Annotated in this window: 55 protein-coding genes and 1 tRNA gene (1 of these 56 only partly in view); 22 read left to right on the top strand and 34 right to left on the bottom strand. The window is 70.2% G+C overall.

Annotated elements, in window-relative coordinates:
* Positions 1 to 806: the 3' portion of an L-dopachrome tautomerase-related protein gene (locus tag BM140_RS15805; RefSeq protein ID WP_091948467.1), read on the top strand. The gene continues 346 nt to the left of window position 1, outside the view; the window shows 806 of its 1,152 coding nt (coding positions 347-1,152); its start codon lies beyond the left edge, outside the window; it ends in the stop codon at positions 804 to 806.
* Positions 807 to 884: 78 nt separating this feature from the next.
* Here BM140_RS15805 and BM140_RS15800 read toward each other — a convergent pair whose 3' ends face one another.
* Positions 885 to 1,343, bottom strand: coding sequence for a GatB/YqeY domain-containing protein (locus tag BM140_RS15800; protein ID WP_091948284.1), 459 nt, complete (start codon positions 1,341 to 1,343; stop codon positions 885 to 887).
* A 189-nt stretch (positions 1,344 to 1,532) separates the two neighbouring features.
* On the opposite strand from BM140_RS15800, the gene carA reads away from it, so the two are divergent.
* Positions 1,533 to 2,762 carry a glutamine-hydrolyzing carbamoyl-phosphate synthase small subunit gene (gene carA / locus BM140_RS15795; RefSeq protein ID WP_091948280.1) on the top strand — a complete coding sequence of 410 codons (1,230 nt, stop codon included), beginning with the start codon at positions 1,533 to 1,535 and terminating at the stop codon, positions 2,760 to 2,762.
* Here the strand turns inward: carA and BM140_RS15790 are convergent.
* The 3 genes from BM140_RS15790 to BM140_RS15780 all read right to left on the bottom strand — a co-directional run bounded on the left by BM140_RS15790 (position 2,750) and on the right by BM140_RS15780 (position 5,565).
* Entirely contained in the window at positions 2,750 to 4,009 is a 1,260-nt protein-coding gene (locus BM140_RS15790; RefSeq protein WP_091948276.1) for an MFS transporter, read from the bottom strand. The two genes, carA and BM140_RS15790, sit on opposite strands and share 13 nt — an antisense overlap.
* Positions 4,010 to 4,022: 13 nt before the next feature.
* Positions 4,023 to 5,003, bottom strand: a complete 981-nt coding sequence (locus BM140_RS15785) for a helix-turn-helix domain-containing protein (RefSeq protein ID WP_091948273.1) — start codon at positions 5,001 to 5,003, stop codon at positions 4,023 to 4,025.
* Positions 5,004 to 5,196: 193 nt separating this feature from the next.
* A complete protein-coding gene (locus BM140_RS15780) occupies positions 5,197 to 5,565 on the bottom strand; it encodes a hypothetical protein (RefSeq protein WP_091948270.1) in 369 nt (122 codons plus the stop codon).
* Between the two features lie 204 nt (positions 5,566 to 5,769).
* Here BM140_RS15780 and BM140_RS15775 point away from each other — a divergent pair, with 204 nt between their 5' ends.
* Positions 5,770 to 7,035 carry an adenylate/guanylate cyclase domain-containing protein gene (locus BM140_RS15775; RefSeq protein WP_091948267.1) on the top strand — a complete coding sequence of 422 codons (1,266 nt, stop codon included), beginning with the start codon at positions 5,770 to 5,772 and terminating at the stop codon, positions 7,033 to 7,035.
* 15 nt (positions 7,036 to 7,050) lie between these two features.
* Here BM140_RS15775 and BM140_RS15770 read toward each other — a convergent pair whose 3' ends face one another.
* From BM140_RS15770 to BM140_RS15760, 3 genes are all read right to left on the bottom strand, one after another.
* Entirely contained in the window at positions 7,051 to 7,344 is a 294-nt protein-coding gene (locus tag BM140_RS15770) for an RNA polymerase sigma factor region1.1 domain-containing protein (RefSeq protein ID WP_056244240.1), read from the bottom strand.
* 51 nt (positions 7,345 to 7,395) lie between these two features.
* The gene (locus tag BM140_RS15765; protein WP_091948264.1) at positions 7,396 to 9,708 is read right to left on the bottom strand and encodes an FdhF/YdeP family oxidoreductase; all 2,313 of its coding nucleotides are present in this window, start codon (positions 9,706 to 9,708) and stop codon (positions 7,396 to 7,398) included.
* A gap of 88 nt (positions 9,709 to 9,796) precedes the next feature.
* The gene (locus BM140_RS15760; protein ID WP_091948261.1) at positions 9,797 to 10,825 is read right to left on the bottom strand and encodes a hypothetical protein; all 1,029 of its coding nucleotides are present in this window, start codon (positions 10,823 to 10,825) and stop codon (positions 9,797 to 9,799) included.
* Between the two features lie 370 nt (positions 10,826 to 11,195).
* Here BM140_RS15760 and dnaK point away from each other — a divergent pair, with 370 nt between their 5' ends.
* The 5 genes from dnaK to BM140_RS15740 all read left to right on the top strand — a co-directional run bounded on the left by dnaK (position 11,196) and on the right by BM140_RS15740 (position 16,246).
* Positions 11,196 to 13,112 carry a molecular chaperone DnaK gene (dnaK, locus tag BM140_RS15755; protein ID WP_091948258.1) on the top strand — a complete coding sequence of 639 codons (1,917 nt, stop codon included), beginning with the start codon at positions 11,196 to 11,198 and terminating at the stop codon, positions 13,110 to 13,112.
* A gap of 6 nt (positions 13,113 to 13,118) precedes the next feature.
* Positions 13,119 to 13,685 (top strand): hypothetical protein, encoded by a 567-nt coding sequence (locus BM140_RS25445; protein ID WP_131803847.1) that lies wholly within the window; start codon positions 13,119 to 13,121, stop codon positions 13,683 to 13,685.
* Between the two features lies 1 nt (position 13,686).
* A complete protein-coding gene (gene dnaJ / locus BM140_RS15750; RefSeq protein ID WP_091948255.1) occupies positions 13,687 to 14,844 on the top strand; it encodes a molecular chaperone DnaJ in 1,158 nt (385 codons plus the stop codon).
* Between the two features lie 267 nt (positions 14,845 to 15,111).
* Positions 15,112 to 15,771, top strand: coding sequence for a class I SAM-dependent methyltransferase (locus tag BM140_RS15745; RefSeq protein ID WP_091948253.1), 660 nt, complete (start codon positions 15,112 to 15,114; stop codon positions 15,769 to 15,771).
* Positions 15,772 to 15,907: 136 nt separating this feature from the next.
* Entirely contained in the window at positions 15,908 to 16,246 is a 339-nt protein-coding gene (locus BM140_RS15740) for a hypothetical protein (RefSeq protein WP_091948250.1), read from the top strand.
* A 63-nt stretch (positions 16,247 to 16,309) separates the two neighbouring features.
* On the opposite strand, the gene deoA is transcribed toward BM140_RS15740, so the two are convergent.
* From deoA to BM140_RS15720, 4 genes are read right to left on the bottom strand one after another with little or no spacing between them, the layout of a single operon-like run.
* Complete coding sequence (deoA, locus tag BM140_RS15735) at positions 16,310 to 17,620, bottom strand: thymidine phosphorylase (protein WP_091948248.1); 1,311 nt, start codon at positions 17,618 to 17,620, stop codon at positions 16,310 to 16,312.
* Positions 17,617 to 18,372 carry a deoxyribose-phosphate aldolase gene (deoC, locus tag BM140_RS15730; protein ID WP_091948245.1) on the bottom strand — a complete coding sequence of 252 codons (756 nt, stop codon included), beginning with the start codon at positions 18,370 to 18,372 and terminating at the stop codon, positions 17,617 to 17,619. The genes deoA and deoC overlap by 4 nt, the downstream gene beginning before the upstream one ends.
* Before the next feature lie 11 nt (positions 18,373 to 18,383).
* A complete protein-coding gene (locus BM140_RS15725; RefSeq protein WP_091948242.1) occupies positions 18,384 to 19,196 on the bottom strand; it encodes a purine-nucleoside phosphorylase in 813 nt (270 codons plus the stop codon).
* A complete protein-coding gene (locus BM140_RS15720) occupies positions 19,186 to 19,632 on the bottom strand; it encodes a cytidine deaminase (protein ID WP_091948238.1) in 447 nt (148 codons plus the stop codon). Before BM140_RS15720 ends, BM140_RS15725 begins: the two co-directional genes overlap by 11 nt.
* 105 nt (positions 19,633 to 19,737) lie before the next feature.
* Here BM140_RS15720 and BM140_RS15715 point away from each other — a divergent pair, with 105 nt between their 5' ends.
* Positions 19,738 to 19,962, top strand: a complete 225-nt coding sequence (locus BM140_RS15715) for a DUF2093 domain-containing protein (protein ID WP_091948235.1) — start codon at positions 19,738 to 19,740, stop codon at positions 19,960 to 19,962.
* Here BM140_RS15715 and lpxK read toward each other — a convergent pair.
* Genes lpxK through BM140_RS15700 form a run of 3 tightly spaced genes read right to left on the bottom strand, consistent with a single transcriptional unit; the run spans position 19,937 to position 22,976 of the window.
* A complete protein-coding gene (gene lpxK / locus BM140_RS15710) occupies positions 19,937 to 20,929 on the bottom strand; it encodes a tetraacyldisaccharide 4'-kinase (protein ID WP_091948233.1) in 993 nt (330 codons plus the stop codon). The genes BM140_RS15715 and lpxK overlap by 26 nt on opposite strands.
* Positions 20,929 to 22,233 (bottom strand): 3-deoxy-D-manno-octulosonic acid transferase, encoded by a 1,305-nt coding sequence (locus BM140_RS15705; RefSeq protein ID WP_091948229.1) that lies wholly within the window; start codon positions 22,231 to 22,233, stop codon positions 20,929 to 20,931. The genes lpxK and BM140_RS15705 overlap by 1 nt, the downstream gene beginning before the upstream one ends.
* Positions 22,230 to 22,976, bottom strand: a complete 747-nt coding sequence (locus tag BM140_RS15700) for a lysophospholipid acyltransferase family protein (protein ID WP_091948226.1) — start codon at positions 22,974 to 22,976, stop codon at positions 22,230 to 22,232. The genes BM140_RS15705 and BM140_RS15700 overlap by 4 nt, the downstream gene beginning before the upstream one ends.
* Before the next feature lie 200 nt (positions 22,977 to 23,176).
* Here BM140_RS15700 and BM140_RS15695 point away from each other — a divergent pair, with 200 nt between their 5' ends.
* Positions 23,177 to 24,118 (top strand): metallophosphoesterase family protein, encoded by a 942-nt coding sequence (locus tag BM140_RS15695; protein WP_091948223.1) that lies wholly within the window; start codon positions 23,177 to 23,179, stop codon positions 24,116 to 24,118.
* Positions 24,119 to 24,175: 57 nt separating this feature from the next.
* Here the strand turns inward: BM140_RS15695 and BM140_RS15690 are convergent, their stop codons facing one another.
* Positions 24,176 to 24,655: a response regulator gene (locus tag BM140_RS15690; protein WP_091948220.1), complete on the bottom strand. Its 480-nt coding sequence runs from the start codon at positions 24,653 to 24,655 to the stop codon at positions 24,176 to 24,178.
* A gap of 371 nt (positions 24,656 to 25,026) precedes the next feature.
* On the opposite strand from BM140_RS15690, the gene BM140_RS26605 reads away from it, so the two are divergent.
* A complete protein-coding gene (locus BM140_RS26605; protein ID WP_091948218.1) occupies positions 25,027 to 25,836 on the top strand; it encodes a cold-shock protein in 810 nt (269 codons plus the stop codon).
* Positions 25,837 to 25,925: 89 nt separating this feature from the next.
* A complete protein-coding gene (locus BM140_RS15680) occupies positions 25,926 to 26,168 on the top strand; it encodes a hypothetical protein (RefSeq protein ID WP_091948215.1) in 243 nt (80 codons plus the stop codon).
* Between the two features lie 158 nt (positions 26,169 to 26,326).
* On the opposite strand, the gene BM140_RS15675 is transcribed toward BM140_RS15680, so the two are convergent.
* Both BM140_RS15675 and BM140_RS15670 read right to left on the bottom strand, forming a co-directional pair.
* Positions 26,327 to 27,154: a DUF4261 domain-containing protein gene (locus BM140_RS15675; RefSeq protein WP_091948213.1), complete on the bottom strand. Its 828-nt coding sequence runs from the start codon at positions 27,152 to 27,154 to the stop codon at positions 26,327 to 26,329.
* Between the two features lie 30 nt (positions 27,155 to 27,184).
* Positions 27,185 to 28,852: an OpgD/OpgG family glucan biosynthesis protein gene (locus BM140_RS15670; protein ID WP_091948210.1), complete on the bottom strand. Its 1,668-nt coding sequence runs from the start codon at positions 28,850 to 28,852 to the stop codon at positions 27,185 to 27,187.
* Positions 28,853 to 28,888: 36 nt separating this feature from the next.
* On the opposite strand from BM140_RS15670, the gene mdoH reads away from it, so the two are divergent.
* Positions 28,889 to 30,841 carry a glucans biosynthesis glucosyltransferase MdoH gene (gene mdoH, locus BM140_RS15665; RefSeq protein ID WP_091948208.1) on the top strand — a complete coding sequence of 651 codons (1,953 nt, stop codon included), beginning with the start codon at positions 28,889 to 28,891 and terminating at the stop codon, positions 30,839 to 30,841.
* A 74-nt stretch (positions 30,842 to 30,915) separates the two neighbouring features.
* On the opposite strand, the gene BM140_RS15660 is transcribed toward mdoH, so the two are convergent.
* From BM140_RS15660 to BM140_RS15640, 5 genes are all read right to left on the bottom strand, one after another.
* Positions 30,916 to 31,248, bottom strand: a complete 333-nt coding sequence (locus BM140_RS15660) for a hypothetical protein (protein ID WP_091948206.1) — start codon at positions 31,246 to 31,248, stop codon at positions 30,916 to 30,918.
* Positions 31,249 to 31,610: 362 nt separating this feature from the next.
* Positions 31,611 to 32,654: a threonine aldolase family protein gene (locus tag BM140_RS15655; RefSeq protein WP_091948203.1), complete on the bottom strand. Its 1,044-nt coding sequence runs from the start codon at positions 32,652 to 32,654 to the stop codon at positions 31,611 to 31,613.
* Between the two features lie 150 nt (positions 32,655 to 32,804).
* Positions 32,805 to 34,571 carry an ABC transporter ATP-binding protein gene (locus BM140_RS15650; protein WP_091948201.1) on the bottom strand — a complete coding sequence of 589 codons (1,767 nt, stop codon included), beginning with the start codon at positions 34,569 to 34,571 and terminating at the stop codon, positions 32,805 to 32,807.
* Between the two features lie 247 nt (positions 34,572 to 34,818).
* A complete protein-coding gene (locus tag BM140_RS15645) occupies positions 34,819 to 36,171 on the bottom strand; it encodes an MFS transporter (RefSeq protein ID WP_091948198.1) in 1,353 nt (450 codons plus the stop codon).
* Positions 36,168 to 36,833 carry a PRC-barrel domain-containing protein gene (locus tag BM140_RS15640; RefSeq protein WP_244535452.1) on the bottom strand — a complete coding sequence of 222 codons (666 nt, stop codon included), beginning with the start codon at positions 36,831 to 36,833 and terminating at the stop codon, positions 36,168 to 36,170. Before BM140_RS15640 ends, BM140_RS15645 begins: the two co-directional genes overlap by 4 nt.
* 308 nt (positions 36,834 to 37,141) lie before the next feature.
* Between BM140_RS15640 and BM140_RS15635 the strand changes: the two genes are divergently transcribed.
* Complete coding sequence (locus BM140_RS15635; RefSeq protein WP_091948192.1) at positions 37,142 to 37,540, top strand: hypothetical protein; 399 nt, start codon at positions 37,142 to 37,144, stop codon at positions 37,538 to 37,540.
* 13 nt (positions 37,541 to 37,553) lie between these two features.
* Here BM140_RS15635 and BM140_RS15630 read toward each other — a convergent pair whose 3' ends face one another.
* Positions 37,554 to 37,994 (bottom strand): PRC-barrel domain-containing protein, encoded by a 441-nt coding sequence (locus tag BM140_RS15630; protein ID WP_091948189.1) that lies wholly within the window; start codon positions 37,992 to 37,994, stop codon positions 37,554 to 37,556.
* Between the two features lie 290 nt (positions 37,995 to 38,284).
* Here BM140_RS15630 and BM140_RS15625 point away from each other — a divergent pair, with 290 nt between their 5' ends.
* The gene (locus BM140_RS15625) at positions 38,285 to 38,650 is read left to right on the top strand and encodes an SWIB/MDM2 domain-containing protein (RefSeq protein WP_091948186.1); all 366 of its coding nucleotides are present in this window, start codon (positions 38,285 to 38,287) and stop codon (positions 38,648 to 38,650) included.
* Positions 38,651 to 38,831: 181 nt separating this feature from the next.
* Here the strand turns inward: BM140_RS15625 and BM140_RS15620 are convergent, their stop codons facing one another.
* Positions 38,832 to 39,623: an SDR family NAD(P)-dependent oxidoreductase gene (locus BM140_RS15620; RefSeq protein WP_091948183.1), complete on the bottom strand. Its 792-nt coding sequence runs from the start codon at positions 39,621 to 39,623 to the stop codon at positions 38,832 to 38,834.
* 70 nt (positions 39,624 to 39,693) lie between these two features.
* Positions 39,694 to 41,058: an MFS transporter gene (locus BM140_RS15615; RefSeq protein ID WP_091948180.1), complete on the bottom strand. Its 1,365-nt coding sequence runs from the start codon at positions 41,056 to 41,058 to the stop codon at positions 39,694 to 39,696.
* A gap of 98 nt (positions 41,059 to 41,156) precedes the next feature.
* On the opposite strand from BM140_RS15615, the gene BM140_RS15610 reads away from it, so the two are divergent.
* Entirely contained in the window at positions 41,157 to 42,164 is a 1,008-nt protein-coding gene (locus BM140_RS15610; RefSeq protein WP_091948177.1) for an alpha/beta hydrolase, read from the top strand.
* A gap of 15 nt (positions 42,165 to 42,179) precedes the next feature.
* Entirely contained in the window at positions 42,180 to 43,046 is an 867-nt protein-coding gene (locus tag BM140_RS15605; RefSeq protein WP_091948173.1) for an NAD(P)-dependent oxidoreductase, read from the top strand.
* A gap of 395 nt (positions 43,047 to 43,441) precedes the next feature.
* Here the strand turns inward: BM140_RS15605 and BM140_RS15600 are convergent, their stop codons facing one another.
* Positions 43,442 to 44,149: a glutathione binding-like protein gene (locus tag BM140_RS15600; RefSeq protein WP_091948169.1), complete on the bottom strand. Its 708-nt coding sequence runs from the start codon at positions 44,147 to 44,149 to the stop codon at positions 43,442 to 43,444.
* 181 nt (positions 44,150 to 44,330) lie between these two features.
* Between BM140_RS15600 and BM140_RS15595 the strand changes: the two genes are divergently transcribed.
* From BM140_RS15595 to BM140_RS15585, 3 genes are all read left to right on the top strand, one after another.
* Positions 44,331 to 44,522 (top strand): hypothetical protein, encoded by a 192-nt coding sequence (locus tag BM140_RS15595; RefSeq protein WP_244535451.1) that lies wholly within the window; start codon positions 44,331 to 44,333, stop codon positions 44,520 to 44,522.
* 74 nt (positions 44,523 to 44,596) lie between these two features.
* Positions 44,597 to 44,673 (top strand) — tRNA-Pro (locus tag BM140_RS15590).
* Between the two features lie 28 nt (positions 44,674 to 44,701).
* Positions 44,702 to 45,013, top strand: coding sequence for an ETC complex I subunit (locus BM140_RS15585; protein ID WP_091948164.1), 312 nt, complete (start codon positions 44,702 to 44,704; stop codon positions 45,011 to 45,013).
* A gap of 94 nt (positions 45,014 to 45,107) precedes the next feature.
* Here BM140_RS15585 and BM140_RS15580 read toward each other — a convergent pair whose 3' ends face one another.
* From BM140_RS15580 to rfbC, 6 genes are read right to left on the bottom strand one after another with little or no spacing between them, the layout of a single operon-like run.
* The gene (locus BM140_RS15580; protein WP_091948161.1) at positions 45,108 to 45,569 is read right to left on the bottom strand and encodes a nucleoside deaminase; all 462 of its coding nucleotides are present in this window, start codon (positions 45,567 to 45,569) and stop codon (positions 45,108 to 45,110) included.
* 28 nt (positions 45,570 to 45,597) lie between these two features.
* Positions 45,598 to 46,662 carry a spore photoproduct lyase family protein gene (locus BM140_RS15575; protein ID WP_091948158.1) on the bottom strand — a complete coding sequence of 355 codons (1,065 nt, stop codon included), beginning with the start codon at positions 46,660 to 46,662 and terminating at the stop codon, positions 45,598 to 45,600.
* Positions 46,663 to 46,700: 38 nt separating this feature from the next.
* Positions 46,701 to 47,591, bottom strand: coding sequence for a glucose-1-phosphate thymidylyltransferase RfbA (rfbA, locus tag BM140_RS15570; protein ID WP_091948154.1), 891 nt, complete (start codon positions 47,589 to 47,591; stop codon positions 46,701 to 46,703).
* Between the two features lie 17 nt (positions 47,592 to 47,608).
* Complete coding sequence (rfbD, locus tag BM140_RS15565; RefSeq protein WP_091948151.1) at positions 47,609 to 48,493, bottom strand: dTDP-4-dehydrorhamnose reductase; 885 nt, start codon at positions 48,491 to 48,493, stop codon at positions 47,609 to 47,611.
* Between the two features lie 9 nt (positions 48,494 to 48,502).
* Positions 48,503 to 49,552: a dTDP-glucose 4,6-dehydratase gene (gene rfbB / locus BM140_RS15560; RefSeq protein WP_091948148.1), complete on the bottom strand. Its 1,050-nt coding sequence runs from the start codon at positions 49,550 to 49,552 to the stop codon at positions 48,503 to 48,505.
* A 41-nt stretch (positions 49,553 to 49,593) separates the two neighbouring features.
* Positions 49,594 to 50,145 (bottom strand): dTDP-4-dehydrorhamnose 3,5-epimerase, encoded by a 552-nt coding sequence (rfbC, locus tag BM140_RS15555; protein ID WP_091948145.1) that lies wholly within the window; start codon positions 50,143 to 50,145, stop codon positions 49,594 to 49,596.
* Positions 50,146 to 50,338: 193 nt separating this feature from the next.
* On the opposite strand from rfbC, the gene BM140_RS15550 reads away from it, so the two are divergent.
* Complete coding sequence (locus BM140_RS15550; protein WP_091948142.1) at positions 50,339 to 50,776, top strand: DUF2147 domain-containing protein; 438 nt, start codon at positions 50,339 to 50,341, stop codon at positions 50,774 to 50,776.
* A gap of 127 nt (positions 50,777 to 50,903) precedes the next feature.
* On the opposite strand, the gene BM140_RS15545 is transcribed toward BM140_RS15550, so the two are convergent.
* Both BM140_RS15545 and BM140_RS15540 read right to left on the bottom strand, forming a co-directional pair.
* A complete protein-coding gene (locus BM140_RS15545) occupies positions 50,904 to 51,917 on the bottom strand; it encodes a peptidoglycan -binding protein (RefSeq protein WP_091948139.1) in 1,014 nt (337 codons plus the stop codon).
* A complete protein-coding gene (locus tag BM140_RS15540) occupies positions 51,917 to 52,906 on the bottom strand; it encodes a MotA/TolQ/ExbB proton channel family protein (protein ID WP_091948136.1) in 990 nt (329 codons plus the stop codon). Before BM140_RS15540 ends, BM140_RS15545 begins: the two co-directional genes overlap by 1 nt.
* Before the next feature lie 261 nt (positions 52,907 to 53,167).
* Here BM140_RS15540 and BM140_RS15535 point away from each other — a divergent pair, with 261 nt between their 5' ends.
* Complete coding sequence (locus tag BM140_RS15535) at positions 53,168 to 54,520, top strand: transposase (protein ID WP_091948133.1); 1,353 nt, start codon at positions 53,168 to 53,170, stop codon at positions 54,518 to 54,520.
* Positions 54,521 to 54,606: the final 86 nt, after the last annotated feature.

Raw genomic sequence — 54,606 nt, 5'->3', positions numbered from 1 at the left:
TGTGGCTGCTCGATGCCGGGCTGATGGCCTCCTCCGGCGAACCGGTGCCGGGGGCGGCCAAGCTCGTCTGCATCGATCCGGCGACGAATGCGACCACCCGCACGATTCCGTTGCAGGACGTCGTGACGAAAACCTCGTCGCTCAACGACCTGCGGGTCGATGCGCGGCCGGGCCGCGAGGTCGCCTACATCACCGACCAGGGCCAGGACGGCGCGGGGGCGCTGATTGCCGTCGATCTCGCGAGCGGCCGGGCCCTGCGGCGGCTTTCCGGCCATGCCAGCACGCGATCGGTCGAGGGCACGCTGAAGATCGTCGAGGGCCGCGTCCTGCTGAAGCGCAAGGCCAACGGGACGACGAGCCCGATCCAGGGCGGGGCCAACGGCCTCGCGCTCAGCCCCGACGGCACGCGGCTGTATTATACGCCGCTGATAAGCCGGCGCCTCTACGCGGTCGAGACCGCCGCGCTGCTCGATCCCGCCCGCGATGACGCGGCGGTGGCCGAGACCGTGCGCGACCTCGGCGAGAAGGGCCTGACCGGCGGGCTCGCCGCCGATTCCCGCGACCGGGTCTATCTCAGCCTTCAGGAGTTCGACGCCATCGGCCGCCGCGACCCGGACGGGCGGATCGAGGTCATCGCCCGCGACCCGAACTTGGTCTGGCCCGACACGTTCTGGATCACCGCGGACGGCTGGCTCTACCTCACCGCCGCCCAGGCGAATCGCCGCCCGGAACACAATGGCGGCGTGGACCGGCAACAGCCGCCCTACGCGATCTTCCGCATGCGGATCGACGCCGGGCCGGCATAAGCTGTGTTGCGTGGAACAGGACCGATGGTCCTGTTCCATGCGCCCGGCGGACGACCGCCGCCGCGCCGTCGATCGCTCTTACTTGCCCGCGAGCGCGTCCTTCACCAGCCCGCTGGCGCGGCCGAAATCCATGCGGCCGGTATATTTGCCCTTCAGCGCGGCGATGACTTTGCCCATGTCCTTCGGGCCGGCCGCACCCGTTTCGGCGATGGCGTCGGCGATGGCGGCCTTGGTCTCGGCCTCGTCGAGCTGCCGCGGCAGGAAGGTCTGGATGATCTGGGCCTCGGCGCGCTCGGTCTCGGCGAGCTCGGGACGGCCGCCCTGCTCGTAGACGCCCGCCGCCTCCTGGCGCTGCTTGATCATCTTCTGGAGGAGCGCAAGGATGTCCTCGTCGCTGGTCTCGCCCTTGCCGAGGCCGCGGGCCTCGATGTCCTTGTCCTTGAGCGCCGCCTGGATCATGCGGATCGTCGAGAGCTTCTGCTGCTCGCGGGCCTTCATGGCCTCCTTCATCTCGGCGGTGATGCGCGCGCGCAGCATGATGGTCCGGCTCCAGGCTGAGTTGAGTGCGGGGCTGGCCTGTTGTCCAGCGCGTTGCGGTAACGCACGGGCGCGACCAAGTTGACCCCGAAGCTGCGGGCTCGCTATGAGCCCGGCCGAGATCCCGCACATCCCCGCGGCCCTGACGACGGGCCGCGCGAGGCGGCGGACATAAGCCGGATCGGACCCATGCTGCAAGACGAACCCGCGACCCTGCGCGCCGATCCCGCGCGCAACACTCCCGAACCCTGGGCCGAGCCGCTGGCGACCGCGCTCCTCGTGCTCGCCGACGGCACGGTGCTCGAAGGCTTCGGCATCGGCCACGAGGGCGTCGCCGACGGCGAGGTCTGCTTCAACACCGCCATGACGGGCTATCAGGAGATCCTGACCGATCCGTCCTATGCCGGGCAGATCGTCACCTTCACCTTCCCGCATATCGGCAATGTTGGCACCAACGACGAGGATCTGGAGAGCCTGGATCAGGCCCCGGCCTCCGGCGTGCGTGGCGCGGTGATCGCGTCCGCCGTGACGAAGCCTTCGAACTGGCGCTCCTCCTCGCATCTCGACGGCTGGCTCAAGGCCCGCGGCATCGTCGGCATCACCGGCATCGACACCCGGGCGCTGACCGCGCTGATCCGCGACAACGGGATGCCCAACGCCGTCATCGCCAACGATCCCGCGGGCCAGTTCGATCGCGAGGCGCTCAAGGCGCGTGCCGCCGCGCTCGCCCCGATGGAGGGCCTCGACCTCGTGCCGCCGGTGACCTCGCGCGAGGCCACCGCCTGGACCCAGACCGTCTGGGCCGTGAAGGGCGGCTACGGCTCCCGCGCGCCGGGCGAGGGCCTGAAGGTCGTCGCGATCGATTACGGCGTGAAGCGCAACATCCTGCGTCTCCTGGCCGAGGCTGGCTGCGACGTGACCGTGGTGCCGGCGACGACGAGCGCCGAAGCGATCATGGCGATGAAGCCCGACGGCGTGTTCCTGTCGAACGGCCCCGGCGATCCGGCCGCGACCGGCGAATACGCCGTCCCGGTGATCCGCCAGCTCCTCGACGAGCGGGTTCCGACCTTCGGCATCTGCCTCGGCCACCAGCTCATGGGCCTCGCCCTGGGCGGGCGCACGGTGAAGATGGGCCAGGGCCATCACGGTGCGAATCATCCGGTGAAGGACCACACCACCGGCAAGGTCGAGATCGTCTCGATGAACCACGGCTTCGCGGTCGATCCCAAGAGCCTGCCGGAGATCGCAGTCGAGACCCACGTCTCGCTGTTCGACGGCTCGAATTGCGGCCTCTCGCTCACCGACCGTCCGGCCTTCTCGGTGCAGCACCACCCGGAGGCCTCGCCGGGCCCGCGCGACAGCCACTACCTGTTCGAGCGCTTCGTGACGCTGATGCGCGAGAACCGTCAGGAACGCTGAGGCCATAGGCGCCGCGCCGCCAAGGCGGCGAAGGCGCCGAGACCGCCGACGCCAGCGAAGAGGACGACCAGGGCCCGCCCCAGGCCGTCCTCCCCGAACACCCGGTCGCTGAACAGTCCTACGAGCACCGGCCCGCTGCCGAGGCCGACCAGGGTGATGACGGCGAGAAACAACCCGCTGACCCGGCCCCGCAGCGCCCGCGGCGTCAGGAGCTGGAGGCCGGACAGCCAGGCGGGGCTCGCCATGCCCAGCACGACGACGAGGGCGGCAAAGCCCGCGAGCGAAAGCGTGAGGCTCGGCGACAGGCCGGCGAGCGCGGTGGCCGGCACCGCGAGCCCGAGTGCCAGCGCGAGCAGGCGGGGCGCGGCCTCGTTCCGCCCGTTCCGGCGCAGATGGTCGAGGATCGATCCGCCCGCGAGATGGCCGAGCGGTGCTGCCGCGACCGCGGTCAGCCCGAGCCACAGGCCGCTCTCGGCCGGCGTCAGGCCGAAGCGGCGCACGAAGAAGGTCGGCGCCCAGGCCCCGAGCGTCTGGCTCATCAGCACCGAGCCCGTCGCCGCCACGGCCATCGCGAGGTAGGCGCCGCGCCGGCGCCCGATCCAGGCCAGTGCGACCCGCGTGCTCACGGGGCGGACGGGCCGCGGCGTCGAGCGCACCCCGATCAGCAGCGGAACCAGCAGAAGATTCGGCAGCAGGGCGAGGACGAACAGCGTCTGCCACGGTGCCAGCCCCGGCAGCAGCGGCGCCTCGCGGGTCGTGAGCCAGCCGAGCACGAGCCCGCCGAGCAGCAGCGCGAGGCTGCGCCCGAGGGCGGCGCCCGTGGTGAGGCCCGACACGCCGCGGCCGAGGTTTCGCCGGTCGAGCCGCGCGGCCAGCAGCGACAGGGCGGTGGGGGCGACCGCCGCCTGCCCGATCCCGAGGACGAGGCGCGCCGCGAGCAGTCCGGTGAAGCCCTCGGCGAACGCGCAGGCCGCGGTGGCGCCGCTCCACAGGGCGAGGCCGGTCAGCAGCAGCCCGCGCTGCCGTCCTCGGTCGGCGAGCGTGCCGAGGAAGGGCAGGATCAGCGCGTAGGGCAGGACGAAGGCCGAACCCTGGAGCAGGCCGAGCTGCGTGTCGCTGAGCGCCAGCGCCTGCTTGGCCGGCGTCGCCACGAGCGTCAGGAGGAAGCGGTCGGCGAAGGCCGTGAGTTGCGTCGCGGCCAGCAGCGCCACCAGCAGCCAGCCGGACAGGCCATCGGATCGGGTCATCAGGTCGAGGGGATCAGGTGAGCGATCGGAACCACGCGAGCATCAGATCTCCGCCCTCGGGGCGCGCAGCGCGCACCGATTCGCGAAAGCGGCCCGGCGGCTGGCCGTGGACGGCACGGAAGGCGCGGCTGCAATGGCTCTCGCTGGAGAAACCGTGATCGTAGGTCAGCGTTGTGATCGAGCGCGTCTCGTCCGGGTTGCGCAGGGCCGCGGCGAGCGCGGCCACCCGGCGGGCCAGGATGAACTGCGAGACGCCGCCCAGGGGCTCGAACAGGCGATAGAGGACGCTGCGCGACAGGCCCGCGGCGGCAGCGACCGCCTCGGCATCGAGCCGTGGATCGGACAGGCGCTGCTCGATGCAGGCCTGGGCCCGATCCAGCCGCTGGGTGGCGAGCACGACCGCCGAGGCGTCGCCGACGGGCTCGACCCCGGCGAGCGCGCCGGCCAGGAGTTCGGCCAGCGCGCGGGCCAGGCTGTCGGAGGCCGTCGGCGGCAGCGTCGCGCCGCGACGCACCAGCGACACCATCAGGTCGCCGAGCGGCCCGGAGACGGCGGCCGGTAGGGGCTGCCCGTGATGGCGCCGGGCGTTCGGCGCGGTGCGCTCCACCAAGTCCCGGGCGATCGAGATGGTGACGAAGCGGGCGTCGTCGGCACGGGTGCGCTGCGGGCGCGTCATGTCGAACAGGACCACCTCGCCCGGCCGCATGCGCCGCTCGTCGCCGAGCGCGCCGCCATGGAAGCGGCCCCGTTGCAGGAGCTGAAGCGTGAAGTGATCGAAGCCGTCGCGCCGCACGCGGGCGGGATCGCGGCTGTGCTCGACGGCGCGCAGATGCCGGTCGAACACCAGCATGCGGCCGACCTGATGCGCCTTCATCGAGGCGCTGAAGCCGGCACCGGCCGCCGCGACGTCGGACCCGCTCTTATACAGGTCGCGGTATCGCTCGAAGCCGTCCGGCGTGTCGGTGGACGAGAAGGTGAAGGCGTGGGGCGGCACAGGCGGGCAAGACCGAGAAAGCCGGCCCGTTCTCCCGCGGGTGCAAGACGAAGCCTCGATCCGAGCTTATCCGTCGCGCCGGCTGGACTGGCAAGCGGCCATTCTGCGTAACGTCTTCACGATTCTGCGTAAATTTCGCGAAAGCCGCGCGGGCGACAAGAGCCCCCTCTTCCCGCGCGGCCCGACCGCAAGACTACTCGACGACGAAGCGCGTCGTGCCGGCCTTGCGATTCCAGAACAGGGTCACAGTGCTGACGTTGCAGAGATTGACTTCGCGGAACTCCGACTCGTCGCCGTCATTGTAGACGACCTTGATGTCCCACTTGCAGGCCTTCGAGCCGCCGTTGAACGAGATGTCGGCGCTCTCGCCGTCGCCGATCGAATCCTTGCCCATCACGTCCTCGCCCCAGTGCCGCTGGCTCACCGGACCGACATAGACCTCGTCGATCTGGTAGCCGGTGCGGTTGACGAGGGTGAAGTCCTGTTTGCCCTGTGCCAGCACCGGGAGCGGTGCGAGCGTCATCGCCGCCAGGATGGTGAGGTTCAGGGCGCTGCGCAGCATGGTCCGGGTGCTTTCCGTCGCTCGTTCGCGGGAGCCGCGCGTTTCGCTGCTCCCTGCCATCGCGTGTAGGGCAGGTTCCGCCGGGCGACATTGACCGGGCGTCCCGATCGATTGGCCCTGCGTCCCGTTATTCCGTTCCGCCTGCGCGGCTGCCATGAAGCGGGTAAGCCTTGCTTTGCCCGCGTAAGTGACCAATTTCGGCCGATGCTCGACGCGGACGCCCCGAGACCCACCCCGACCGCCCTCGCCGACGGATCGGAGGCGGAGGACGTGCCCTTCGGCGCGCTCCAATCCTGCGTCGGCATCCGCGACTGGCTCCTCGGGGAGGGCGCGCGGCTGCCCAAGGCGGACGATCTGCTCGCGGGCCTCGCACAGCGGCTGAACGACATCGGCGTACCGATCGACCGGGCGACGACCGCGATCGACACGCTGCACTCGGAATATTCGGGCGTCGGCCGGCGCTGGACCCGGGAGGAGGGATCGAGCGTCCGACTGTTTCCGCACGGCGAGGCTTCCGAAAAGGCCTATCGCCAGAGCCCGTTCTATACGGTGCACCAATCGGGCGAGTGGCTCGTCCTCGATCTCGCGCAGACCCCCGACGACGCCTATGCCGTGATCCCCGAACTGAAGGCCGCGGGTTACACCCACTACGTCGTGGCGCCGCTGATCTTCACCAACGGCACCCGCAACGGCATCACCTTCGCGACCCGCGCGGGGCAGGGGTTTCGCGACGAGGACATCGCGATCCTGCGCTTCGTCATGCCCGCGCTCGCCGCGGTGATGGAGATGCGGCTCCTCAACAAGCAGCTCGACACGGTGCTGCGCATCTATGTCGGCGACGAGCCGCACCGGGCGATCCTGGCCGGCGACATCCGCCGGGGGCAGGTCCGGCGCATCCGCTCGGCGATCCTGTTCGCCGACATGCGCGACTACACCCGGCTCTCCGCCGACCTGACGCCGGAGGGCGCGGTCGATCTCCTCAACGCCTTCTTCGATTGCCTCGTCCCGCCGATCGAGCGGGAGGGCGGTGAGGTGCTGAAATATCTCGGCGACGGCCTGCTCGCGATCTTCCGCGAGTCGGGGGACGACATGGGCAGCGCCGCGAAAGGGGCGCTGACCGCCGCGCAATCGGCGCTGGCGGCGCTCGCCGAGGCCAACGCGGTCGGGCGCTTTTCCGGCAAGGCGGTCGATGCCGGCATCGCGCTCCACCACGGCGAGGCGGCCTACGGCAATGTCGGCTCCGGCACCCGGCTCGACTTCACCGTGATCGGCCGCGACGTGAACCTCGCGAGCCGGCTGGCGCGGCTCAACCGCACGCTCCAAGAGCCGCTGCTGATGTCGAAGCCGTTCGTGGATTTCCTCTGGGGCGACCCCGAGCCTCTCGGCAGCCACCCCCTCGACGGTTTCCCCGAGCCGATGGCGGTGTTTCGGCCGGAGCGGAAATCGAAGCCGCTGGCGAAGGCGGGTTGAGCGCGCGTTTGCGTCTCAATCGCCCTCGTCCAGCTCGATCCCGTACTCGGCCAAGACCCAAAAAATCGCTTCGAGGTCGTCCGCCGTCACGTCGCGGGGCGGCAGCGCCTCCTCGAGGTCGTCGTAGGTGAGCGAGCGGCGGCGCTCCGCATCCGCCTTGGCCAGCAGCCGGTCGACGGTCATGCGGATGTCGGCCGGCAGGGCGTCGTGGCTCGGCAGCACGACCCCGCCCGCCGGGCGCAAGGCGTCGCTGAGCAGGCGGTCGATGATCGCCTGCCGCCGCGCATGGGCTCCGTCCGGTCCATCCATGGGGCGGAATATGGACCGGTATGGGCCGGCGTCGAGTCCGATCCGACCCCGTCAGATCCCGTCAGTCGCGCCCTGCATGGCTGAACGGGTGACGCGCACCGGAATCGCCTTCGCGGCCGGCACCTTCGCCTGGATGTCGTGGTGCCAGAGCGGGATCAGCACGTTCAGCTCCGGGTAGTAGCCGCCGCAATTGCCCTCGGGGATGTCGTAGCGGACGATGCGCAGGCCCCGCACCGTGCGCTCGAACCCGTCGGAGGCGTCGGTGGCGACATCCACCGTCTCGCCGTCGGCGAGCCCGAGGCGGGCGATGTCGTTCTCGTTCATGAACAGCACGTCGCGGGTGCCTTTCACGCCGCGGAAGCGGTCGTGGTAGCCGTAGACCGTGGTGTTGAACTGGTCGTTCGAGCGCAACGTGATGAGATCGATCACGTCGCGCCCACGGGCCGGCATGTCGGGGTCCTCCTCCAGCCCGTCCGGCGGCACGACGAAGTTGGCCTTGCCGGTATCGGTCTCCCACTTGCGCTCGCGGGCGGCGATCGGCTTGTGCTGGCCGCCGGGCTCGAACAGGCGCGCGTTGAAATCCTTGAATTTTTCGGGGTAGGTCGCCTCGATGGCGTCGCGCACGCGCGCGTAGTCGGCGACCCAAGCGTCCCAATCGACATGGCCGCCCGGCGGCAGGGTCGCCTTGGCGAGTTCGGCCACGATCCACGGTTCGGAGCGGACGTGGTCGCTGATCGGGGTGGCAACGCCCTTGGAGCCGTGGAAGCAGGAGGTCGAATCCTCCATCGACACTGCCTGCGGGCCGCTCCTCTGCTCGTCCACCTCGATCCGCCCGAGGCAGGGCAGGATGTAGGCGATTTCACCGTTGACGAGGTGCGAACGGTTGAGCTTGGTCGAGACCTGCACGGTCAGCCGCTGGCCGCGCCACGCCTCTTCCATCCGCTTGGTGTCGGGCACCGCGCGCACGAAATTGCCGCCCAAGCCGATGAAGGCCTTCACCTTGCCGTCTACGATCGCCTCGCAGGCCTCGACGGTGTTGAGGCCTTTTTCCCGCGGCGGCTCGAAGCGGTAGAGTTCCTTGAGCTTGTCGAGGGGAACGAGTTCGGGATCGTCGGCGATGCCGACGGTGCGCTGCCCCTGCACGTTAGAGTGCCCCCGCACCGGGCAGATGCCGGCGCCGGGGCGGCCGATATGGCCGCGCAGGAGAAGCAGGTTGACCAGCATCTGCACCGTCTCGGTGCCGCGGCGGTGCTGGGTCAGGCCCATCCCGTAGATGCCGATCACCGCCTGCGCCCGCGCATAGACGGCGGCGGCCGCCTCCAACGCCTCGCGCTTGAGGCCGGATTTGGCCTCCAACGCCAGCCAGTCGAGCCGGTCGCAGAAAGTTTCGAATTTTTCGAAGCCGTGGGTGTGCTCGGCGATGAACGCCACGTCGAGGAGGCGGGGTCGCCCCTCGTCCTGCGCCGCGCGGTCGGCGGCAAACAGCGCCTTGCAGATGCCGGCGATCGCCGCGATGTCGCCGCCCGCCTTCACCTGATGGTATTGCGTCGAGATCTGCGTCGAGGATTTCGTCAGCATCTCGACGGGCGATTGCGGGTTGGTGAAGCGCTCCAGGCCGCGTTCCCGCAGCGGGTTGAAGGTGATGATCGGCACGCCCCGGCGGCGGGCGTCCTGCAGCGGATGCAGCATCCGCGGCGCATTCGAGCCGACGTTCTGGCCGAAGAACAGGATCAGGTCGGTCGCCTCGAAATCCTCCAGCACCGTCGTCCCGACCGGCACGCCGATCGATTGCGGCAGCGCCTTGGAGGTCGATTCGTGGCACATGTTGGAGGAGTCGGGCAGGTTGTTGGTTCCGTACATCCGCGCGAACAGCGCGTACATGTAGCTCGTCTCGAGCGAGGCCCGGCCCGAGGCGTAGAACACCACCGATTTCGGATCGAACCCCTTCAGTTCGCGGCCGATCTCGGCGAAGGCGTCTTCCCAAGAGACCGCGACGTAGCGGTCGCGCTGGGGATCGTAGCGTAAGGGGTGGGTCAGCCGGCCCTTCTCCTCCAGCGCGTAATCCGACCACGTCAGCAGTTCGGTGACGGTGTGGCGCTCGAAGAAGTCGGGGCCGATGCGTTTGCGGGTCTGCTCCCAGGCGGTCGCCTTGGCGCCGTTCTCGCAATACTCGAACGTCGCGGGCTCGGCCGGCTTCGACCACGCGCAGGACACGCACATGTAGCCGCCGGGCTTGTTCTGCTTGAGCAGCATCGCCGCGCCGGTGACCGGAATCTCCTCGCGGGTCAGGATGTCCACGAGCGAGCGGGCCGAGCCCCAGCCGCCGGCCGGGTCGGTATAGGCTTCGATCTTCTGGTCGGGCATGGCGCGCTCGCGAGGCTCCGGGGGACCTCGGCGCAACAGGGCGGGCGAAAGCGGAGTTCCGGCCCGCGGTGACGCGGGCCGGAGCGGATCACTGTTCGGCGAACGGATCGCCGCCGCCGGCGGCATCGGGATTCACCCCATCCACCGCAGGCTTGGGCCGGCGCGGCCGGGGGGCGGGCGTATTGGACGCCGTCGGGCTCGCGGTGTTGGCACCGAGCCGGGTGGCGAGCGCGATGGCCCGCGCCTCGGTGTAGCGCAGGTGGCAATAGCCGTGCGCGCCCTCGCGGGCATAGGTGCGGCAGGCCTGCTCGCGGTCGGACGAGAAGGCGGCCTGCTCCTGCACGATCGGCCGCACGTCCTGCCCGCGGGAGCGCTGGGTCATCAGCTTGAAATTGTCGCGCACCGCCCGGTCGGCGACGCCGCGGGCGGTGTCGAACTCGCCCGCCTGGGGGATCAAGGCCGCCGCGCCCGGCCCCCACAGGCCGCTCGGCGTGGTGGCGCAATCCTGCGCGGTGAAGGTGCAGACCTTGTCGCCGAGCGGGGTCGCCAGCACGCTGCCGTCGAGCACGTCGAGCTTGAGCGGGCATTCGGCCGCGTTGGCGGAGAAGCGCGACACGCCCTGCGAGCGGCCTTCCGCCGTCAGCGTCACCGGCTTGCCGGCATTGAGCTTGACCGAGCAGGTCTCGGTCGGCTGCGAGACCTTGGTGCCCGGCAGCGTCATCAGCGCGGTGTAGGCGCCGCCGGCCTTCTCGATCTTGAGCGAGCCGGTGAGGCCGTTGAGCAGGAGATCCTGGCCGACGACGTTGTCCTCGGCCGGTACCTTGAGCACCACGGGCTGGCGCGGCACCGGCGGCGCGGACGGCCGGGTCTCGGCCCCCTCGCCGGGCAGGGCCGGTGCACCGGGCTCACCCGGCACGGGGGCGGGCGGCTGGACCGGCACGTTGCGCGGCGGGGCGGGGGGCTTGGCCGCCTTGCCGATCCCGAACAGCTCCTCGAAGAAGTTCTGAGCCTGGGCCCCGGCGGGACTGAGCGCGACGAGGCCGAAAAGGCCGGCTGCGGCTATGCGCCGGAAGCGGGTGGGCCGTGCGGCGGGACGTAACGGGACGGGCAGTCGCATCAGGCTTTCGCCATCCTGGCTCGGGGCCGGTCGTTCGGTCGGCGTCAATTCTCTCTAGCACGCCACCCGTGGCGCGGGCGTGGCAGCCTGGCAACGGGAAAAGCCCGCGCGGCGGCACCAATTCCCAAAAACTCCCACGGAACACGGGATTGTGGGACGTGGTTCGCGCGTCTCCGCCCGTTCTTGCGGCGGCGTAGCCGTCTTCTTATATGCGCCGAGACACGGGACGAGGCCTTGAAAGCGCATCCTGCCCCGGGAGCCGCGCTTCGGATCCATCCCGTTCTCAAGCCTGGAAGTTTTGTACCGCCATGGGTCGAGCTGCTTCGGGGCTCGGCGGTCTGCTTGAAACAGCGAACAGAGGGATCCCACCATGGGTAAAGTGATCGGAATCGACCTCGGCACCACCAATTCCTGCGTGGCCGTCATGGAAGGCACGCAGCCGAGGGTCATCGAGAATGCGGAGGGCGCCCGCACCACCCCGTCCATCGTCGCCTTCACCGACGACGGGGAGCGCCTCGTCGGCCAGCCGGCCAAGCGGCAGGCCGTGACCAATCCCGAGCGCACGTTCTTCGCGATCAAGCGCCTGATCGGCCGCACCTACGACGATCCGCTGACGCAGAAGGACAAGGGGCTCGTCCCCTACAAGATCGCCAAGGGCGACAACGGCGACGCCTGGGTCGAGGCCGACGGCAAGAAGTACTCGCCCTCGCAGATCTCGGCCTTCACCCTTCAGAAGATGAAGGAGACCGCCGAGTCGCATCTCGGCCAGCCGGTGACGCAGGCCGTCATCACGGTCCCGGCCTACTTCAACGACGCCCAGCGTCAGGCCACCAAGGATGCCGGCAAGATCGCCGGCCTTGAAGTCCTGCGCATCATCAACGAGCCGACGGCGGCCGCGCTCGCCTACGGCCTCGACAAGAAGAAGGCCGGCACCATCGCGGTCTACGACCTCGGCGGCGGCACCTTCGACGTGTCGATCCTCGAGATCGGCGACGGCGTGTTCGAGGTGAAGTCGACCAACGGCGACACCTTCCTCGGCGGCGAGGACTTCGACAACCGCGTGGTCGAGTACCTGACCGCCGAGTTCAAGAAGGAGCAGGGCATCGACCTGACCAAGGACAAGCTCGCCCTCCAGCGGCTCAAGGAGGCCGCCGAGAAGGCCAAGATCGAGCTGTCCTCGGCGACCCAGACCGAGATCAACCTGCCCTACATCACCGCCGACGCTTCGGGCCCGAAGCACCTCGCGCTGAAGCTCTCGCGGGCGAAGTTCGAGTCGCTGGTCGACGACCTCGTCCAGCGCACCATCGAGCCCTGCCGCAAGGCGCTCAAGGATGCCGGCGTCTCGGCCTCCGAGATCGACGAGGTCGTGCTCGTCGGCGGCCAGACCCGCATGCCCAAGGTGCAGGAGGTCGTGAAGGCGTTCTTCGGCAAGGAGCCCCACAAGGGCGTCAACCCGGACGAGGTCGTCGCCATCGGCGCCGCGGTCCAGGCCGGCGTGCTTCAGGGCGACGTGAAGGACGTGCTGCTGCTGGACGTCACCCCGCTCTCGCTCGGCATCGAGACGCTGGGCGGCGTGTTCACCCGCCTGATCGACCGCAACACCACGATCCCGACGAAGAAGTCCCAGGTCTTCTCGACGGCCGAGGACAACCAAAACGCGGTCACCATCCGGGTCTTCCAGGGTGAGCGCGAGATGGCGGCCGACAACAAGCTGCTCGGCCAGTTCGACCTGATGGGCATCCCGCCGGCCCCGCGCGGCATGCCTCAGATCGAGGTGACCTTCGACATCGACGCCAACGGCATCGTGAACGTCACGGCCAAGGACAAGGCGACCAACAAGGAGCACCAGATCCGCATCCAGGCCTCTGGCGGCCTCTCGGACGCGGATATCGAGAAGATGGTCAAGGACGCCGAGGCCAACGCCGAGGCCGACAAGAAGCGCCGCGAACTCGTCGAGGTGAAGAACCAGGGCGAGAGCCTGATCCACGCCACCGAGAAGTCGGTCGCGGAATACGGCGACAAGGTCTCGGCGGCCGACAAGGGCGCCATCGAGACGGCCATCGCCGCGCTTCGCACCGCGCTGGAGGGCGAGGATGCCGAGGGCATCAAGGCCAAGACCAACGACCTGATGCAGGCCTCGATGAAGCTGGGCGAGGCGATGTACGCCGCCTCGCAGAACGAGGGCGCGCCGGGTGAGGGCGCTTCCGCGTCGGCCGAGAAGAAGGACGACGTCATCGACGCCGACTTCCAGGAGGTCGACGACAAGGATCAGAAGAAGCGCGCCTGATCCGGCGTGCTTCGCCTGAGCCTATCGAACGTTGGCACGGTCGGGGCTATCCCGGCCGTGCCCTTTCATATCGTTCGTGTCGTTGGTGCAGCGCTCGGTATTTTGCTATGCGCTTCCGTAGCGACGCGGGCCGAATCGAGATTGGATCCTCAGTTGCGCGAGGAGATGAGGATCCGTGGTGGGATGAGAAATCTGCATCACAGCATGATGCTCGCCGAGCACAATCTCGCTGCGGCATTGTTGCAACGCGATGTGGCGCGCGTTCATCTCGTCATTGAGTATCTCGTATTGGCAGCCGCAAAACCGGCGGTACCCCGACATGCTTGCGTGGAGGCCGCGCAGGGCTTGCAGGAAGCTGTTGGCAGTGCCGGCTTCGTTATCGATCAGAACGCTATGACCGTCAAAATTGACGATGAGCAGACAATAGATCTGCGCCCTGATCGGAATGCAATCGATAAAGCCTATAGCGACGGATTTTCGAAATATAAAAACAGCATTGATGATTGTGAGCAACAAATCGGTGTCGCCGGAACTCGGCGCGTGATGCCTGACAGACTTCCCTGGGCGAAATAAAATGTCAAAGCGGGACTACTACGAGGTTTTGGGCGTCGCCAAGACGGCCACGGACGGCGAACTCAAAGTCGCCTTCCGTAAGCTCGCCATGGTCCATCACCCGGACCGCAATCCCGGCGACAAGGAAGCCGAGATCAAGTTCAAGGAAGTCAACGAGGCCTATCAGTGCCTCTCCGACGGCCAGAAGCGCGCCGCCTACGACCGCTTCGGCCACGCCGCCTTCAGCCAGGGCGGCGGCGGGGGCGGACCCGGATTCGGCAACGAGTTCGGCGACTTCATGTCGGACATTTTTGAGAATTTCTTCGGCGACGGGCGCGGCCAGCCCGGCGGCGGCGGCCAGCGCGGGCGCGGCCAGCCGGGGCGCGAGCGCGGCGCGGACCTGCGCTACAACCTCGAGATCAGCCTCGAAGAGGCTTTCTCCGGCAAGACCGAGACGATCCGCATCCCCACCTCCATCGCCTGCGAGGTCTGCTCGGGGACCGGCGCCAAGGCCGGCTCGAAGCCGCGGGCCTGCCCGACCTGCGGCGGCTACGGCCGGGTGCGGGCGGCGCAGGGGTTCTTCGCCATCGAGCGCACCTGCCCGAACTGCCACGGCCGCGGCGAGGTCGTGGACGATCCCTGCACCGCCTGCTCCGGCGCCGGCCGGGTCAACCGCGAGCGCACGCTCTCGATCAACGTGCCGGCGGGCGTCGATGACGGCCTGCGCATTCGCCTCGCCGGCGAGGGCGAGAGCGGCCTGCGCGGCGGGCCGGCGGGCGACCTCTACGTCTTCCTCTCGATCAAGCCGCACACCTTCTTCCAGCGCGACGGCGCCGACCTGTTCTGCCGCGTGCCGATCTCGATGGTGACCGCCGCGCTCTCGGGCGAGATCACCGTGCCGGTGATCGACGGCTCGCAGACGCAGGTGCGCATACCGGCCGGCACCCAGACCGCCAAGCAGTTCCGCATCAAGGGCAAGGGCATGCCGGTGCTGCGCTCGCGCGAGGTCGGCGACCTCTACATCCAGGTCTCGGTCGAGACGCCGCAGAACCTGACCAAGCGCCAGCGCGAGCTGCTGCAGGAGTTCGACCAGTCGGCCTCCGACGAGAACCACCCGGAAAGCGCAGGCTTCTTCTCCAAGGTCCGCGATTTCTTCGTGAGCGGCGCGGGCCGGACGTGAGGCCTGCTGCCGGGATCAAAGACCGGGCCAACCCGGTTGTGCCTGCGGCCGTCCCAGTCGGGCGGCCGGCGGGTGCCCTCGCGCCCAGGGACGGCCGGCCTTGACGGGGTGCGGGTTTTCGTCGTCTAGAACGCTCCCCACCGGGTCGTGCGCCGATCCGGCGAGCGCGCGCCTCAGCCCCGGCCTCACACCGGGACCCTGCAGCCGCGCGCGGCCCGCGAGCGGTTCCACCCCGTCCTTCCACTCCTGATCCGAGGATCACCGGTCGTGCCGCCGCTTCGCCGTTCCAGCGCCCGAACCGTCGCCGCGACCCGCATCCGGGAGCAGCGTGAGCCGCTGCCCGACGAGGCCCGGTTCCTCCGCTCGTGGTTCGAGCGTCCCCTCGTCACCGGTGCGGTCACCCCCTCGGGGCGGATGCTCGCCCGCACCATGGCCTCCTACGCCGACCCGTCGATGCCCGGACCCGTGATCGAGCTCGGGCCTGGCACCGGACCGGTCACGGAGGCGCTGATCCGCCGCGGCTTCGAGCAGGAGCGGCTGATCCTCGTGGAGTTCAACCCGGATTTCTGCGCGTTGCTGCGCCGCCGCTTCCCGCGGACCACGGTGATCCGGGGCGACGCCTACAGCATCCGCGAGACGCTCGGCAGCATCGTCACCGAGCCCTGTGCCGCGACGATCTCCTCGCTGCCGCTCTTCACCAAGCCGCTCGAGAAGCGGATGGAATTGCTGCAGGACGCCCACGACGTGATGCAGCCGGGCGCGCCGTTCGTGCAGTTCACCTACGCCGTGGTGCCGCCGATCCCGGCCCGCTGTGAAGCCGGAAGCTACACCGCGAGCCGCTCCAACCGGGTGTGGCTGAACCTGCCGCCCGCTCGCGTGTGGGTCTACCGCCGACCCGCCAAGACGATCGACAAGCCGACCGCCTGACACGGTTTTGGGATGAGAATCATCCCCGGAGAATTGTTTCCGTTTGTGGGAACGCTTCTCAGGCCTCGTTCATTGCGAAGCTCCTAGCGTCTCGTTCCGAGGCCGCCTCGACGCGGCCGGACGAAGGGAGTTCACGATGTCGAACACCATATCGACCAAGCGCATCCGCCGCACGCTGGCCGCCATGGCCGTTCTCGCCGGAGGGCTGATCGGCACCCAGGCAGCCGAGGCCGCCCCGCTCGCGGCTGCGCCCGCCGCCACGCTCGCCGCCGACGCGGGCGTCGAGACCGTGCAGTGGCATCACCCGCACGGCTGGGGCCACCGTCGCTTCCACCGCCATCGCCATCATGGCTGGGGTCATCATCACCACCGTCACCATGGCTGGGGCCACCATCGCCGCCACCATTGGGGTCATCACCGGCACCATCACTGGGGCCACCACCACGGCTGGCGCCGTCACCATCACTTCTACTGAGCTGACGGGTCGAGAGGCCGCGCGCCGGGTGGACCGGCGCGCGGCCCTTTTTTTGGTCGAGACTCAGCCGACCCGTTCGAGGATCGCCTGCCGCGCCGCCGGCGCCGTCGCACCGATCCGGTAGGCCGCTCGAAGGGCTGCCGCCGCCCGTTCCGCCGCCGCCTCGTCCGCCGCGTGAACGATCCCGAGGGGATCGCCGACGCCGAGCCAGTCACCGGGCCGTGCCAGATCCGAAAAGCCGACGCGCGGGTCGATGTCGTCCTGCGGCCGGGTGCGCCCACCGCCGAGCCCGATCACGGTGAGGCCGACGGCGCGGGTGTCCACCGCCACGACCGTGCCGGCATTCTCCACAGCCACCGATCGCACCACCGGTGCCCGCGGCAGGTGCCTGTCCGAGGCTTCCAGAATGTCCGACGGGCCGCCGAGCGCGCCGACCATCCGGGCGAAGGTTTCGGCGGCGGCGCCCGTATCGAGGGCGGCCTGCAGCCGCCCCTCGGCTCGATCGCGGTCGGCGGCGAGGCCGCCGAGCACCAGCATCTCGGCGCAAAGGGCCATCGTCACCGCGTGGAAGCGCGGCTCGCGGCGGCGCCCCGTCAGGTAATCGACGGCGTAGGCCACCTCGACGGCGTTGCCGGCGGCGCAGGCCAGTGGCGCGTCCATATCGGTCAGGAGCGCGCGGGTCGGCAGGCCGGCGGCGTTGGCGACCGTGACGATGCTCTGCGCCAGCGCCCGTGCCTCCTCGTCCCGCGCCATGAAGGCGCCCGAGCCCGCCTTCACGTCCATGACGAGGCCGTCGAGGCCCGCCGCGAGTTTCTTCGAGAGGATCGAAGCCGTGATCAGGTCGAGGGATTCGACCGTGCCGGTGACGTCGCGGATGGCGTAGAGGCGCCGGTCGGCCGGGGCGAGGTCCGCCGTCTGGCCGATGATGGCGCAGCCGGCCTCGCGCACCACCGCGCGGAAGCGGTCGAGCCCCGGCGCCACGTCGTAGCCGGGGATGCTGGCGAGCTTGTCGAGGGTGCCGCCGGTATGGCCGAGACCTCGGCCCGAAATCATCGGCACGAAGCCGCCGCAGGCCGCGACCATGGGGCCGAGCGCGAGGCTCACCGTGTCGCCGACGCCGCCGGTGGAATGCTTGTCGAGGGTGGGACCGGGCAGGTCCCAGGTCAGCACGGAGCCGGAATCCCGCATGGCGCGGGTGAGCGCCACGCGCTCGTCGAGGGAGAGGCCGCGGAAGAACACCGCCATGGCGAAGGCCGCCGCCTGCCCCTCGGTGACGCGCGCGTCGGTCAGCCCGCCGATGAAGCCGGCGATGTCGGCCTCGGACAGGGCCCGCCCGTCGCGCTTGTCGCGGATGATCTCCTGCGGGAGTCTCATGCCCCGGCCTCCCCGGCGCGGGTCAGATCGTCGAGGAGCGCGCTGGCGCCGATCCGAAACGTGTTCGGCCTCACCCAGTCCGGGCCCATGATGCGGTCGGCCAGCGCGAGGTAGCGCGCGGCATCCTCGACCCGGCGCAGGCCGCCCGACACCTTCAGCCCGACCGGCCGCGCGCCGCCCCTCTCGCGGATCACGGACAGCATCGCCTCCGCCGCCTCGGGCGTGGCCGAAACCGGAGTCTTGCCGGTCGAGGTCTTGAGGAAGTCGGCCCCGGCTTCCAGCGCGAGCCGGCTCGCCCGTGCCACCGTCTCGGCATCCGGCAGCATCCCGGTTTCCAGGATCACCTTGAGCAGCTTGTCGCCGCAGGCTTCGCGCACGGATGCCACCATGGCGCGAGCCGCTTCCGCATCGCCGCGCTGGAGCGCACGGTAGGGCAACACGAGGTCGATCTCGTCGGCGCCGTCGTCGAGCGTCGCGCGGGTCTCGGCCAAGGTGCCGGCCACGTCCTCGCCGCCCTCCGGAAAATTGACGACGGTGGCGATCCGCACGCCGCATCCCGCGAGCGTCTGCGCGGCCTGCGGCACGAAGCGCGGCCAGACGCAGACCGCCGCCACGGCGTGCCGCTCGGCGCGCTGGCACAGGGTCGCGACCGCCTCCGCCGTGCAGCCCTCGCTCAGGTCGGTCAGGTCGAGGAGCGGCAGGGCGCGGGCGGCGATCCGCACGGCCTCGTCCGGGGGAAGGGGGGCGGTCATCGCAAAGGACCTCACGATTCGGGGAGGCGGGCCGCGAAGGCGGCGGCGAGGCGGGCGAGGTCGGCCCCGGCGCGGGCCGCGACCGCCTTGGTCTCGGCATGGTGCGGGTCGCCCCCCGAGATGCCGGCGGCGAAGTTCGTCACCGCCGAGACCGCGGCGACCTCGAGGCCGAGAAAGCGGGCCAGGATCGTCTCCGGCACGGTGGACATGCCGACGAGGTCGGCCCCGAGCCGTCCCGCCATGCGGACTTCCGCGGGCGTCTCGAAGCTCGGGCCGGAGAACCACGCATAGACGCCCTCGTGCAGGATGAGCCCCTCCATCTCGGCCGCGGCCCGGAGCGCGGCGCGCAGGCGGGGCGCATAGGCGTTCGTCATCGGCACGAACCGGGCGTCGCTGGCCTCGCCGATCAGCGGGTTGAACCCGGAGAGATTGATGTGGTCGGTGAGCACCACGAGGCTGCCGGGCCCGGCCTTGGGCATCAGCGAGCCGGAGGCGTTGGTGATCAGCACCCGATTCGCGCCCAAAGCCGCGACCGTGGCGAGCGGCACCCGCATGGCGGCGGGATCGCCCCGCTCGTAGGCGTGGGCGCGCCCCTCCAGCACCAGCACCGGCCGCCCGGAGAGCATCCCGCGATGCAGCCGCCCGCCATGGCCGGACACGCCCGGCGCCGGGAAGCCGGGAATCTGTTCGTAGTCGAGGCTGATCCGTTCCTCGACCGCCTGGACCAGGGCGCCGAGGCCGGTCCCGGTCACGATCGCCAGGGCGGCCGGGCCGGCGAACCCCTTGTCGCGCAAGGTCGCGGTGGCCTCGATCTCATTCGCCATCGATGCTGTGCTCCGGCAGGTGCTCGGGGCCGAAGGAGGCCGGCAGCAGCGCCTCCAGGGTGAAGCGGGCGCGGATGCCCTCGGGGCCGGCGGCGAGGATCGGCGTGTCCGGCCCGGCAAATTCGCGGATGCGCTGGCGGCAGGCGCCGCAGGGCGTGACCGGAGCGGGGCTGTCGGCGAGGATCAGGATCGCCCGGATGCGCCGCCCGCCCCCCGCGATCATCGCCGCGACGGCCCCGGCCTCGGCGCAGGTGCCGACCGGATAGGCCGCGTTCTCGACGTTGCAGCCGGCATGGACGCGCCCCGCCTCGTCGATCAGCGCGGCGCCGACGGAGAACCCCGAATAGGGTGCGTGGGCCCGTGCCCGCACGGCGGAGGCCGCGGCGAACAGGGCGTCGAGATCGGGGCTTTGGGCGGGGGCGCCGGGCGCGGTCATGACCCCGTTTGGCCCGAGGCCGGGGCCGATGTCGAGGGGCGGTCGACAGCCGTGCTCCCGCCTCGTAATGCAAGAGCCTTGCGGATGCGGCAGGGAGCCAGGGACATGCTCGGGCGCTACGATCGGGGTTCGAACAACGGCGAGGCCAAGGTCGAGTACGGCGACGGCACCATGCGGGTGCTCAAGCCCGGCAGCTTCGTGCGCTGCGCCGTGACCGGCGAGGCGATCGATCTCGACGCGCTCCGCTACTGGAACGTCGATCGCCAGGAGGCCTACGCGACTCCCGAGGCCGCGATGCAGCGGCTCAAGGAGATCGGCCGGGCGCCGTGAGCGTCTCTACCATCTGACGCCGCAGGGCCGCCGGATCCTCGAAGGCGAGGATGACCCGCAGAACCTCCGCGCTCTCGCCCTCGGGCAGCCGCACGGCGTCCTTCTCGGTGGTGACGAGGCGCGCGCCCTCGCGGATCGCGAGGGCCCGCAAGGGGGCGAGGTCGCCGGCCCGGTAGGGATGGTGGTCGGCGAAGTTTCTGGTGGCAAGGATCCGCGCGCCGAGCCCGGCCAGCGTGTCGAAGAACTTCTGCGGCCGACCGATCCCGGCGAAGGCGACGACCGGCTCGCCCCGCCACCGCTCCGGCGCCTCCGGCACGAGCCGGGCGCGATGCACCGGCAGACCCCGTGCCGCCGCCTCCCGCGCCAGTGCCTCGCCCGGCGCGCCGTCGCCGATCAGCACCAGCCCGCCCACGTGCCGCCATTGCCGCGCCAGCGGCGCCCGCAGGGGACCGGCCGGGAAGGGCAGGCCATTGCCAATCCCTGCGCCTGCATCGACCACGGCGAGCGACAGCGTCTTGTGCAGGCTCGGATTCTGAAGCCCGTCATCCATCACGACGATGTCGGCGCCGAGATCGACGCAGAGCCGCGCACCCGCCGGACGGTCGCGGGCGACCACCGTCGTGGCTGAGCGCGCCAGCAGCAGCGGCTCGTCGCCGACATCCGCCGCATCGTGCGAGGCGGGTTCGACCGCCACCGGCCCGGCGAGGCGTCCGCCGTAGCCGCGGCTGAGGAAGGCCGGGCGCCTGCCGAGTTCGTCGCGCAGGATGCGGGCCAGCGCCAGAGCGGTCGGCGTCTTGCCGGCGCCGCCGAGGGTGAAGTTGCCGACGCACAGGATCGGGCCGGGGGCCGGCGCGCCGAGCCGGTCCATCCGCCGGGCGGTCAATGTGCCGTAGAGCCCGCCCGCGGGGGCCAGCAGCCGGGCCAGCGGATGGGACGGGGCGCGGGTCCAGAAATCCGGAGGACGCATCAGGCCCGTTCGCGGGCGGCGAGCTTCATCTGCGCGACGTAGGGGTCGAGCACCGCGAGCGTGCGGCCGACGGCGCCCTCGAAGGCGGAAAGCGCCGCTTGGCCCCGCCGCGCCGTCTCGGCGGCACGCGAAGGATCGCCCAGGAGGTCCGCGACCGCTGCGGCGAGATCGGCCTCGTCCGCCACGAGGCGGGCGCCGCCCGCGGCGCCCAGCGCGCCGTAGGGCTCCGAAAAATTGTGGATGTGGGGGCCGTGCAGCACGGCGCCGCCGAGGCGCACGGGCTCGATCGGGTTCTGGCCGCCATGCTCCACCAGCGAGCCGCCGAGGAAGACCAGCGGGCAGAGCCGGTAGAACAGGCCGAGTTCGCCGAGCGTGTCGGCGACGTAGACATCCACGTTTGCCTGGGGACGCCCGTTCTTGGCGCGCCGGCTGGTGCGCAGGCCGGCTTCGTGGGCCACCTGCGCCACCTCCTCGCCGCGGCGGGGGTGGCGCGGTACGGCGATGGTGAGCAGGCGGGGAAAACGGTCCCGCAAGCGGGCATGGACGCGGGCGATGACGGCGTCCTCGCCCGGATGGGTGCTCGCCGCGACCCAGACCGGCCGGTCGCCGACCATGTCGCGCAAGTAGGCGAGCTGCTGCGCATCGGCCGGGGGAAGGGCGGAATCGTATTTCAGGTTGCCGACCACGCTGATGCGCGGGGCGCCGAGCCGGGCGAAGCGCTCGGCATCGGCCTTGGTCTGGCACAGGCACACGGCGATGCGCGAGAGCAGGGCGCGGGCGGTGCGCGGCGAGCGGGCCCAGCCCTGATACGAGCGCTGCGACATCCGCCCGTTGACGAGCACCAGCGGGATGCCGCGCTCGTGCAGCGCCACGACGGTGTTGGGCCAGATCTCCGATTCGGCGACCACCGCGAGATCCGGCTGCCAGTGGGCCAGGAAGCGCTCGACCCAGCGCGGCGCATCGAGCGGCATGTACTGATGCACCGCGCCTGCGGGCAGGCGTTGGCTCAAGAGATCGGCGGCGCTGCGGGTGCCGGTGGTGACGAGCACCGAGCAGCCGCGGGCAATCATCCCCTCGATGAGGCCGACGAGGGAGAGCGCCTCGCCGATGCTGGCCCCGTGCATCCACACCAGATGCCCGACCGGCCGAGCCCGGCCGGGGCGTCCGCGTCGCTCGGGCAGGCGGGCAGGATCCTCCTTGCCGCGGCGGGAGCGCCACGCGAGCAGCCCCGCCACCGCGGGCTCGCCGAGATAGAGCCCGTAGCGGTAGACCCGCAGGGTCGCGGGGAGCGGCGGCACCCTCACGCGGCCTGTCCCAGGGCGTCGTCCCGTGAGCCGACCACGCGGTCGGGACGGCCGACCAGGGCGTAGGCCCGGTCGTGGACGCGGTTCAGTTCCGCCTGGACGCGGGCGCGATAGCCGTCGGTCGCCTCCGGCTCGAGCTCGCGGGGGACGTAGATCGGTTCGCCGAACACCATGGCGCCGCGCCCGAACGGCAGGCCGAGGCAGGCCCGGTCCCAGGAATTGAAGCGGATATGCCGGCCCGTCACCACGGCGACCGGGACGATGGGGCAGCCGGAGAACCGCGCCAGCATGATGATGCCGGCATCGCAGACCCGCGAGACCTTAGGCACGTCCGCCGAGAAGGCGACGGTCTCGCCGCCCTTGAGCGCTTTCACCATGGCGCGAAGGCCCTCGGCGCCGCCCTTGGCGCGGGCGTCGCGCACGACGCGGCCTCGGGCACCGGAGGCCCGCATCACCCGCACCCCCATCCGCTCCAGCGCCATCGTGTTGATATTGCCGTCGGGGGAGCGGGAGATGATCGTGGCGACCCGATCCTGGGGGCGGCGCATGAACGAGATCATGAGGTGCTGCCCGTGCCACATCGCGGCGATGAAGGGGCCGATCGCGTCGAGGCGCTCGTAGATGTCCGCCGGCTCCCGGGTGAAGCGGTTGGTGCGCTTCACCAAGCGGAGATAGCCGTAGGCGATTCGGCTCAGCACATGCTGGACCGCGGGCTTGCGGCCGATGGTCTTGATCAGGCCCATGGGCTCGGACCGCTCCGCCTGTTCGCTCGCGTTTCGAATCGGGCGCCGCCCGGGCCGGGTGTCTAGCCCCGCGTCGGGCCGGGAGGCAACGCGGCCGGGTGGACGACCCGCGGAGTCGTGCCCCAATGCGGCGGAGTTCGGGCGTTCTCCTGCTGCACGGGTGTTGACGCGCACGCTCGATGCTCCGATGCGGTGTCGAAATGTTCAGGCTCGCCCATCTCACCGATCCCCATGTCGGGCCGTTGCCGCGGCTGCGCCTGCGCCAGCTCCTGAGCAAGCGCGCGACCGGCTACGTGAACTGGCACCGCGGGCGCGGGCGCCATCACGACATGGACCTGCTCGGCGCCCTCGTTGCCGACCTCCGGGCGCAGGGAAGCGATCACGTCGCCTGTACCGGCGATCTGTGCAACCTCGGCCTGCCCGACGAGTGGGACACGGCCCGCATCTTCCTGGAGGCCCTGGGGCCGGCCGACCGGGTGAGCTTCGTGCCGGGCAACCACGACGCCTATGTCCGCGGCTCGCTGGAAGGTTTGCTCGGCAGCTGCGGCGGTTGGACCGCCGACGACGACGGGCGGGCGGGCCTCTTCCCGTATCTCAGGCGGCGCGGGCCGCTCGCGTTGGTCGGCCTGTCCTCGGCGATCCCGACCAAGCCGTTCGCCGCGACCGGGCGGCTCGGCCCGGCGCAGATCGCGGCGGCGGAGCGCCTGCTCGGCGACCTGGCGCGGGCACCCGACCGGCCCTGCCGCGTGGTGATGATCCACCATCCGCCCCATCCCGGCGGGGCGGCTGCGGGCCGCGAGCTGAAGGACGCCGCCGCCTTCGCGGCGATGATCGGCCGGGCCGGGGCCGACCTGATCCTGCACGGTCACAACCACGTCGGCAGCGTGGCGGGCATTCCGGGCCCGGAGGGGCGGCCGGTGCCGGTGGTCGGCGCGCCTTCGGCCTCGGCCCGCTCGCTCCTCGTGAACCGGCGTGCCTCGTATTACCTCTATACGATCACCCCGGAGGAGGGCGGCCACCGCATCGCCGTGGTCGAGCGCGGCCTCGACGTGGAGGGCGGCATCGCCGAACTCTCGGCCTTCGACATCCGGACGCCGCCCGCGGACCGGATCGGTCCCGCTCCGAAGCGACGGCGACACTGACATCGGACGGCGCCGATCTCGAAAAACGGTCGAGATCGGGGCGTCCGGACGAGCGCGTCAGTTCAATCCCATCCCCTTCGACGCCCCGTTGGTCCGCGGCAGCGGGCGCAGCAGGCTCTTGACCTGGGAGAAGGGCCGGGGCCGGTTGATGACCTCGTCGAGGCGCGACCACAGGGTCTTGGGCGAGAACGGCTTGGCAATGATCTCGTTGACGCCCAGCGAGATCGCCCGGTCCACGACGTTGCGCCGAGGCTGGGCCAGCATCAGGATGATCGGCACGGTCGGGGAGGGCGAGGTGGTGGGCGTGCGGGCGAGCCGGATGAACTCCTCGCCGGAGAGAATCGCCAGGTCCCAGTCGAGGATGGTCAGGTCGGGCTTGCTCTCGGCGAGCACGCCGAGGGCCTCGGCTCCGTCGGGTGCCTCCAGCACGCGCTTGATGCCGACGCGCATCAGCATGTCGCGCACGATGCGGCGGATGTAGAGGCTCTCGTCGACCACGAGAGCCGAGAGATCCGGAAAGGTCGGGGTGGCGATCATCGGCGGCTCGGGCCCGGCCTCGCGCGGCGCGGGCGGTCTCGGGCCGGAGCTTAGGGGCGGCGGGTTTGCGTTTCCCTTAAGGAAACCTCCGCAACGTGATGCAGGCGCCGCCAAAATCTGGAACGATTCTTGACGAGGGCCCCGATACCGCGCCGAGTCCGCTCCCTTACGCAGTTCACCACGAAAATCGGCGGGTGCAAGCACGGACGGGTTAGAAGTTCCTTGCGGATCGGCCCCGATTGCGTCAGACCTGAGGCATCGATCTCGGTATCCGCTGCCGAGGGGATGATAGTGCGAGGCGTGGGCTGTCTCGGGATAGCGCGCACGCGGTATTCGAGACGTGGCGGGCGGACGGTTTTTGCGAGCTTTCAATGGGACGTGGTCGTGATTTTCGGGGGCCGCAGAAGCGCGGCTTCGACGAGGGCGGTGCCGAGCCTCAGTGGCCGGACCAGCTGCCCCCGAGCAGTGGTGGGTACGGTGGTGGCGGCAACCGCTTCGGCGGCGGTGGCGGCGGCTACGGTGGTGGCGGTGGTTTCGACCGCGGCCCGTCGCGGGGCGCCCCCGCAGCTGCGGCGCCTTCGGGCCCGGAGCGTGACGCCACGGTGAAGTGGTTCAACAAGGAGAAGGGCTTCGGCTTCGTGGAGCTCGGCGACGGCTCCGGCGATGCCTTCCTCCACATCCGCGCGGTCGAAGCCGCCGGCCACGACGACCTCCTGCCCGGCACGCGCCTCACGGTGCAGACCGCCCAGGGCCAGAAGGGTCCGCAGGTCACTGCGGTCAACAGCGTCGACACCTCCACGGCCGAGGCGGCTCCGCCCCGGCGCGAGGGCCCGCGCTTCGGCGGCGGCGATCGCTTCGGCGGCGGTGGCGACCGCTTCGGTGGCGGCGACCGCTTCGGCGGTGGTGGCCGTGACCGCTTCGGCGGTGATCGCGGCGGTGGCGGCGGTGGCCGCTTCGCCTCCGGCCCGTCGGTCGAGATGACCGGCACCGTGAAGTGGTACGACCCGGCCAAGGGCTTCGGCTTCGTCTCCGTCAATGACGGCGGCAAGGACGTGTTCGTGCACCGCTCCGCCCTGTCCCGCGCCGGCCTGGACTCCCTGGCCGAGGGCCAGCAGGTCACCCTCGGCGTGGTCGAGGGCCAGAAGGGCCGCGAGGCCTCCAGCATCAGCGTCGATTACTGATCGACGCGTCGACTGACTGACGAAGCGGCGGCCTCAGGGCCGCCGTTTTCGTTTGTCGGGATGCCCGAGCTTCGTTGGAGAATGCGCGGATGCGGGTGGCGACGGCGTTCTGTCTGGGCCTGATGCTCGGTACCGGCCCGGCCGCGGCCGAGGACTTTTCAGGATTCTATGCCGGGGTGAATGCCGGCTGGGCGTTCGAGCGTGGCCGCGATGCCGCCCCGCCCCTGCCTCCGACGGGCACCGACCGGGACGATAACGGCCTGCCGCCGAGCGTGGCACGGATCGAGCAACGCCGCCGATCCGAGACGCCGCCGCCCGGGCGGAGCCGCTGAGCCGGGACCCGTCCGAGACGTATGTTCGGCTGACCGATGACGGGACGGACGAAGCCGTCTCGCCTTCTCCGGCGATGGGGCGCTCCGCGGATCGCTTCGGGTCCGCCTCGCGGCGACGGCGTGAGGTGAGATCGAAGCGAGCGCCCTGAGACGCCCGCTCAATTGCTCCAGGGTGCCTGCTTCATCATCTCGGACGGATCGAGCGTCTCGATCGTCGATTCCAGCACCGGATGAGGGCTGATCCGGCCCCTGTCCTTGTGGCGGATGCGGATGATTTCCGTCGCCGATCCGCCGCAGGTGTCGCCGTCCTCCAAGACGGGTCCCTTGCGCAGCAACCAGTCGCTCATCTCGAAGGCGCTCTTGATGACGCGATTGAGCGGGAGCGCGCTCGGCACGAACTCGATGTCGCGGCCGATGAAGCGATCCAGGCCGAGGACGGTGACGCCCTGACGCTGCTCGAAACCGCCGCCGTCCGCGTAGGGAACAAAGCGGATCATCACCCCGGACGGCACATCCTCCGCGTCTCTCATCTCCTCCATGACCTGCGCGAAGAAGGTCGCGGACATGAGCATCTCGCTCGGGAGCCAGTAGACCGCCGTGGCGGCGTCGGTCTCTGCCAGAACGCAGGCGACCTTGAGGATGGCCGAGGCGGCGCGCAGCGTCGCCTCGTGGCCTTCGACATCGTCGTGGAGAAGCGTGACCACGGCCTGATCCCGGTGCGCCGTCGGCGTGGCTTCGCTCTCGAGCAGGTTCTGCGCGAGGTTCGTCACGATGTCCTCGGCGATCGGCTTGCCGGTGTAGATGACCATGACCGCGACGCCGTCGACATCGAGTGCGTAGCGCGCCGCGCCGGATGTCTGGGCGATCCGAACCTCGGACTTCACGCCGAGATGGGCGAAGCGCTCACCCACTTTTCGCGCGACGAGCGCGGCGTCGGTTTCGAAACAGCTCTGCGTCAGAACGCAGGCGGCCAAGGGCTGTGTCATGAAGGAATTCCAGATGATGGGCCGGGCGCGTTACGCCACCCCGTCCCAGGTCTCGGTGATCACCCGGCCGGCATGGCTGAGGCGGGCGCGCAAGACGATGTCGCCGGCCGGCATCGGCTCGGGGGGGCGGAATTCGGCGTAGAGGCGCCAGCCGCCGGTCTGGGGGACGCGCTCGGCATAGGGTTCGACGAAGGCGCCGGCGCTGGCCGAGAGGGCGACGTCGATGTCGGCCTTCGGGTCGTCGGGCAGGCTCGGTCCCTCGAAGTCGATGGCGTAGAGGCGCCGCTTCGGGCTCGGCGGATTGGTCGGGCGCAACCGTTCGGCGGACCCGACCCTACTCGAAACGACGCGGGCGAGCGGCGGCGCGATCGCCGCAACGGGCTCTGCCCCGACGGTGACGAGCGAATAGGCCAGGTCCAGCCGCCGGCCGGCCTCCACTTTCCTGTCGGGAACGAAGGCGGCGACGATGTTGTCGGTCGCCTCCTCCCGCGACGGAATCTCGAACAGACGCACCGCGCCGGGTCCGAAGCCGGCTTCGGAGCGCACCCAGAGGCCGGGCCGGTCCTCGTGCCGGGCCTGGACGTCTAGATAGGCGGAAAAGCGCCGCTCGCGCTGGAGCAGGCCGAACCCTTCGAGGGGGGCGGCGCGGAAGGCCGAGGTCTGCGGCGCGGCGCGGCCGTTGGTGAGCGGGCGCCAGAGCCGGTCGCCGGGCGTCTGCACCAGCAGCCCGTCCGAATCATGCACCTGCGGGCGGAAATCGTCGAAGGGGAGGGCGCCCCGCGCGCCGGGCCCGTTCTGCCCGTCGATGAACATGCTGGTGAGGGGGGCCAGCCCGAGCGCCGCGATGGCCCGGCGGGGAAACAGGGCGGCGGTCACGTGAAGCGTCGAGGGATCGCCCGGCGTGACGCGGAAGCGGTAGGCGCCGGTCAGGCTCGGGCCCTCCAGCAGGGCCAGCACCGTGACGGTGCCACCCTCGACCGGGCCGATCCAGAAGGTGGTGAAGTCGGGAAATTCCTCGCCCGTGGGTGCCCCGGTATCGACCGCGATGCCGCGCGCCGACAGACCGTAGATCTGCCCCTTGCCCCGCAGCCGGAAGTAGGAGGCGCCGAGGAAGACCAGAAATTCCTCGTGATCGTCGGCACGAGCCGGATCGAAGCCGTGGGCGATGCGAAAGCCGGCAAAACCCAGGGCGGCCGGATAGGTTCGGTCCTTCAGCGTCGGGCCGAGATCGAACAGCCGGGCGTCGTAGCCGAACGGCACGGGGGCCTGCCCGGCTTTCTGAAGGAAGAGATCGACGCGGCGGGGCTGCTGCCCGCCGCGGTGGAACGGCTGCAGCGAGAAGCCGGGGCCGAGCGGCACCGTCGCCTCCGGGCGGAAGCGGATGGCCTGGGTGTCGTCGTAGGTCAGGCCTTTCAGCTCCGGCGGCAGGTCGTCGTCGTGCGGGCGATAAGGGCTCCGGGCGAGCGATTCGGCGCGGGCCGCCACGTCGTCGAGGGTCACGGGGCGTCCCTCGCCCTGCGACGGCGCTCCGGGTTGCGCAGCGGGAAACGTCTGGGCCATCGTTCGGTCGGCATTCAGGTCGAAGAGGCTAGGCATACTCAAGCCGGAAAGTCCGGCGAGGCCGACCCGCATCATCTGCCGCCGCGAAACGTCCCCGTCCCGGCGCGCATCGCCGTCATCCCCCGACGGTTCGTCCATCCGCTTCTCCCTCCCGCCGAGTCATCGACGCCGACCATGTCCAGCCCAGACTTGCCGCAGGTCGATGCGCCCGTCGAGACGGGCCAGGGTCCGGCGCGGCCCGCGGGGACCGGCCCGGCGCCGCGACCGCCCGCGTTCGGCCTGCGCCGGCTCGCCCTGGTCGTCCCAACGCTCGCGACCGCCGCCGCGATCCTCGCCCTGGCGCTCGCCGCCTACGGGATGCCGGAGACTTGGCTCGGGCGCGCCGTGCTCGGCCTGTTCGCCCTGCTGATGGCGTGGCAGTCGTTCACGGCGTGGCAATACCTCTACGGACTCGTCGCCGGCGGGATGGGGGACCGGGTGCTGTCGCCGCTGGAGCGGCGCGCCGCCACGATCTCGGCGCGTCCGACCGGCCTGAGCCGCACGGCGGCCGTGGTGGCGATCCACGCCGAGGACCCGATCGCGGTCTTCTCCGCGATCCGCGTCATGGCCCGCTCGCTCCAGCGCGAGGGCGGCGACGGGTCGGACATCGACATCTTCGTCCTGTCCGACACCCGCGAGGGCGCGATCTCGGCGGTCGAGGAGCATGAATTCGCCCGCGCGGTGGCCTGGGCCGAGCGCGAAGCGGGCGGCGAAGGGGCCGGCGCAGGGCGTGGCCTGCCGCGCATCCGCTACCGCCGCCGGACGCAGAACAGCGGCCGCAAGGCCGGCAACATCGCCGAGTTCTGCCAGACCTATGGCGACGAGTACGATTTCATGATCGTGCTCGATGCCGACAGCCTCATGACCGGCGCGACCATGCGCAAGCTCGCCCGGCTGATGGAGGAGAATCCCCGCCTCGGGCTGATCCAGACCGTCTCCTATGCGGCCGGCCGCGACACCCTGTTCGCCCGCATCCAGCAATTCGCCGTGCGGCTCTACGCGCCGCTCTCCTTGCGCTGCCTGGAGACCTGGCAGGGGCCGGACGGCTCGTATTGGGGCCACAACGCGATCCTGCGGATCGAGGCCTTCGCGCAGAACGCCGAGCTTCCCGTGCTCTCGGGCAAGCCGCCCCTCGGCGGTGAGATCCTCTGCCACGACATCGTGGAGGGCGCCTTCCTGCGCCGCGCCGGCTGGGAGGTGCGCCTGCTGCCGGAGATGGGCGGCACCTGGGAGGAGATGCCGACCAACCTGATCGATCTGCTCGGGCGCGAGCGCCGCTGGTGCCAGGGCAACCTCCAGCATCTCCGCGTGCTGCCGATGAAGGGCCTGCGCGGCGCCAGCCGCTGGCACCTCGCGGTGGGCATCCTCGGCTATGGCGTCTATCCGCTCTGGATCGCCTTCCTGGCGCTCGGCACGTGGCAGGCCGTGCGCCTCGGCGAACTCGGCCTGTTGGGCTACGGCTTCGACGGCGGCACGCCCGCGGCGTTCGCCCTCGCCGCCCTCGTCGTCGCCGTGCTGGCGCTGCCGAAGCTCCTCAGCCTCGGCTACGTGCTGGCCTCGGCCAAGCGCCGCGCGGCCTTCGGCGGCGCCGGCTCGCTCCTCGTCAGCGCCGCGATCGAGCAGGCGATCTGGGTGGTGCTGTGGCCGGTCATGGCGCTGTTCAGCGCGGGCGCCGTGGTCTCGACCCTGTTCGGCCGGGTGGTGCGCTGGGACGCGCAATCCCGCGACGACCGCAGCGTGCCGTGGGGCGAAGCGCTCCGCCTCCAGAGCGACGCGGTGGCCGCCGGCTTCGCCCTGACCGTCCTGATCGCGATGGCGGGGGATCTCCTGCTCGCCGTCTGGATGGCTCCCATCGCCTTCGCCCTGCTGACGAGCCCGGCGCAAAGCGTGCTCACCAGCTCGACGCGGCTGGGCCTCGCCTCCAAGGCCCGCCGGCTTTTCCTCACCGAGGACGACACCCGGCAGGCCGTGGAACTGACGGAGCTGCATCAGGGGCGGGTGACCGGCGCAGCGACGCAGGCGGGCGAGCCGGTGGCGTGGATGCCGGGTTCGATCGACGCCTCGGGGGTGTCCTCGACGCCGCGGTGAGGGGCGCGGTCCTCCGGGGTCGAGGCTCGATCAGGTTGATCGCTCGAAGGGCCGTTGAGGGTGGAACGCGGGCTTCAGATAGACCAAGGGCGGCCGTTCCAGTAGCGCATCTCCAAGGTCTCGTCGTCGGCGTGCGCGTCCGCCTCAAACATGGGGTCGTCCATGATCCATATCTCGACGATCACACCGCCCTTGCGCCGGATGCCGACGACGGAGACGCTGCGCAGTAGCCGGTCGATATACGCACTCGTGGCAGCCTCGTCGGTGACCCCGTCCTCGCGGTCGAGGAGGTTGGGGTGAGTGTGCCACGCGCTTTCCTCAAAGCCGAGCAGGGTGACGCCGTCGTCGACGTGCTCAACGACGAAGGTCAGCACTCCGTCCGGGCTGACATGGCGCTCGATGATCATGGCGGATCACACTCAATCGATGATGTACTCCATTAGATCATCATTGCTCCGATGCCACCACAGACCTGCCTTGCTGAGTGTCGCGGCAAGGTCGATGCTGCACCGGCATAGATCAAGGTCGTGCCAATCCTTGCCCTTCGGCCAACGCACGAACGGGTTCTCGTCTTGTCAAACAAGACGGTCCTCGCCTCCCAGGAACGCTGTAAGGTTCCTGGGAGTCCCATGCTAACGTCCTTGGGCAATAACCGAGTTGCACACGCCAACCTCTCCCTGACAGCGCCGCCATCTTCAGCCTGCTTGTTGATGTCGGCAAAAGGGGCGAAAGCAGTCCCTCGCAGGGTCAAGCTGATCGAGCATTGACCCTACGCCGCCGCCGACAGCGACACGCAGGCCCGGATGTCCCGCGCCAGCGCATCGACCCGCTCGACCTGCGAATCCCACGCGAACATGAAGCGCGCCGCGCCGCCGATGAACCCGTAGAAGTGCCAGCCGCGGGCTCGCAGGCGCTCCTGCGCCGCGGCCGAGAGGTTGAGGAACACGCCGTTGGCCTCGACCGGGGCGGCGAGGGACGCACCCGGTACGTCGGCGATGGCCTCGGCGAGGCGGCGGGCGCAGGCATTGGCGTGGCGGGCGTGGCGCAGCCACGCGTCGTCCTCCAGCATCCCGACCCAGGGGGCCGAGAGGTAGCGCATCTTGGAGGCGAGCTGGCCGGCCTGCTTGCAGCGATAGCCGAAATCCTCCGCCAACGCGGTGTCGAAGAAGATCACCGCCTCGCCCACCGCCAGGCCGTTCTTGGTGCCGCCGAAGCAGAGCACGTCCACGCCCGCCTTCCATGTCAGGTCGGCGGGGGCGGCGTCGAGCGAGGCGCAGGCATTGGCGAAGCGGGCGCCGTCCATGTGCAGGTGCAGGCCGAGCCCGCGGCAGGTCTCGGCGAGGCGGCCGATCTCGTCCGGCCGATAGACCCGGCCGGTCTCGGTGGATTGCGTGATCGTCACCGCCTTGGGCTTGGGGAAGTGGATGTCGCTGCGCTTCCCGGCCATGACCCGCACCGCGTCGGGTGTCAGCTTGCCGTCCGGGCTCGCGACGGTGAGGAGCTTCGAGCCGTTGGAGAAGAATTCCGGCGCGCCGCATTCGTCGGTCTCGATATGCGCCGAGTCGGCGCAGATGACGCTGTGGTAGGATTGGCAGAGCGAGGCCAGGGCCAGCGAATTGGCCGCCGTGCCGTTGAAGACGAAGAACACCTCGCATGGCGTCTCGAACAGACGGCGGAAGCCGTCGGCGGCGGCCTGAGTCCAGTCGTCGGCACCGTAGGCCGGGGCGTGGCCGGCATTGGCGGCCACCATCGCGGCCATCGCCTCCGGGCAGATCCCGGCATAGTTGTCGCTAGCGAATTGCTGGTCGGGCACGGTGCGGCTCGCTCCTGCCATGGGACGGAGGGGCGGAACCGGCCCGGAACGCCGGAGCCGCCTGGAAGCGGCTCAAGCTAGGAATTGCCGCACCACCCCGCAACCGAAAGCGCGGGCCTTGGTCAACGGGGATGGCGGTCGAGCGCCGCCTTAAGCGGCGGCGAGCGCCATCGACATCGATTCCTTCTTCATCAGCTCGCGGTAGAACCCGTCGAGATGGGTCAGCTTTTCCGGCGAGCCGTCTTGGACGATCTTGCCGCCCTCCAGCACCACGATCCGGTCGAAATCCTTCAGGGTCGAGAGCCGGTGGGCGATGGCGATGACGGTGCGGCCCTTCATCAGGTTGGCCAGCGCCGCCCGGATCGCCTCCTCCGACTCGGCGTCGAGCGCCGAGGTCGCCTCGTCGAGGAGCAGGATCGGCGAATCCTTCAGGATGGCGCGGGCGATGGCGATGCGCTGGCGCTGGCCGCCCGACAGCTTCACGCCGCGGTCGCCGACGATGGTGTCGAAGCCCTCTGGCAGCGCCTTGATGAAGTCGGTGCAATGCGCCGCCTCCGCCGCCTGCCACACCTCCTCGTCGGTGGCGTCGGGGCGGCCGTAACGGATGTTCTCGCGCAAGGAGCGGTGGAACATCGACACGTCCTGCGGGACCACGGTGATCGCCTCGCGCAAGCTCTCCTGCGTGACGCGGGTGATGTCCTGGCCGTTGATCAGGATGCGCCCGCCCTGCACCTCGTAGAAGCGCTGGATCAGCGAGAACAGGGTCGACTTGCCGCCGCCCGACTTGCCGACCAGACCCACGGTTTGGCCCGGCGGGATCAGCAGGTCCAGGTCGGAGAAGACGGTGCGGCCGTCGGGATAGCTGAAGGCGACGTGGTCGAAATGCATCTCGGCACCGGTCTGGCCGACGAGCTTTTCGGCCTCCGGGTGATCCACGAGTTCGTGCGGCTGCAGCAGCGTGTGGAGCGCCTCCGACAGGCGGGCGGTGTGCTGGGTCGCGTCCACCAGGGCCACGGCGAGATCGCGGGTGGCGGCGAGGATGCGGATGCCCAGCGTGCAGACCAGCACGACCTGACCGGTGGTGGCTTGGCCCGCCTCCCACATCTTGATCGACCAGTAGAGCAGGCCGAGGATCGAGATCACCGTCAGGATGGCGTGGGTGATGCGCAGCTTCTCGAGATAGATCAGCGACGAGCGCCGCGCCCGCATCTCGGTGCCGATGGTGCCGTCGAAACGGACGAACTCGCGGTTGAAGGCCGAGAAGGCGCGCACCAGGGGCATGTTGCCGACGAGATCGACCATCTCGCCATCGACGCTGGCGGCTTTCGCCGCGAAGTCGTGGTGCAGCGGCTTGCCGGCGGACGCCATCTTGAACATCAGCACCACGACCGCGGTGAAGATGGTGGCGAGCACCAGCGCCATCGTGAGGTTCACGGTGCCGATGTAGACGATCGAGAGCACGGCCGCGATGCAGGGCGGCATCACGTTGAACGTAAACATGTTCTCGACGGTGAAGATCGCGTTCGAGGTCGCCGTGATGCGCGAGGCCAGCGTGCCCGGCTGCCGGTCGGCGAAGAAGGACGGGGCGTGGCCCGTCATGTGGCGGAACATGTCGCGGCGGATGTCGCCGGTGACGCCGACGAAGGTGAAGGCGCCGACGAGCGCGGCGACGCGCCAGAGCAGGTTGTCGGCGGCGATGAAGGCGATCAGCACGGCGAGCGCCGTCCAGACCTGGCCGGCGCTCGGCCCCTTGCCCAGCGCATCGACCACGCCCTTCAAGGCGTAATCGGTCGAGACCGAGAAGGTGACGGCGCCGAGAACCGCGAAAAGGATGACGAGGTGGGGGATGATGCGGCGCTTGAGATAGCGCCCGACGAAGGCGAAGGGCCGGTTGGCGTATTGGCAGAGATCTTCCATCGCGACCGTCAATCCCGATTCGATCAGACCCGCAGGGCGGCGAGAAGCGTGCCGTGGGCGCGGCAGGCGCAGGCTAGGCCCGTTAACCGCAACGCGAAGCGTCGCCTTATGTTTCAAGCGCGGGCCGCTTTCCCGCGAACTATCGCGGCCAAGCTGAACGGGACTTGAGCGACCGTGCGGCGCAGCAACGACTCCAAGCGCGTCGCGGGGCGCAGGTCAAGGCTCTCCCGCGCCGAAGCATGGCTCATCAAGCGCTTGCGCCATCCTCGGCGCCCTTGCCCCGCGTCTCCGGCATGATGAGCACCACGAGGACGAGGCCGACCGCGCCCATCACCGCGAGTCCCAGGAACGTGCTGTGGCTGCCGAGATGGTCGGCCATGAAGCCCGCGAGCGCCGTCGAGAGCGCCGCGCCGATGCCCATGCCGGTGCCGACGGCGCCGAGCGCCGTGTTGAAGCGGCCGGTGCCGCGGGTCAGATCGGAGACGATCAGCGGAACCATGACGCCCAGCACCGAGGCCGAGATGCCGTCGAACACCTGGATCGCGACCATCCAGTAGGGGTCGCTGACGAAGGCGAAGAGCAGGCCGCGAACCGGCAAGGCCGCGAAGCCGATGACGAGGAGGGGTTTTCGCCCCCAGCTCTGCGCGAGGCGCCCGACCAGGGGGGCGGTGACGGCGAGCACCGCCTGCGGGACCATGATGCAGGCGGCGACCAGCGCCGTCGCGGTCTCGCTGGCCCGCAGCGTCATCACCGAGCCGACCAGCGGCAGCATCGCGGCGTTGGCCAGGAAGAACAGCACCATGCAGGCGGCAAAGCACAGGAGCGCCCGGTTCTTCAGCAGGGCCGCCATCCCGCCGGCCGAAGGCGGTGTCGCCGGCTCGTCGGCGGCCGCCGGGCGGGCCGCCTCGGCGCGGCGCGAGGGGATGAAGCGCAGGGAGATCAGCGCCGGAATCACCAGGGCGCCCGCGAGGTAGAACACCGCGTCGTTCGAGAGATAATAGCCGACGGCGCCCATGCTGGCCGCGCCCAGCGCGTTGCCGATGGCCGAAAAGCTCGCGTTGCGGCCGAGCCGCGCGCCCGCGTTGGCATGGCCGACGAGGCCGATCGAGATCGCCGCGATGGCCGGCGTCAGCACGCAGCTCGCCGCCGAATGGATCGCCATGGCCAGCATGACGATCAGGTAGGTCGGGAAGGCCGCGAGCATCACCGCGCTCGCTCCGACCCAGAAGGCCGAGAAGCCGGCGGCGAAGCGCTTCGAGCGCGAAGCGTCGACGAAGGCGCCGCCGGGCATCTGCCCGAGCAGGCTGACGAGGCTGCCGACGGTAAGCGCGAGGCCGATATCCGACTGCGTCCACTTCTGCTGGGTGAAGTAGACCGCCAGGAACGGGCCGAAGCCGGTCTGAAGGTTGGCGATGAAGAAGGTGAAGGCGTCGAGCCCGCGCGCGGCGCTGGGCGCGGGCGCGGCGGATGCCGGCTCGCCCGCGCCGCGGCCGGGGCGGCGCGACGGTCGCCAGCCGGCCCGATCCCGCGGATCGGGCCGGGGGACATCGCGCTCGCGGGGCAGGACCGCCCGTCTCTCCGTCACCGGAATCGCCGTCATCTGTCCGGCGTCTTGTTGTCTTGCGGTTTGTCTTGAGGCTTCACCGCCGGATCGGCGGGCTTGTCCGGAGCCGGAGCGGGGACCGCCGCGGGCGTCGGAGCCGGCGTAGCAGGCGTCGTGCCGGCGGGGTCGGCCTCGACCGGGGCAGCGGTGGTGGCGGGGCTGGCGGCGCCGAGCACCACGATCGGCTCGCCGGCCTTGTATTCCGGCGAGACCCGGACCTGATTGCGGTTGAGCTGGAGCACGAGGCGCCCGACCTTGCCCTCGGTGGTGAACTTCAGCACGCGCCAATCCACCGCGATCTTGCGCGAGCCGACGCCGAGGAAGCCGCCGAAATCGATCACCGCCGCCCGCGGGCGGCCGTCCCGGTCGATGATGACGTCGATGATCCGGCCGAGGTCGTCGCCGTTCATCGCCCGCACGCTCTTGCCGAGCAGGCTCTCGTAATCCTGCGTGTCGAGCACCACGGCGGGCGTGCCGCCGCTCTGCGCCGGGGGAGGGGCCGACGGGGCGGCCGGTGGGGCGGGGGGCGTCGCCGCCGGAGGTGGTGCGGCCGGCGCATCGCCGGAGCCATTGGGCGTGGGGGACGCGTCGCCGGCGACGGCGGCCGTGGACAGGAGGGCGATCGCCGGTGTCACGATCGTCCGGATCAGTCTGCGCACCCCTTGAGCCCTTTCGCCGCCTGGAATCGTCGTCATGTCGTGAAAGCCGCTGACGGGCCGCGGCCGGTCGGACTGGAGCGCGCGGATGTCGCAGCGATGCCGCGCAACCGCGGCGAAGTTATGGACCGCCCGGGGCGGCCCGGAGAAAGCCGAACCGCGTAGCCGGCACAGGACGAGCGGTGGATCGAGGCCGGGACGCCGTCGTTCCTCGTCTGGTTTTCGCCCCAACCCTGCCTTAGAGCCATGCAGGAGAAGACGTGAGACAAGCGGGGCCGCCGCTGGACGCGGCCGCGACGAGGACGAGACCGATGCCCCTTCCGCCGATTTTCCGGGCCGCGGCCCTGCCGCGATACGCCGCCGCGGCGCTGTTGGCCGCGAGCCTCGGCAGCTGTCAGGCCTTCAGCGGTGGTGCCGGGGTGATGCCGGAGACCGAGATCGGCCCGCCGCCCTCGGCCCGCGGCACCCTTCCGAGCCGCGCCGTCCGGACCTCCCAGGTCGATGACGACGGCGCACCGCTGCCCTCGACCCCCACGCGCCGCCTCGACCTGCCGAAGAACGTGCGCGGCGACGCCCGTGCGGCCGATGCCGGGCCCCGCCGGATCGACCGCGACGAGATCGAGGGCGCCCAGAGCGGTGGCCGCTCCGCCTCGGGCGGCCTGTCTCCGTCGGTGGGCGCCGGCGGCGTCGGGCTCGGCGGCAAGTTCTGACATCGCAGCCGTTTCAGGCGGTCGGGGCCTTGCGACCACCCCAATGGTCGTCGAGCCGGCCGCCGAAATCGGGATCGGAGAACGGGTCCTCGCCGGGCCCGTGCGTCGGCGCGCCCTCCAGGTCGGCGGGATCGATCTCGACCACGTAGCCGCCGAGTTCGACCGAATAGGTCAGGGCGCGCCAGGGCAGCGGGTGGTAGGTCTCGCCGATCCCGAGGAAGCCGCCGAAGGACAGGACGGCGTAGGCGACCTGCCCCGAGACCTTGTCGACCATGAAGTTGCGCACGGTGCCGAGATGGCGCCCGCTGCCGTCATAGACCGGCGTGCCCTCGACCTTGTCCGAGGCGATGAGGCGGGGCGTCTCGTCGATGGCGATGCCCTCGCCGCCTTCGGGGTCGAGTTCCAGGCTTCCGGGTTTCCGTAAGTTGCGCTCGGCGGGCAGGTCCGTCGGCATCCATGTCTCCTCGCTGCTCCCTCGGACGGGGGACCTGCGTTGAATGCGGTGCCGCGGAAGCGGTTCCCCCCGGCAAACGCCTGTGCACGCCGGCCCGCCGAACCGCGCCCCCGGCGGCCCGAGGCTTGCGCAACCTGGCGAAAACCGCTCCTGATCTGTGGATGGGCACTGAAACGGCGCGCTCGCGCTCTTGGAACGGGCGCGGTACCGCTTAGTTGTTGCTCCCTAGCGCCCCGGAACCCCCGGGCTCGTTTCGAAATTGCTGCCGGATCGCAGAACGGAGGGACACCATGGCTACGAAGACGTCGGAGAAGAAGGCCGCCCCGAAGAAGGACGACGCCAAGGACACCGCCAAGCCCGCCAAGGCCGCCGCCCCGAAGAAGGCCGCCACCAAGGCCGATGCCGGCGCCAAGCCCAACGCGCTGCAGCAGCCGCTGAAGCCCTCCGCCGACCTCGCCGCCATCGTCGGCGACAGCCCGCTGCCCCGCGGCGAGGTGGTCAGCAAGGTGTGGGAACACATCAAGAAGCACAACCTTCAGAACCCTGAGAACAAGCGCGAGATTCTGGCCGACGACAAGCTGAAGAAGATCTTCGGCAAGGACAAGTGCTCGATGTTCGAGATGAACAAGCACTTGGCCGCCCATCTGAAGGGCTGATTTTTTCCAAGGATGGTTCCGGCGCGCTCGGCGCGCCGACATTCTCGACCCGGTTCGCTCCCGCGAGCCGGGTTTTGTTTTTTCGATCGCTCCCGTGCGCGCGTATCGGCGGTGCGCAACCCTCGCCCCGCGTGCGGAGGGTGGACCCCGCTGAGCCCGAGGCGATCCGACGGCCGGGCCGTCACGCGATGCCGCGCAGCACTCCGCCATCGACCCTCAGCGCCGCCCCTGTCGTGGCGCTGGCCGCCGGAGTGCAGAGATAGGCAACCATGCTGGCCACCTCCTCCGGCTGCGCGAGGCGCTTGAGGAGCGAGGTCGGGCGGTTCTCGGCGATGAAGGCGCGGCCCTTGGCCTCCAGATCGCCTTCGCCCCCGCCCATCGATTCCAGGAAGTCGGCCACGCCCTCGGTCAGTGTCGGGCCGGGCAGCACGCTGTTGACGGTGACGCCGCTGCCGCCGACCGTTTCGGCCAGCCCGCGGGAGACGGCGAGCTGCGCCGTCTTGGTCATGCCGTAATGGACCATCTCCACGGGGATGTTGATGCCGGACTCGCTGGCGATGAACACGATACGGCCCCAGCCGCGCTCGACCATGCCGGGCCCGTAGGCGCGGGCCAGCCGGATGCCGCTCATCACGTTGACCTCGAAGAACCGGCGCCATTCTCCGTCGGGAATCTCGAAGAAGGGCTTGGGCTCGAAGATGCCGGCGTTGTTGATCAGGATGTCGACCGTCGGCAGCGCCGCCACCAGTTCGGCCGCGCCCTCCTCGGTGCCGACGTCGCCGATGCCGGCGACGAAGCCGGCGCCGGGCACCTCGCCGCGCAACCGCTCGATCGCGGCGTTGACCCGCTCGCCCGTCCGTCCGTTGACCGCCACCGTGGCACCGAGCTGGCCCAGGGCCTTGGCGATGGCGTAGCCGATGCCGCCGGTCGAACCGGTCACGAGGGCGCTGCGCCCTTTCAGGTCGATGTCCATGTGAAGCCGTCCGTCGCATGCGCCCCTGCGGACAACGCGCGAGGTCTCGTCCGGTGCGGCGTCCACCGCATCAGGGCCGCGTCCGGCGCAAGCCGCTAGCGAGCGCGCCGCCGAGTGCCAGGGCGACCGCGCACCACAGCGTCGGGGCGAAGGCGCCGGACGGGCCGCCCGCGCTCAGTCCGAAGGCGACGGCGACGAGCGCCGCGCCGAGCGATTGCCCGACGAGCCGCGCGCTCGATTGCATGCCGCTGGCGCCGCCGCTGCGGTCCCGCGGGGCGCTGGTGATGATGATCTTGTTGTTGGGCGACTGGAACAGGCCGAAGCCGAGGCCGGCGAGGGTGAGCCGCCAGCCGATGTCGAGGGTCGTGGCCTCGCGCGTCAGCAGCGCGAGCGCCGCGATGCCGGAGGCCAGCAGCAGCAGGCCGAGCGCGCCGAGAAGCCCCGGCGGGTAGCGGTCGGCGAGCCGCCCCGAGAGGGGCGCGGCCACCGCGATGGCGAGCGGCCAGGGCGTCATCAGGAAGCCGGTCTGCGCCACCGACAGGCCGAGCCCGTCGTGGAAGTAGAAGGGCAGGGCGACGTAGGCGGTCATCTGCGCGGCGAAGGCGCAGACGGACGAGACCATCGAGAGGGCGAAGGCCGGAACCCGCAGGAGATCGAGCGGCAGCAGCGGCCGGGACAGCCGCAGCTGGCTCCGGACGAAGACCGTGCCGACGACGAACGCCGCCGCGAGGCCGGCGAGTGCGAGCGGGCGCCGGTTCGGATCGCCGAGCCCGTCGAGGCCGACGATCAGCAGGCCGACGGTGAGCGCGTTGAGCCCCGCGCTTGCGAGGTCGAACCGCGCCGCCGAGCGCTGCGTCTGCGGCAGCGTGCGCGCGCCCACCGCGAGCGCCACCAGCCCCACCGGCAGGTTGACGAGGAACAGCCACGGCCAGTCCGCGACCGTGAGCACGGCCGCCGCCAGGGTCGGCCCGGCGGCGGAGGCGATTGCGACCACCAGCGCCACGTTGCCCACGCCCCGCCCGAGCAGGCGGTTCGGATAGATGAAGCGCACGAGCGCGGTGTTGACGCTCATGATTCCGGCGGCCCCGAGCCCCTGGACGATCCGCGCCACGATCAGGCTCGCGAGATCGGGGGCGACCGCGCAGGCGAGGGAAGCGGCGGTGAAGGCCGCGAGCCCCGCGAGATAGATCCGGCGGTAGCCGAGGCTCTCGCCGAGCGTCGCCAGCGGCAGCAGGGCGGCCGTCACGGCGATCTGGTAGGCGTTGACGACGAAGATCGCGTCCGATGCCGGGACCTTCAGGTCGCGCGCAATCACGGGCAGCGCGACGTTGACGATGGCGCCGTCGAGCACCGCCATGGCCATGGCGAGCGCCATCGCCGAGAAGGCGAGACTGCGCTCCCGCTGCGGCAACCCGTCCGTGCCCACGGGCTTCATCGTTGCCCCGTTCGGCAACGAGTCAGGTCCGATGTCCCACCGGGGAGGTGCCGGCGCCTGTCGCGCCCTATCTGTATGCGGCACATCGAGGAGACCCCATGCGATCCCTTCCCGCCCTGGCGCTGCTGGCGCTGGCCCTGACCGCCTCGCCGGCCCCCGCTCAGGAGGGGGCGGATGCGCCGCTCGGCATCGGCCTCGAAGGCTTCGCCTATCCCCATCCGGTGAAGTTCCTGCCGCTCGTGCGCGATCACGAGGCGCAGCGCCTCGCCTATATGGACGTCGCCCCGACCGGGACCGCCAACGGCCGCACCGTCCTGCTGCTGCACGGGCGCAACTTCCCTTCGAGCTACTGGGAGCCGGTGATCCGCGCCCTCACCGAGGGCGGGTACCGGGTCGTCGTCCCGGATCAGCTCGGATTCGGCAAGTCCTCCAAGCCGATCAAGCCGTTCACCTTCGACCGGATGGCCGCCGACACGGTGGCGCTCGCCGATTCTCTGGGACTTCAACGCTTCGACGTCGTCGGCCATTCGATGGGCGGGATGCTGGCGGTGCGGCTGACGCGCAACTATCCGCAGCGGGTCAACGCCCTGGTGCTGGAGGCGCCGATCGGGCTGGAGGATTACCGCTTCACCGTGCCGCCGGTCACCGACGATCTGCTCCTGACCCGCGAGGGCGAGCTGACGGCGGACGCCTACCGCAAGCAGCTGATGACGAGCTATTCGCTGTCGCTGCCGGCCTCGGCGATCGAGCCGTTCGTGCAGATTCGCGAGCGGGTGAAGGGCTCGGGCGAGTATCCGCGCTGGCTGCGCTCGTTCGTGCAATCCTACCAGACCATCTGGGGCCAGCCGGTCGTCCACGAGATTCCGCTGGTCAAGGCGCCGACCCTGTTCGTGATGGGCGCCAACGACCGCAACGCGCCGGGCAAGCCGTTCGCGCCGCCGGAACTGCGCGCCACCATGGGCGACAACACCGGCCACGCGAGGGCGCTGGCCGCGCGGATGCCCAACGCGCGCGCCGAGGTCATCAACAATGTCGGCCACCTCGTCCACATGGAGGCGACCGACATGTTCAACGGGCTGGTGCTCGACTTCCTCGACCGCAACTGAGGAGCCAGGACGGATATGGACGTCGGATTCATTGGGCTCGGCCGCATGGGCCGGGCGATGGCGGCCCGGCTCGTCGCTGCGGGCCACCGCGTCAGGGTATGGAACCGCTCGCCGGAGGCCGCGCGGGCCGTCGAGGGCGCGGAGCCGGTGGGCAGCGCGGCGGACGCGTTCTCGGGCGACGCCGCCATCACCATGCTGGCCGACGATGCGGCGCTTCGCGCGGTGATCGTCGAGGGCGGGTTGCTCGACGGGCCGGCGCGCCCGGCGGTGCATGTCGGCATGTCGACGATCTCGGTGGCGCTCGCCCGGGAACTCGCCGCCATCCATGGCCGGGCGGGCGTGGCCTACGTGTCCGCTCCAGTCTTCGGCCGACCGGACGCGGCGGCCAATGGCGCGCTCAACATCATCGCCGCGGGCGAGGATGGGGCGATCGGACGGGTCCAGCCGCTGTTCGACGCCATGGGCTCGAAGACCTGGCGCTTCGGCGCGGAGCCGGAAAAAGCTAACGCCGTCAAGCTCGCCGGCAACTTCATGCTGGTCTCGGCCATCGAGGCGATGGGCGAGGTGGCGGCCTTCTCGGAAGGCCACGGCATCCCCGGCGCCGACGTGCTGGCGATGCTGACCGGCACCCTGTTCGCCTCGCCGGTCTACAAGAATTACGGCGCGATGATCATGGAGGGCCGCTACGAGCCGCCGGGCTTCACGATGCGGCTGGGCCTCAAGGACGTGCGCCTCGCGCTCGAAGCCGGCGAGGCGGCCGCCGTGCCGATGCCCTTCGCCAGCGTGCTGCGCGACAACCTCCTCGACGCCATCGCCCACGGCGACGGCGACCGGGATTTCGCGGCGCTCGCCACGGTGGCGGCGCGGCGCAGCGGGCGGTGAGGACGGGCGACGCGTGCTGATTGCAATTGCAGGTCACGCGCTCCATATTCGCGGCGAGGGGCCGCAGGCGGCTACCTGCGGCCCCTCTTGTTGAACTACCAGGCGATCCCGAGCGTGATGGTCATGGACCACTCACCGCTCGGGTTTTTTGTGAATGTGATCCGCAGAAGCGGAAACATCAGCACATCGCTCACCCCCTTCCCGTCTGCCTACTCGGGTGACGGCGGTCGGCGAGGCCGCCGTAAGCCCCGTGAGCCGCGGGGCCTTCGTGACGGGAGGGTGTTCGTTCAACGCAATCACGATGCAGCACGCGGCGGGGCGCACAACCTGGTTGCCGGGGTGCCCCGCGCACCGTTTCCCGGTGGTGGTACGCGGGACACAGGCTCGCGCGGCGCCTACCGCTTCGTGTTCGCCGCATCCTGGCCGAACATCACCTTCTTGGCGTCCTCGCTCATCGGCTGGCCGTAATTCGGGTTGGCCTCCTTGGCCCGGGCGTAGGCCGCCTTCGTCGCCGGGCGCTCGGCGATGGCCTCGAACCAGCGCTTCAGATGCGGATGGTCGTCGAGGCTCTGGCCCTGCTTCTCCCACGGCACGATCCACGGATAGGCCGCCATGTCGGCGATGGTGTAGTCCTCGCCCGCCACAAAGGCGCGGTCGGCCAGCCGCCGGTCGAGCACGCCGTAGAGCCGGTTGGTCTCCTTGACGTAGCGGTCGATGGCATAAGGGATCTTCTCGGGGGCATATTGCGAGAAGTGATGGTTCTGGCCGAGCATCGGCCCGAGGCCGCCCATCTGCCAGAACAGCCATTGCAGGGTCTCGGCCCGGCCGCGCAGGTCGCCGGGCAGGAAGCGGCCGGTCTTCTCGGCGAGGTAGAGCAGGATCGCGCCCGACTCGAACAGCGAGACCGGAGCGCCGCCATCGGCCGGCGCGTGATCGACGATGGCCGGCATGCGGTTGTTCGGGGCGATTCTGAGGAAGGCCGGCTCGAACTGCGCGCCCTTGCCGATATCGACCGGATGGATCCGGTAGGGCAGGCCGGTCTCTTCGAGAAACAGCGTCACCTTGTGGCCGTTCGGGGTCGGCCAGTAATGCAGGTCGATCATGGATGTGCCTCGTATCTCGGCGGCGTTCGGTGGCGGCGAGGTGGGAACCGCTTCGCGTCCGGTCAAGCTCGTCCGATCCCGCGACTTGTCCGCATTCGGGCAAGGAAGGCTTCACGGCGGTCGTGCTGTCTGGGCCGGTCAGGGCACAGGGGGCAGCATGATCTCGGCCGCATCCACGAGCATGGCGGGCCTCGGAGCCGCCTTCCAGCGCCTCGACGGCGCCGCCGCCCGCGTCGCCGCGCCTCGGGCCGCCTCCGATCCGACCGCGGCCGTGGTGGACGCGGTCCAGGCGAAGGTCGAGGTCGGCTTGAACGCTGCCGTGCTGAAGTCGACGCTGGACGCGGAGAAGCGGGTTCTCGACATTCTGGTGTGATCGGCGGGCCGCGTGACGGCTTTGCTTGCCCGGAACGGGCCGAGGCGGTATCTCCATCGGGCCCGTCAGGGTGTCGGGGTGTAGCGCAGTCTGGTAGCGCATCTGCTTTGGGAGCAGAGGGTCGTAGGTTCGAATCCTATCGCCCCGACCATGCCCTTCCCGGAGACGTACACCGTCCGATGTCGAGCGCCCGCATCTACCGCCCCGCCAAGGACCCCTCGCAGTCCGGGCTCGCGCGCACCAAGCAATGGCTCCTGGAGTTCGATCAGGCCGCCCCGCGCGAGACCGATCCGCTGATGGGATGGACCGGTTCGTCGGACATGCTGCAGCAGGTGCGGCTCGAATTCGACAGCGCCGAGGAGGCGGTGGCCTACGCCCAGTCCCAGGGCATCGCCTACCGGGTCGAGGAGGCCAAGCCCCCGGTCCTGCGCAAGGGGTTGTCCTACTCGGATAATTTCAAGTTCAACCGCACCGCGCCCTGGACCCACTGACAGCCGGACGCGGCGAGAGCATCGTCCCGAGAGGTGGGAACCGGCTTTCGGGGGAAAAAAGCCGATTCTCTAGACAGGGCGGCCTCAGCCGCCCTTACGTCTTGCGCCGCTCCGACCACTCGCGGAAGACGTTCGGCTCGCCGTCGAGCTTCAGGTGGGACACCCGCATTGGCTGCTCCTCGGCCGGGCGGCACAGTTCGGCGTAGATGCCGGCGCTCAGAAGCCCCTCGGCCTCCGCTTCCTCGGCGGTGAAGGCGTAGTAGCCGCGCTCGACGCCTGCGAGCCGCATCGCCGCGTGGCACATCGGGCAGGGCTGGCCGCTGGCGTAGACGATGCAGCCGTCGAGCTTCGGTTTACCGAGCTTGCGGCTCGCCGCGCGGAGCGCGGCCATCTCGGCGTGGTCGGTCGGATCGTGGCTGACATGGATGCCGTTGGCGGCCCGCGCCACCACCTCGCCCCCGCGCACGATGACGGCACCGTAGGGCCGCCCGCCCTCCGCCACGTTCGCCCGCGCGATCTCGACCGCCTCGCGCAGGTAGGTCTCGTGTTCGCTCATTCCCGATCCCTCGCCGAATCTCCGCGCCTCAGAAGGCGTAGCGTACCGTGCAATACGGCAGCCTCTCGGCGAGCAACGCGCGGAAGCGCGTGAGCCACCGTCCCTTCCAGCCGGCGCGGTAGCGCAGATTGTCGCCCCCGCCCTCGGAGCGCTTGGCCTCCTGGATGTCGGGGCGCCACAGCAGCGCCTCGGCCTTGGGGTGCCAGCCGAGATTGACCGTGTGCAGACCCGCATGGTGGGTCAGCAGGATGATCTCGCATTTGAGCTGAGCCTTCGCGGCCTCGGAGAGCCGGTCGTCGATCTCGGCGAAGAGTTCGGCCCAATCCGCCTCCCAGCCCTCGTAGAGGATGACCGGCGAGAAATTGACGTGGACCTCGTAGCCGGCCGCTAGAAAGTCGTCGATGGCGGCGATCCGCTCCGGCATCGGCGCGGTGCGGACATCGACGATCCTGGCGATCTTGGCCGGCATCAGCGAGAAACGGATGCGGGTGCGCCCCTGCGGGTCGTAATCGAGCAGGTCGCGGTTGACCCATTTGGTGGCGAACGAGGCCTTGGCGTTCGGCAGGCCGCGGAACAGGGCGACGAGGTCGCGAACGTTGTCGCAGACCATGGCATCGACCGAGAGGTCGCCGTTCTCGCCGAGATCGTAGACCCAGGCCGCCGCATCCACCTGATCGGGTGCGGGTAAGGGCCCCTGCTTGGCGGCGTGCCGGGTGATCGCCGCGCTCACCGCCTCGACGTTCACGAACAGCGAGATCGGATTGGAAAAGCCCTTGCGCCGCGGCACGTAGCAATAGGCGCAGGCCATGGCGCAGCCGTTCGAGGTCGAGGGCGCGATGAAATGCGCCGAGCGCCCGTTGGGGCGCATGGCGAGCCCCTTCTTGACGCCGAGCACCAGCGTCGAGCGCTTGATCCGCACCCAGTCCTCCACCGACCCTTCGTTGCCGTGCAGCGACGGAATGTTCCAGTGCGAGGGGACTTCGATGCGCTCCGCCTCTGGGAAGCGCGCTAGGATCTCCCGGCCGCGCGGATAATCCGCGACGGCCGGTTCGAGGAAGATGCGGTCGATGTCGAGGAGCGCGGGGCCGGCCATCGCCCCGATATGGCGCGCCGGCTGCCGAAGGAACCGCGTCAGAACGCCTGATCGGCCCTGCGACCCTCGCGGGCGAGCCGCAGCAGGTTCTGGCCGTAATGCGTCTTGGCGAACAGCTCGCCCCGGGCCTGGAGCTGCTCCTTGCCGATGAAGCCCTGGAGATAGGCGATCTCTTCGAGGCAGGCGACCTGAAGGCCCTGGCGGTGCTGAAGCACGCGCACGAACTCGCCCGCTTCGAGAAGGTTGTCGTGCGTGCCGGTGTCGAGCCATGCGTAGCCGCGGCTCATCCGCTCCACGTGGAGCTGGCCGCGCTCCAGATAGGCCTGGTTGACGCTGGTGATCTCGAGCTCGCCGCGTTCGGAGGGCTTCACCTCGGCGGCGATGTCGAGCACCTGATTGTCGTAGAAGTACAGGCCGGTCACCGCCCAGGGGCTCTCGGGAGTCTTGGGCTTCTCCACGAGGCGCAGCGGGCGGCCCTCGTCGTCGAGGGTGACGACGCCGTAGGCCTCCGGCTGATCGACATGGTAGGCGAACACCGTCGCGCCGGATTTGCGGGCGCGCGCCTTGCCGAGCAGGGCGCTCATGCCGTTGCCGAAGAACAGGTTGTCGCCGAGCACCAGCGCCACCTCGTCGGTGCCGACGAAGTCGCGGCCGATGATGAAGGCCTGGGCCAGCCCCTCCGGCCGCGGCTGGACCGCGTAGGAGAAGGTCACGCCGAACTGCTCGCCGGTGCCGAGAAGGCGCTGGTAGTTGCCGAGGTGCTCGGGGCTCGAGATGATCAGGATCTCGCGGATGCCGGCGAGCATCAGCACCGAGATCGGGTAGTAGATCATCGGCTTGTCGTAGACCGGCAGCAGCTGCTTGTTGATCGCCAGCGTGGCCGGGTGGAGTCGGGTGCCGGAGCCGCCGGCGAGCACGATGCCCTTCATCGAAATAGCCCTATGGTTCAGTGCGCCGGCCCGACCAGACGGTCGAGGATGTCGTCGAGCGCCTCGCCCCAGGGGCGCGGCGCGATGCCGTAGGCATCGGTCAGGCTCTGCGTCGAGAGCCGCGAATTGGCCGGGCGCCGGGCCGGCGTCGGGTAGGCGGCGGTGGGGATACCCTCGACCGGAATCGAGCGCCCGCCGCGCTTGGCCGCCCCCTCCACGATGGCGCGGGCGAAGCCGCACCACGTGGTGGCGCCGTCGTTGACGAAGTGGAAGGTGCCGGACGGCGCCGCCTCGTCCTGCGCGAGGCGCAGGGCGATGGTGGCGAGCGCCGCCGCGAGGTCGGCGGCGGAGGTCGGGCAGCCGTGCTGGTCGTCCACCACCGTCAGCTTGTCGCGCTCGGCGGCGAGCCGCAGCATCGTCTTGACGAAGTTGCCCCGGTGCGGGCTGACCACCCAGGCGGTGCGCACGATCGCGTGGCGCGGGTTGCCGGTACGCACTGCCATCTCGCCCGCGGCCTTGCTGGCGCCGTAGACGCTCGTCGGGTTCACGGGGGCGTCGGGCGCGTAGAAGCCCTCGCCCGTGCCCTCGAACACGTAATCGGTCGAGACGTGGACGAGCGGGATGCCCCGCCGCTTGGTTTCCGCCGCGAGGATCGCGGGCGCCAGCGCGTTGAGGCGCCATGCGGCGGCCACCTCGCTCTCGGCCTTGTCGACGGCGGTGTAGGCCGCCGGCACGATCACCGCCGCGTAGGCGCGGGCGTCGAGGGCAGCGACGACCGCCGCCTCGTCGGTTATGTCTAGGCTCTGGCGGTCGGGGGCGTGAACCCGCACGCCTTCGGGCCAGGGATAGGCCTGCAACTCGGTGCCGACCTGCCCGGCGCCGCCGAGGATGAGGATGTCCATCGCGTCGGCCTACTTCGCGAGGCCGAGGCGCTCGCCGGAATAGCGGCCCTCGCGGATCGGGCGCCACCACGATTCGTTGTCGAGATACCATTGCACGGTCTCGACCAGCGCCTCCTCGAACACCTTGGTCGGCGTCCAGCCGACTTCGCGCTCGGCCTTGGTCGGGTCGATGGCGTAGCGCCGGTCATGGCCGGGGCGGTCGGCCACGAACGTGATCAGCCGCTCGTGCGGGCCGTGCTCGGGCCGCACCCGGTCGAAGGCGGCGCAGAGCGCCTTCACCACGGCGAGGTTGTTGCGCACCGAGCGTCCGCCGAGCAGGTAGGTCTCGCCCAGCCGCCCCCGCTCCAGCACCGCGACGAGGCCGCGGGCGTGATCCTCGACATGGATCCAGTCGCGCTCGTTCATGCCGTCGCCGTAGACCGGCAGGTTCTTGCCGTCGAGCGCGGCCAGGATCATCAGCGGGATCAGCTTTTCCGGGAAGTGGCGCGGCCCGTAATTGTTCGAGCAGTTCGTCACCAGCACCGGCAGGCCGTAGGTCTCGTGCCACGCCCGGGCGAGGTGGTCGGAGGCCGCCTTCGAGGCCGAGTAGGGCGAGCGCGGATCGTAGCGGCTCTCTTCCGTGAAGAACCCGTCGGGGGGCAGCGAGCCATAGACCTCGTCGGTCGAGACGTGAAGGAAGCGAAAATTCCGCTTCGCCTCGCCCTCCAGGCTCTCCCAGTGAGTGCGCGCGCCGTCGAGCATCACCTGGGTGCCGATGACGTTGGTGCGCACGAACGCGCCCGGATCGGTGATCGAGCGATCGACGTGGCTCTCGGCGGCCAGATGCATCACGGCATCGGGCTTGAAGTCGGCATAGAGGGCGTGGACGCGGGCCGGATCGCAGATGTCGGCCTGCTCCAGGCGATGGCGCGGATCGCCCTTCAGCGGCTCCAGCGAGATCGGGTTGGCCGCATAGGTCAGCGCGTCGAGGGTCAGCACCTCGTGGCCGAGGTCCTGCACGAGGTGCAGCACCAGCGCGGAGCCGATGAAGCCGCAGCCGCCGGTCACCAGAATGCGCATCGCGAAAAGTCTCCGTCGAATTCGTCAGGGGGCGGGGGCGTTCAGAACACGCGCCCGAGATCGGCCAGCAGCGGCGCCGCCTTGTCCTTGCCCGAAAGGATCGCCTCGGCCTCGGTCACCGGCCAGTCGATGCCGATCGCCGGGTCGTTCCAGCGCAGGTTGCGGTCGTTCTCGGGGCTGTAATAGGCGTCGACCTTGTAGGCCACCATCGTGTTCGGCTCGAGGGTGCAGAATCCGTGGGCGAAGCCGGCGGGCACGAACAATTGCTCGCCGCCTTCCGCGTCGAGGCGTACGGCGACGTATCGGCCGTATGTCGGCGAATCGGAGCGGATGTCGACGGCGACATCGAGGATCGCGCCGGCGAGCACGCGGATCAGCTTGGCCTGCGTCGCGGGGGCGGTCTGGAAGTGCAGGCCGCGCACGGTGCCCTTGGGCGCCGAAAAGGACTGGTTGTCCTGGATGAAGGTGTTGGCGATGCCGGCGCGGGCCAGCACGTCGGCCCGGAAGGTTTCCGAGAACCAACCGCGGTCGTCGCCGTGGCGCTTCGGGATCACCCGCTTGACCGCCGGGATCTCCGTGTCGATCACCTGCATCCGTCTTGTCCCCCACCGCACGGCCGGCCCGCATCGCGGGCGATTGAGGCCGCTTGAGACGGTCCAAGGCGGCGAAGTCAAGGCGAGCGGCTCGAAAATCGCACGGTGCAGCGGGGCTTGCGCGCGGATCACGGCGGCCATACCGCTGCCGCCCCGGCCGCCGCCCGCGGCCCCGTCAGGAGTTCCGATCCGCATGGTCGCGCACGCCTCATCCCGCCGCCGCGCCTTCCGCCTCGCGCTGACCGCGACGCTGCTCGGCATCGCGAGCGGTCCCGCCCTCGCCCAGAAGGGGGGCGATCTCTCCGGCGTGTGGCAGACCGAGACGGCGGGCTCGACCGTCCGCATCGCTCGCTGCGGCGCCGGCTATTGCGGCACCATCGCGGCGACCCCCGGTCCGGGCCTCGACAGCCAGAACCCGGACGCCTCCCTGCGCTCGCGAAAACTCGTCGGCGTGCAGATCATGCAGGCCGGCACGCCGAGCGGCGAGGGGTTCGAGGGCAGCCTCTACAACCCGAAGGACGGCAAGACCTATTCGGGCAGCCTGACGCCGAAGGGGCCCGACACCGTCGAGGTCGCGGGCTGCGTGCTCAGCGTCATCTGCAAGCGCCAGACCTGGCGGCGGATGCGCTAAGTTCTTGTGATGCATCAGTTTTTCCGAAGGCCGGGGACCACCTTTCGGGACGATGCTCTCCGTTATTGGGCCGCATCGTCTTTCTCCGAAAGCCGGAAACCACCTTTCGGGACGATGCGCTCAGCGATCACCGCTCCGTCAGCTTCATCTCGATGCGGCGGTTGCGGGAATAGGCCTCCTCGCTCGTGCCGGAATCGAGCGGCTGGAACTCGCCGAAGGCGCCCGCCAACAGGCGCTGCGGCGGGATACCCTTGGTGCGCAGGTACTGCACCACCGCGATGGCGCGGGCTGCCGAGAGCGCCCAGTTCGAAGGGAATTGCGGCGACTGGATCGGCCGCGCGTCGGTATGGCCGTCGACCCGCAGCACCCAGGGGATGTCGGCCGGAATCTCCTTCGAGATGTCGAGGATGGCGCCGGCGATCCGGTCGATCTCCGGCCCGGCCTCGGGCTTGAGCGCGGCCGAGCCCGCCGCGAACAGCACCTCGGATTGCAGCACGAAGCGGTCGCCGACGATGCGGATGTCCGAGCGCGAGCCGATGATCTGGCGTAGCCGCCCGAAGAAGTCGGAGCGGTACCGGGCGAGTTCCTGAACCCTTTGCGCCAGCGCCACGTTGAGGCGGCTGCCGAGTTCGGCGATGCGGGCCTGGCTCTCGCGGTCGCGCGATTCGGAGGCTGCGAGCGCGTCCTCCAGCGCGGCGAGCTGGCGGCGCAGCGCCCGGATCTGCTCGTTGAGCAATTCCACCTGATTCTGCGCGCGGGCCGTGGCGCCGCGCTCGGCGGCGAGCTGGGCGTCCACATCGCCGGTCTTGCCCTGGGCCGCGGTCGCGGCATCCGCCAGCGCCTGGAGCCGGTCGCGCTCGGCCTCCGTTGCGGTCAGCGTGTTGCGCATGCCGGCCACCGCCTCTTCCTGGGCGCGGCGGTTCGAGCGCTCCAGCGCCAAGAGGTCGGTGAGGTCGGCGATCTGGCGGTTGAGGCGGTTCAATACCGCGTCGCGCCCGGTCAGCTCCTGTGACAGGAAGAACTGCCCGACCACGAAGACGGTGAGCAGGAACACCACAGCAAGCAGGAGCGTGGCCAGGGCATCGACGTAGCCCGGCCAGACGTTGAGACCGCGATGCGCGCGGACGCGCCGGGATGCCATTATTGGGCCTTTTCCCGAGCCGCGAGCCGGTCGAGCACCTGCTTCAGCTCGCGCTCGCGGGCGGCCTGGGCCTCGACCCAGTCGCGGATCATCTGCTGCTCGGCGCGCATGTGCTGGACGAGGCCCTGGATGCCCTCGGCGAGATTGGTCATCGCCTGGGTCGCGGCCCGCCCGCCGCCGCCCTCGGCGATGACGCCGCTCAGGCGCTCGACCGCCGCCTGGAGCTCGCGGGCCACCGCCGGATCGTGCTCGGGCGCGGGCCGCGCGGCCGAGACCGGCGCCTGCTCCTCGCCGGAGATCAGCCAATCCTCCAGCTCGTTGTGGAAGCGCGCTTGCGCCTGCCCCGCCTGGAGATCGAGGAAGCCGATCACCAGCGAGGAGGCGAGGCCGAACAGCGAGGCCGAGAAGGCCAGACCGATGCCGGACAGCGGCACCGCGAGCCCGCTCTTCAGCTCGTCGAACATCACCGCGGCATCGCCCCCGCCGCGCATCCCGCCTATCACCGAGCCGACCGCCGACAGCGTCTCGATCAGGCCCCAGAACGTGCCGAGCAGGCCGAGCAGAATGAGGATGCCGGCGCTGTAGCGCAGGATCTCGCGGCCCTCGTCGAGGCGCGCCGCGGTGGTGTCGAGGAGCGCGCGGGTGCCCGTCAGCGTCACGCCCTCGCGGCGCGCTTCGAGCGCCGGCACCAGGGGGGCCAGCAGCACCGGCTTGTCCCTGGGCTTCTCGCCGGCGGCGAGCGCGTTGACGTAGCGCGTCTCGCGAAACAGCCGCGTCACCTGCCCGAAGGCGAGCAGCACCGCGATCAGCAGCACGCCGAGGATCAGCCCGTTGAGGCCGGGATTAGCGAGAAACGCCGGGGTGATCTGCCGGTACAGGACGAAGGCGAGGAAGCCGACCAGCACGAGGAAGACCAGCATCCGGACGATGGTCATGCCGGGCTTGGCGAGCGGCGGGCTGTCTGGGGAAGACGCGGGACGGGCCGCCATCGGGTCCAAGCTCGTGTTTGCGGCCGCGCCGGGAGAAGGGCACCGCGCGGGGGATCGGCGGCGGCACTCTGGCGGCTTGGCCGTGCGCGATCAAGTCACGCGGCGATCGCGGCTTTGGAGCGTCGTGAGGGGCTCGGATCGCGATCCAATCGGCTTGACCGTGCGAGGGGCTGCTCACGACCGATTTTGTTGAAAAACTCGGCTGTTGCAGCGGCATTTGCGAGGTGATTCACTGCCTTTGTGAGGCGGGGATCGACGCAGATGATGGGACCTCGGCAAGTCGAGCAAGGTGCTCTGTTCTACGAGTTCTCGCTCGACACCCACGTTCCCGCCGAGCATCTACTGCGCTCCATCGACCGCTTCGTCGATCTCACCGGCCTGCGCCAGGAGCTGGCCCCGTTCTACGCCTCGACGGGCCGCCCCTCGGTCGATCCCGAGTTGATGATCCGCATGCTGATCATCGGCTACTGCCTCGGCATCCGCTCCGAGCGCCGGCTCTGCGACGAGGTCCACCTCAACCTCGCCTATCGCTGGTTCTGCCGGCTCGGTCTCGATGGCCGGGTGCCGGATCATTCCACCTTCTCCAAGAACCGCCATGGCCGCTTCCGCGACAGTGACCTCTTGCGCCGCCTGTTCGAGACCGTGCTGGCCCGCTGCATCGCCGAGGGCCTCGTGGGTGGCGAAGGCTTTGCCGTCGACGGCAGCCTGATCAGGGCCGACGCCAATCGGCAGAAGGGGGTCGAAAGCTCTGCTGGCTTGCCGCCCGAGGCCGTGAGCCGCGCCGCTCGGGAGTACCTCGCCGTCCTCGACGAGGCCGCCTTCGGGGCCGCAACGCCGGTGCCGCCCAAGTTCATCTCGCCCGCCGATCCGGCCGCGCGCTGGACCGGAGCGCACGGCGGTCAGGCGTTCTTCGCCTACACGGCCAACTATTTGATCGACCTCGACCATGCGATCATCGTCGACGTCGAAGCGACCACGGCCATCCGGCAAGCCGAGGTCACTGCGGCCAAGCGCATGATCGAGCGTTCGCGCGAGCGCTTCGACCTCTATCCGGCCAAGCTGGCGGGCGACAGCGGTTACGGTTCGGCCGAGATGCTGGGCTGGCTCGTCTACGAGCAGGGTATCGAGCCGCACATCAGCGTGTTCGACAAATCGACCCGCACCGACGGCACCTTCTCACGCGCCGACTTCACCTACGACCAGCCGGACGACGTCTATCGCTGCCCGGCGGGCCGGGTGCTGACCACGACCGGCACCCGGGTCAACGACGGGGCGACGCTGCTGTACCGCGCGAGCAAGTTCGACTGCACGCCATGCCCGTTAAAAGCGCGGTGCTGCCCGAACGAGCCGAGGCGCAAGGTCCCGCGCTCGATCTACGAGGGCGCACGGGACATGGCCCGCGACATCGCACGCTCCGAGGAAGGCAAAACCTCACGGCGCGAGCGCAAGAAGGTCGAGATGCTGTTTGCCCACCTCAAGCGCATCCTGAAGCTCGACCGCCTCCGGCTACGAGGGCCAAACGGAGCGAAGGACGAGTTCCACCTCGCAGCCGCAGCCCAGAACCTGAGGAAGCTCGCAAAGATCATCCCGGTCCCGCAGCCGAGCCCGGCTTGACCGGCCGGGCACACACCGGTCCAACGGCAAAAGCCCATCCCGTCCGACGGTGAGCGTGGGGGCCACCGAGTTTTTCGACGGAATCG

It is taken from the genome of Methylorubrum salsuginis (assembly GCF_900114375.1).
GTDB lineage: Bacteria > Pseudomonadota > Alphaproteobacteria > Rhizobiales > Beijerinckiaceae > Methylobacterium > Methylobacterium salsuginis.
This window is presented reverse-complemented; position numbering and strand designations above follow the sequence as displayed.

Coding starts and splice junctions, on each gene's coding strand:
- BM140_RS26605 (WP_091948218.1), top strand. CDS start 25,027: ATGGGACGTGGTCGTGATTTTCGGGGGCCGCAGAAGCGCGGCTTCGAC.
- BM140_RS15605 (WP_091948173.1), top strand. CDS start 42,180: ATGGACGTCGGATTCATTGGGCTCGGCCGCATGGGCCGGGCGATGGCG.
- BM140_RS15770 (WP_056244240.1), bottom strand. CDS start 7,344: ATGGATGGACCGGACGGAGCCCATGCGCGGCGGCAGGCGATCATCGAC.
- BM140_RS15585 (WP_091948164.1), top strand. CDS start 44,702: ATGTCGAGCGCCCGCATCTACCGCCCCGCCAAGGACCCCTCGCAGTCC.
- BM140_RS15790 (WP_091948276.1), bottom strand. CDS start 4,009: ATGACCCGATCCGATGGCCTGTCCGGCTGGCTGCTGGTGGCGCTGCTG.
- BM140_RS15630 (WP_091948189.1), bottom strand. CDS start 37,994: ATGCCGACGGACCTGCCCGCCGAGCGCAACTTACGGAAACCCGGAAGC.
- BM140_RS15595 (WP_244535451.1), top strand. CDS start 44,331: ATGGCGGGCCTCGGAGCCGCCTTCCAGCGCCTCGACGGCGCCGCCGCC.
- BM140_RS15700 (WP_091948226.1), bottom strand. CDS start 22,976: ATGGGCCTGATCAAGACCATCGGCCGCAAGCCCGCGGTCCAGCATGTG.
- rfbD (WP_091948151.1), bottom strand. CDS start 48,493: ATGGACATCCTCATCCTCGGCGGCGCCGGGCAGGTCGGCACCGAGTTG.
- BM140_RS15580 (WP_091948161.1), bottom strand. CDS start 45,569: ATGAGCGAACACGAGACCTACCTGCGCGAGGCGGTCGAGATCGCGCGG.
- dnaK (WP_091948258.1), top strand. CDS start 11,196: ATGGGTAAAGTGATCGGAATCGACCTCGGCACCACCAATTCCTGCGTG.
- BM140_RS15695 (WP_091948223.1), top strand. CDS start 23,177: ATGTTCAGGCTCGCCCATCTCACCGATCCCCATGTCGGGCCGTTGCCG.
- BM140_RS15765 (WP_091948264.1), bottom strand. CDS start 9,708: ATGCCCGACCAGAAGATCGAAGCCTATACCGACCCGGCCGGCGGCTGG.
- BM140_RS15800 (WP_091948284.1), bottom strand. CDS start 1,343: ATGCTGCGCGCGCGCATCACCGCCGAGATGAAGGAGGCCATGAAGGCC.
- BM140_RS15610 (WP_091948177.1), top strand. CDS start 41,157: ATGCGATCCCTTCCCGCCCTGGCGCTGCTGGCGCTGGCCCTGACCGCC.
- BM140_RS15540 (WP_091948136.1), bottom strand. CDS start 52,906: ATGGCGGCCCGTCCCGCGTCTTCCCCAGACAGCCCGCCGCTCGCCAAG.
- BM140_RS15780 (WP_091948270.1), bottom strand. CDS start 5,565: ATGCTGCGCAGCGCCCTGAACCTCACCATCCTGGCGGCGATGACGCTC.
- BM140_RS15740 (WP_091948250.1), top strand. CDS start 15,908: ATGTCGAACACCATATCGACCAAGCGCATCCGCCGCACGCTGGCCGCC.
- BM140_RS15535 (WP_091948133.1), top strand. CDS start 53,168: ATGATGGGACCTCGGCAAGTCGAGCAAGGTGCTCTGTTCTACGAGTTC.
- BM140_RS15690 (WP_091948220.1), bottom strand. CDS start 24,655: ATGATCGCCACCCCGACCTTTCCGGATCTCTCGGCTCTCGTGGTCGAC.
- BM140_RS15660 (WP_091948206.1), bottom strand. CDS start 31,248: ATGATCATCGAGCGCCATGTCAGCCCGGACGGAGTGCTGACCTTCGTC.
- BM140_RS15680 (WP_091948215.1), top strand. CDS start 25,926: ATGCGGGTGGCGACGGCGTTCTGTCTGGGCCTGATGCTCGGTACCGGC.
- BM140_RS15550 (WP_091948142.1), top strand. CDS start 50,339: ATGGTCGCGCACGCCTCATCCCGCCGCCGCGCCTTCCGCCTCGCGCTG.
- BM140_RS15650 (WP_091948201.1), bottom strand. CDS start 34,571: ATGGAAGATCTCTGCCAATACGCCAACCGGCCCTTCGCCTTCGTCGGG.
- lpxK (WP_091948233.1), bottom strand. CDS start 20,929: ATGCGTCCTCCGGATTTCTGGACCCGCGCCCCGTCCCATCCGCTGGCC.
- rfbC (WP_091948145.1), bottom strand. CDS start 50,145: ATGCAGGTGATCGACACGGAGATCCCGGCGGTCAAGCGGGTGATCCCG.
- BM140_RS15720 (WP_091948238.1), bottom strand. CDS start 19,632: ATGACCGCGCCCGGCGCCCCCGCCCAAAGCCCCGATCTCGACGCCCTG.
- BM140_RS15635 (WP_091948192.1), top strand. CDS start 37,142: ATGCCCCTTCCGCCGATTTTCCGGGCCGCGGCCCTGCCGCGATACGCC.
- BM140_RS15675 (WP_091948213.1), bottom strand. CDS start 27,154: ATGACACAGCCCTTGGCCGCCTGCGTTCTGACGCAGAGCTGTTTCGAA.
- BM140_RS15545 (WP_091948139.1), bottom strand. CDS start 51,917: ATGGCATCCCGGCGCGTCCGCGCGCATCGCGGTCTCAACGTCTGGCCG.
- BM140_RS15760 (WP_091948261.1), bottom strand. CDS start 10,825: ATGCGACTGCCCGTCCCGTTACGTCCCGCCGCACGGCCCACCCGCTTC.
- mdoH (WP_091948208.1), top strand. CDS start 28,889: ATGTCCAGCCCAGACTTGCCGCAGGTCGATGCGCCCGTCGAGACGGGC.
- BM140_RS15620 (WP_091948183.1), bottom strand. CDS start 39,623: ATGGACATCGACCTGAAAGGGCGCAGCGCCCTCGTGACCGGTTCGACC.
- BM140_RS15615 (WP_091948180.1), bottom strand. CDS start 41,058: ATGAAGCCCGTGGGCACGGACGGGTTGCCGCAGCGGGAGCGCAGTCTC.
- BM140_RS15575 (WP_091948158.1), bottom strand. CDS start 46,662: ATGGCCGGCCCCGCGCTCCTCGACATCGACCGCATCTTCCTCGAACCG.
- rfbA (WP_091948154.1), bottom strand. CDS start 47,591: ATGAAGGGCATCGTGCTCGCCGGCGGCTCCGGCACCCGACTCCACCCG.
- BM140_RS15645 (WP_091948198.1), bottom strand. CDS start 36,171: ATGACGGCGATTCCGGTGACGGAGAGACGGGCGGTCCTGCCCCGCGAG.
- BM140_RS15775 (WP_091948267.1), top strand. CDS start 5,770: ATGCTCGACGCGGACGCCCCGAGACCCACCCCGACCGCCCTCGCCGAC.
- BM140_RS15670 (WP_091948210.1), bottom strand. CDS start 28,852: ATGGACGAACCGTCGGGGGATGACGGCGATGCGCGCCGGGACGGGGAC.
- deoC (WP_091948245.1), bottom strand. CDS start 18,372: ATGACCGCCCCCCTTCCCCCGGACGAGGCCGTGCGGATCGCCGCCCGC.
- rfbB (WP_091948148.1), bottom strand. CDS start 49,552: ATGCGCATTCTGGTGACCGGCGGCTGCGGCTTCATCGGCTCCGCGCTG.
- carA (WP_091948280.1), top strand. CDS start 1,533: ATGCTGCAAGACGAACCCGCGACCCTGCGCGCCGATCCCGCGCGCAAC.
- deoA (WP_091948248.1), bottom strand. CDS start 17,620: ATGAGACTCCCGCAGGAGATCATCCGCGACAAGCGCGACGGGCGGGCC.
- BM140_RS15625 (WP_091948186.1), top strand. CDS start 38,285: ATGGCTACGAAGACGTCGGAGAAGAAGGCCGCCCCGAAGAAGGACGAC.
- BM140_RS15715 (WP_091948235.1), top strand. CDS start 19,738: ATGCTCGGGCGCTACGATCGGGGTTCGAACAACGGCGAGGCCAAGGTC.
- BM140_RS15725 (WP_091948242.1), bottom strand. CDS start 19,196: ATGGCGAATGAGATCGAGGCCACCGCGACCTTGCGCGACAAGGGGTTC.
- dnaJ (WP_091948255.1), top strand. CDS start 13,687: ATGTCAAAGCGGGACTACTACGAGGTTTTGGGCGTCGCCAAGACGGCC.
- BM140_RS15600 (WP_091948169.1), bottom strand. CDS start 44,149: ATGATCGACCTGCATTACTGGCCGACCCCGAACGGCCACAAGGTGACG.